47 protein-coding genes, 2 tRNA genes and 3 pseudogenes (1 of these 52 running past the window's edge) are annotated in these 57,671 nt (G+C 60.6%); 25 read left to right on the top strand and 27 right to left on the bottom strand.

The features are described 5' to 3' along the window. The 4 genes from tsaB to ACOX7T_RS11665 form a co-directional block, all read left to right on the top strand. A protein-coding gene (gene tsaB / locus ACOX7T_RS11680; protein ID WP_433442918.1) for a tRNA (adenosine(37)-N6)-threonylcarbamoyltransferase complex dimerization subunit type 1 TsaB crosses the window boundary here: on the top strand, window positions 1-270 show its final stretch. Its footprint begins 468 nt before the window's first position; the window shows 270 of its 738 coding nt (coding positions 469-738); the start codon falls outside the window, past its left edge; it ends in the stop codon at window positions 268-270. Window positions 271-301: 31 nt separating this feature from the next. Then, the gene (upp, locus tag ACOX7T_RS11675) at window positions 302-931 is read left to right on the top strand and encodes a uracil phosphoribosyltransferase (protein WP_433442937.1); all 630 of its coding nucleotides are present in this window, start codon (window positions 302-304) and stop codon (window positions 929-931) included. Between the two features lie 340 nt (window positions 932-1,271). Beyond that, window positions 1,272-2,324, top strand: coding sequence for a D-alanine--D-alanine ligase family protein (locus tag ACOX7T_RS11670; RefSeq protein WP_433442916.1), 1,053 nt, complete (start codon window positions 1,272-1,274; stop codon window positions 2,322-2,324). Window positions 2,325-2,366: 42 nt separating this feature from the next. Then, window positions 2,367-3,758 carry a UDP-N-acetylmuramoyl-tripeptide--D-alanyl-D-alanine ligase gene (locus ACOX7T_RS11665; RefSeq protein ID WP_433442914.1) on the top strand — a complete coding sequence of 464 codons (1,392 nt, stop codon included), beginning with the start codon at window positions 2,367-2,369 and terminating at the stop codon, window positions 3,756-3,758. A gap of 1 nt (window position 3,759) precedes the next feature. Here ACOX7T_RS11665 and mtnA read toward each other — a convergent pair whose 3' ends face one another. Further along, on the bottom strand, window positions 3,760-4,779 hold the full coding sequence (mtnA, locus tag ACOX7T_RS11660; RefSeq protein WP_433442912.1) for an S-methyl-5-thioribose-1-phosphate isomerase: 1,020 nt from the start codon (window positions 4,777-4,779) through the stop codon (window positions 3,760-3,762). Window positions 4,780-4,867: 88 nt separating this feature from the next. Between mtnA and abc-f the strand changes: the two genes are divergently transcribed. The 9 genes from abc-f to ACOX7T_RS11615 all read left to right on the top strand — a co-directional run bounded on the left by abc-f (window position 4,868) and on the right by ACOX7T_RS11615 (window position 14,710). Then, window positions 4,868-6,769 (top strand): ribosomal protection-like ABC-F family protein, encoded by a 1,902-nt coding sequence (gene abc-f, locus ACOX7T_RS11655; protein WP_433442910.1) that lies wholly within the window; start codon window positions 4,868-4,870, stop codon window positions 6,767-6,769. After that, window positions 6,766-7,458 (top strand): YdcF family protein, encoded by a 693-nt coding sequence (locus tag ACOX7T_RS11650; RefSeq protein ID WP_433442908.1) that lies wholly within the window; start codon window positions 6,766-6,768, stop codon window positions 7,456-7,458. Before abc-f ends, ACOX7T_RS11650 begins: the two co-directional genes overlap by 4 nt. Before the next feature lies 1 nt (window position 7,459). Continuing rightward, the gene (gene prfA, locus ACOX7T_RS11645) at window positions 7,460-8,527 is read left to right on the top strand and encodes a peptide chain release factor 1 (RefSeq protein WP_433442906.1); all 1,068 of its coding nucleotides are present in this window, start codon (window positions 7,460-7,462) and stop codon (window positions 8,525-8,527) included. A 29-nt stretch (window positions 8,528-8,556) separates the two neighbouring features. After that, window positions 8,557-8,826: a hypothetical protein gene (locus ACOX7T_RS11640; protein ID WP_433442904.1), complete on the top strand. Its 270-nt coding sequence runs from the start codon at window positions 8,557-8,559 to the stop codon at window positions 8,824-8,826. 179 nt (window positions 8,827-9,005) lie between these two features. Continuing rightward, complete coding sequence (locus tag ACOX7T_RS11635) at window positions 9,006-10,031, top strand: L-threonylcarbamoyladenylate synthase (RefSeq protein WP_433442902.1); 1,026 nt, start codon at window positions 9,006-9,008, stop codon at window positions 10,029-10,031. Window positions 10,032-10,052: 21 nt separating this feature from the next. After that, window positions 10,053-10,670: a dephospho-CoA kinase gene (gene coaE, locus ACOX7T_RS11630; RefSeq protein WP_433442900.1), complete on the top strand. Its 618-nt coding sequence runs from the start codon at window positions 10,053-10,055 to the stop codon at window positions 10,668-10,670. A gap of 12 nt (window positions 10,671-10,682) precedes the next feature. Then, window positions 10,683-12,095, top strand: coding sequence for an aminopeptidase (locus ACOX7T_RS11625; RefSeq protein WP_433442898.1), 1,413 nt, complete (start codon window positions 10,683-10,685; stop codon window positions 12,093-12,095). 354 nt (window positions 12,096-12,449) lie between these two features. After that, window positions 12,450-13,826 (top strand): sensor domain-containing diguanylate cyclase, encoded by a 1,377-nt coding sequence (locus ACOX7T_RS11620; protein WP_433442896.1) that lies wholly within the window; start codon window positions 12,450-12,452, stop codon window positions 13,824-13,826. 143 nt (window positions 13,827-13,969) lie between these two features. Further along, on the top strand, window positions 13,970-14,710 hold the full coding sequence (locus ACOX7T_RS11615) for a ClpP family protease (RefSeq protein ID WP_433442894.1): 741 nt from the start codon (window positions 13,970-13,972) through the stop codon (window positions 14,708-14,710). Window positions 14,711-14,768: 58 nt separating this feature from the next. Here the strand turns inward: ACOX7T_RS11615 and ACOX7T_RS11610 are convergent, their stop codons facing one another. From ACOX7T_RS11610 to ACOX7T_RS11585, 6 genes are all read right to left on the bottom strand, one after another. Next, complete coding sequence (locus tag ACOX7T_RS11610; RefSeq protein ID WP_433442935.1) at window positions 14,769-17,150, bottom strand: phosphoketolase family protein; 2,382 nt, start codon at window positions 17,148-17,150, stop codon at window positions 14,769-14,771. Window positions 17,151-17,331: 181 nt separating this feature from the next. Then, window positions 17,332-18,195 (bottom strand): hypothetical protein, encoded by an 864-nt coding sequence (locus ACOX7T_RS11605; RefSeq protein ID WP_433442892.1) that lies wholly within the window; start codon window positions 18,193-18,195, stop codon window positions 17,332-17,334. A gap of 11 nt (window positions 18,196-18,206) precedes the next feature. Beyond that, a complete protein-coding gene (locus tag ACOX7T_RS11600) occupies window positions 18,207-19,586 on the bottom strand; it encodes an MATE family efflux transporter (RefSeq protein WP_433442890.1) in 1,380 nt (459 codons plus the stop codon). 126 nt (window positions 19,587-19,712) lie between these two features. Beyond that, window positions 19,713-20,276 (bottom strand): N-acetyltransferase family protein, encoded by a 564-nt coding sequence (locus ACOX7T_RS11595; protein WP_433442888.1) that lies wholly within the window; start codon window positions 20,274-20,276, stop codon window positions 19,713-19,715. Continuing rightward, window positions 20,273-21,583: a 2-hydroxyglutaryl-CoA dehydratase gene (locus ACOX7T_RS11590; RefSeq protein WP_433442886.1), complete on the bottom strand. Its 1,311-nt coding sequence runs from the start codon at window positions 21,581-21,583 to the stop codon at window positions 20,273-20,275. Before ACOX7T_RS11590 ends, ACOX7T_RS11595 begins: the two co-directional genes overlap by 4 nt. Before the next feature lie 72 nt (window positions 21,584-21,655). Next, entirely contained in the window at window positions 21,656-24,610 is a 2,955-nt protein-coding gene (locus tag ACOX7T_RS11585) for an acyl-CoA dehydratase activase (RefSeq protein ID WP_433442884.1), read from the bottom strand. 348 nt (window positions 24,611-24,958) lie between these two features. On the opposite strand from ACOX7T_RS11585, the gene ACOX7T_RS11580 reads away from it, so the two are divergent. From ACOX7T_RS11580 to ACOX7T_RS11560, 5 genes are all read left to right on the top strand, one after another. Next, window positions 24,959-25,540, top strand: a complete 582-nt coding sequence (locus ACOX7T_RS11580) for a DUF1700 domain-containing protein (RefSeq protein ID WP_433442882.1) — start codon at window positions 24,959-24,961, stop codon at window positions 25,538-25,540. Next, entirely contained in the window at window positions 25,537-26,481 is a 945-nt protein-coding gene (locus tag ACOX7T_RS11575; RefSeq protein WP_433442880.1) for a DUF4097 family beta strand repeat-containing protein, read from the top strand. The genes ACOX7T_RS11580 and ACOX7T_RS11575 overlap by 4 nt, the downstream gene beginning before the upstream one ends. 148 nt (window positions 26,482-26,629) lie before the next feature. After that, window positions 26,630-28,753: an LTA synthase family protein gene (locus tag ACOX7T_RS11570; RefSeq protein WP_433442878.1), complete on the top strand. Its 2,124-nt coding sequence runs from the start codon at window positions 26,630-26,632 to the stop codon at window positions 28,751-28,753. Window positions 28,754-28,929: 176 nt separating this feature from the next. Further along, the gene (locus ACOX7T_RS11565; protein ID WP_433442876.1) at window positions 28,930-29,793 is read left to right on the top strand and encodes an undecaprenyl-diphosphate phosphatase; all 864 of its coding nucleotides are present in this window, start codon (window positions 28,930-28,932) and stop codon (window positions 29,791-29,793) included. A gap of 49 nt (window positions 29,794-29,842) precedes the next feature. Further along, window positions 29,843-32,572 (top strand): DNA translocase FtsK, encoded by a 2,730-nt coding sequence (locus ACOX7T_RS11560; protein ID WP_433442874.1) that lies wholly within the window; start codon window positions 29,843-29,845, stop codon window positions 32,570-32,572. Window positions 32,573-32,617: 45 nt separating this feature from the next. Here the strand turns inward: ACOX7T_RS11560 and ACOX7T_RS11555 are convergent, their stop codons facing one another. From ACOX7T_RS11555 to ACOX7T_RS11530, 6 genes are all read right to left on the bottom strand, one after another. Beyond that, window positions 32,618-34,468 carry a heavy metal translocating P-type ATPase gene (locus tag ACOX7T_RS11555; RefSeq protein ID WP_433442872.1) on the bottom strand — a complete coding sequence of 617 codons (1,851 nt, stop codon included), beginning with the start codon at window positions 34,466-34,468 and terminating at the stop codon, window positions 32,618-32,620. 61 nt (window positions 34,469-34,529) lie between these two features. Next, complete coding sequence (locus ACOX7T_RS11550) at window positions 34,530-34,748, bottom strand: cation transporter (RefSeq protein WP_148316610.1); 219 nt, start codon at window positions 34,746-34,748, stop codon at window positions 34,530-34,532. 59 nt (window positions 34,749-34,807) lie between these two features. Further along, window positions 34,808-35,170: an ArsR/SmtB family transcription factor gene (locus tag ACOX7T_RS11545; RefSeq protein ID WP_006574400.1), complete on the bottom strand. Its 363-nt coding sequence runs from the start codon at window positions 35,168-35,170 to the stop codon at window positions 34,808-34,810. A 145-nt stretch (window positions 35,171-35,315) separates the two neighbouring features. Then, the gene (locus ACOX7T_RS11540) at window positions 35,316-38,534 is read right to left on the bottom strand and encodes a peptidase (protein WP_433442869.1); all 3,219 of its coding nucleotides are present in this window, start codon (window positions 38,532-38,534) and stop codon (window positions 35,316-35,318) included. Next, on the bottom strand, window positions 38,527-40,974 hold the full coding sequence (locus ACOX7T_RS11535; RefSeq protein WP_433442867.1) for an efflux RND transporter permease subunit: 2,448 nt from the start codon (window positions 40,972-40,974) through the stop codon (window positions 38,527-38,529). Before ACOX7T_RS11535 ends, ACOX7T_RS11540 begins: the two co-directional genes overlap by 8 nt. Window positions 40,975-40,981: 7 nt before the next feature. Further along, window positions 40,982-41,563, bottom strand: a complete 582-nt coding sequence (locus ACOX7T_RS11530) for a TetR family transcriptional regulator (RefSeq protein WP_433442865.1) — start codon at window positions 41,561-41,563, stop codon at window positions 40,982-40,984. A 285-nt stretch (window positions 41,564-41,848) separates the two neighbouring features. Between ACOX7T_RS11530 and ACOX7T_RS11525 the strand changes: the two genes are divergently transcribed. The 3 genes from ACOX7T_RS11525 (at window position 41,849) to ACOX7T_RS11515 (ending at window position 42,518) form a co-directional block, all read left to right on the top strand. Further along, window positions 41,849-41,925, top strand: a tRNA-Pro gene (locus ACOX7T_RS11525). 85 nt (window positions 41,926-42,010) lie between these two features. Next, a tRNA-Pro gene (locus ACOX7T_RS11520) sits at window positions 42,011-42,087 on the top strand. Between the two features lie 137 nt (window positions 42,088-42,224). Then, complete coding sequence (locus tag ACOX7T_RS11515; protein WP_433442863.1) at window positions 42,225-42,518, top strand: hypothetical protein; 294 nt, start codon at window positions 42,225-42,227, stop codon at window positions 42,516-42,518. Between the two features lie 649 nt (window positions 42,519-43,167). On the opposite strand, the gene rplL is transcribed toward ACOX7T_RS11515, so the two are convergent. The 7 genes from rplL to rpmG form a co-directional block, all read right to left on the bottom strand. After that, a complete protein-coding gene (rplL, locus tag ACOX7T_RS11510) occupies window positions 43,168-43,542 on the bottom strand; it encodes a 50S ribosomal protein L7/L12 (RefSeq protein WP_433442861.1) in 375 nt (124 codons plus the stop codon). A 62-nt stretch (window positions 43,543-43,604) separates the two neighbouring features. Next, complete coding sequence (gene rplJ / locus ACOX7T_RS11505; RefSeq protein WP_433442859.1) at window positions 43,605-44,138, bottom strand: 50S ribosomal protein L10; 534 nt, start codon at window positions 44,136-44,138, stop codon at window positions 43,605-43,607. A gap of 241 nt (window positions 44,139-44,379) precedes the next feature. Next, a complete protein-coding gene (rplA, locus tag ACOX7T_RS11500) occupies window positions 44,380-45,072 on the bottom strand; it encodes a 50S ribosomal protein L1 (RefSeq protein ID WP_433442857.1) in 693 nt (230 codons plus the stop codon). Window positions 45,073-45,091: 19 nt separating this feature from the next. Then, entirely contained in the window at window positions 45,092-45,517 is a 426-nt protein-coding gene (gene rplK / locus ACOX7T_RS11495) for a 50S ribosomal protein L11 (protein ID WP_006574559.1), read from the bottom strand. A 127-nt stretch (window positions 45,518-45,644) separates the two neighbouring features. Further along, window positions 45,645-46,169, bottom strand: coding sequence for a transcription termination/antitermination protein NusG (nusG, locus tag ACOX7T_RS11490; protein ID WP_433442854.1), 525 nt, complete (start codon window positions 46,167-46,169; stop codon window positions 45,645-45,647). An 11-nt stretch (window positions 46,170-46,180) separates the two neighbouring features. Next, window positions 46,181-46,492: a preprotein translocase subunit SecE gene (gene secE / locus ACOX7T_RS11485; RefSeq protein WP_433442852.1), complete on the bottom strand. Its 312-nt coding sequence runs from the start codon at window positions 46,490-46,492 to the stop codon at window positions 46,181-46,183. 41 nt (window positions 46,493-46,533) lie between these two features. Continuing rightward, on the bottom strand, window positions 46,534-46,698 hold the full coding sequence (gene rpmG / locus ACOX7T_RS11480) for a 50S ribosomal protein L33 (protein ID WP_006574556.1): 165 nt from the start codon (window positions 46,696-46,698) through the stop codon (window positions 46,534-46,536). Window positions 46,699-47,081: 383 nt separating this feature from the next. Between rpmG and ACOX7T_RS11475 the strand changes: the two are divergent. The 3 genes and pseudogenes from ACOX7T_RS11475 to ruvX all read left to right on the top strand — a co-directional run. Beyond that, window positions 47,082-47,354, top strand: a pseudogene (locus tag ACOX7T_RS11475) (autorepressor SdpR family transcription factor); the annotation flags it as partial. Window positions 47,355-47,358: 4 nt separating this feature from the next. Next, complete coding sequence (locus tag ACOX7T_RS11470; protein ID WP_433442850.1) at window positions 47,359-48,036, top strand: SdpI family protein; 678 nt, start codon at window positions 47,359-47,361, stop codon at window positions 48,034-48,036. Continuing rightward, a complete protein-coding gene (gene ruvX / locus ACOX7T_RS11465) occupies window positions 48,033-48,452 on the top strand; it encodes a Holliday junction resolvase RuvX (protein ID WP_433442848.1) in 420 nt (139 codons plus the stop codon). The genes ACOX7T_RS11470 and ruvX overlap by 4 nt, the downstream gene beginning before the upstream one ends. Here ruvX and ACOX7T_RS11460 read toward each other — a convergent pair. The 7 genes and pseudogenes from ACOX7T_RS11460 to ACOX7T_RS11430 form a co-directional block, all read right to left on the bottom strand. After that, window positions 48,427-48,936: pseudogene (locus ACOX7T_RS11460) on the bottom strand (sulfite exporter TauE/SafE family protein); the annotation flags it as partial. The gene ruvX and the pseudogene ACOX7T_RS11460 overlap by 26 nt on opposite strands. Next, a pseudogene (locus ACOX7T_RS11455) lies at window positions 48,840-49,196 on the bottom strand (TSUP family transporter); the annotation flags it as partial. The pseudogenes ACOX7T_RS11460 and ACOX7T_RS11455, both read right to left, overlap by 97 nt. 35 nt (window positions 49,197-49,231) lie before the next feature. Then, on the bottom strand, window positions 49,232-49,957 hold the full coding sequence (locus tag ACOX7T_RS11450; protein ID WP_433442846.1) for a tRNA threonylcarbamoyladenosine dehydratase: 726 nt from the start codon (window positions 49,955-49,957) through the stop codon (window positions 49,232-49,234). 73 nt (window positions 49,958-50,030) lie between these two features. Beyond that, on the bottom strand, window positions 50,031-51,620 hold the full coding sequence (locus tag ACOX7T_RS11445) for a peptidylprolyl isomerase (RefSeq protein ID WP_433442844.1): 1,590 nt from the start codon (window positions 51,618-51,620) through the stop codon (window positions 50,031-50,033). Between the two features lie 462 nt (window positions 51,621-52,082). After that, entirely contained in the window at window positions 52,083-53,528 is a 1,446-nt protein-coding gene (locus ACOX7T_RS11440; RefSeq protein WP_433442842.1) for a C69 family dipeptidase, read from the bottom strand. Window positions 53,529-53,541: 13 nt separating this feature from the next. Continuing rightward, on the bottom strand, window positions 53,542-54,936 hold the full coding sequence (locus ACOX7T_RS11435) for a purine-cytosine permease family protein (RefSeq protein WP_294549064.1): 1,395 nt from the start codon (window positions 54,934-54,936) through the stop codon (window positions 53,542-53,544). A gap of 513 nt (window positions 54,937-55,449) precedes the next feature. After that, window positions 55,450-55,923, bottom strand: a complete 474-nt coding sequence (locus ACOX7T_RS11430; RefSeq protein ID WP_294549062.1) for a MarR family winged helix-turn-helix transcriptional regulator — start codon at window positions 55,921-55,923, stop codon at window positions 55,450-55,452. Window positions 55,924-56,247: 324 nt separating this feature from the next. On the opposite strand from ACOX7T_RS11430, the gene ACOX7T_RS11425 reads away from it, so the two are divergent. After that, window positions 56,248-57,465, top strand: coding sequence for an argininosuccinate synthase (locus ACOX7T_RS11425; protein ID WP_433442839.1), 1,218 nt, complete (start codon window positions 56,248-56,250; stop codon window positions 57,463-57,465). Window positions 57,466-57,671: the final 206 nt, after the last annotated feature.

Here is a 57,671-nt window from a genome sequence, read left to right as displayed (position 1 = left end):
AAGCCGCAAATAATAGTTGGAGACGGCGCCGGGTTATGCTATAATAATTTGAACGGGTGTGGGCCGGAGCTCCGGATGGCGCCGCCCCATCTGCGCCTTCAGACGGCATGGGGTGTGGCCCGGGCCGCGCTGGAGCAGGCGCGGGCGGGGACGCTGACCACAGCTCAGGGTCTGGCGCCCAACTACCACCGCCTCTCCCAGGCGGAGCGGGAACGGCTGGAACGGGAACGTACGCAGGCGCGGACGGAGACCGCCGCGCCCACGAAATAAACAGACAAAGGGGACGTTGATGATGGAAAAGATGGATAAGGTACATGTGCTGGACCACCCTCTTCTGCAGCATAAGCTGAGCATTCTGCGTGACGAGCGCACCGGCGTGAAGGACTTCCGCGAGGTCGTGGCCGAGATCGCCACTCTGATGTGCTATGAGGCCACCCGGGACCTGCCTCTGGAGGACGTGGAGATTAAGACTCCCGTGGCTACCGGCACCTTCAAGGCTCTCTCCGGCAAGAAGCTGGCCATTGTGCCCGTGCTGCGTGCCGGCCTGGGCATGGTGGACGGTATTCTCACTCTGATTCCCTCCGCCAAGGTGGGCCACATCGGCCTGTACCGTGACCCCCAGACCCTGGAGCCTGTGGAGTACTACTGCAAGATGCCCAACGACATCTCCGAGCGCGATGTCATCATCCTGGATCCCATGCTGGCCACCGGCGGCTCCGCCTCCGCTGCCATCCAGTTCATCAAGAACTACGGCGTCAAGCACATCAAGCTGATGAACATCATTGCTGCCCCCGAGGGCATCGAGCGGGTGCACAAGGATCATCCCGACGTGGATATCTACTGCGCCGCTGTGGATGAGAAGCTCAACGACCACTGTTACATTGTCCCCGGCCTGGGCGACGCCGGCGATCGCATCTTCGGCACGAAGTAAATTTTCCCTCGGTGTCGCCCGGCACCGCGCCTTTTGGCGCGTCCAAGCGTTTTGCCGCAGGGGCAATTCATTTGCCCCGAGGATGTAAGATTTGGGGTCCACGGCGGGCGTCAGCCGGCTGAGGCCGACGCCGGCGACCGTATCTTCGGCACCAAGTAAGACACCAATACAGCACAGCGGCCCTCCGGCATTCAGCCGGAGGGCCGCTGCTTTTTCGAGAAAATTTTTTGTGGGTCAGCGGCGGAGGGGAGAAAACGGTTGAGTATTTGCGTATGAGGTGCTATAATATTTTCCAAGTGCGTAAACATGAAAAAGACTGTTCCGAGAGGAGTTTCCTATAATGAAAATCGTGGTTTTGGCCGGCGGGCTTTCGCCGGAGCGGAATGTATCCCTGTCCACAGGCACCATGGTGGCCGAGGCCCTCACCAGCCTGGGTCATGAGGTGGCCCTGGTGGATATGTACTTCGGCGTGAAGAAGAAGGGGGCGGAGCTGTCCGGCCTCTTCGGCGCGCCCATCTCTGAGGAGCACAAGCGGGTGAGCCGTCAGGCCCCCGACCTGGCGGCGGTGAAGGCCAGCCGCACCGAGGGCGGGAACAGCATGTTCGGCCCCGGCGTGCTGGAGCTGTGCGGCATGGCCGACCTGGTGTTCCTGGCCCTCCACGGCTCCTGCGGCGAGGACGGCCGGGTCCAGGCCGCCTTTGACCTGATGGGCATCCCCTACACCGGCTCCGGCTACCTGGGCAGCGCCATCGCCATGGATAAGGACCTGACCAAGCGGATGGTGGCCGACGTGGTCAGCACTCCCGGCTGGAAGACCGTGTCCTACACCGCCGACGACATCGACGAGCTGGTGGAGACCGCCCGGCTGCCTCTGGTGGTGAAGCCGGTGGCCAGCGGGTCCTCCATCGGCGTGTCCATCGCCCACACGGCGGAGGAGCTCCGCACCGCCCTCACCGAGGGCCTGGCCCTGGGCGGCCGGACCGTGCTGGAGCAGTACGTGAAGGGCCGCGAGCTCCAGGTGGCCATCCTGGAGGATAAGGCCCTGCCCTCCATTGAGATCATCCCCAAGCAGGGGTTCTACGACTACGAGAACAAGTACCAGCCCGGCGCGGCTGAGGAGGTCTGCCCGGCGGACATCAGCCCCGAGGCGGAGCAGAAGCTGCGGGAGGCCGCCGTGCGGGTCTACGAGACTCTGGGTCTGGCGGTGTACTCCCGCGCCGACTTCATTCTGGACGCCGACGGGGAGCCCTGGTTCCTGGAGATCAACACCCTGCCCGGCATGACTCCCACCAGCTTGGTGCCTCAGGAGGCCGCCGCGGTGGGCATTGACTACAACACGCTGTGCCAGCGCATTGTGGACGCGTCCCTTGCGGCGCGGAAGCAGGGCCGGTAAGCGTTACGGTGTAAGAAAAAGACTGGACACAAGGAGAAGCATATGGAACCGATCACCATACGGGACATTCTCACGGCGGTAAAGGGCCGGATTCTGGGCGATTTTGACAACCTGGACCTGGAGATCAGCTGGGTGGAGACGGACAGCCGCACCATCCACGAAGGCTCCCTCTTCGTCCCCCTCATCGGCGAGCAGTTCGACGGCCATGCCTACATCACCTCGGCGCTGGAGGGCGGCGCAGCGGCCTGCTTCACCCAGCGGGACCGGGAGAGCTACCTGCCCGGCAAGTGCTATATCCGGGTGGACCACACCCAGCGGGCCCTGCGTGACCTGGCTGTGTGGTACAAGAAGAAGTTTGACATCCCGGTGGTGGCGGTGACGGGCAGCGTGGGCAAGACCACCACAAAGGACATGGTGGCCGCCGTCCTGGGGGAGCACTACAAGGTGCTCAAGACCGAAGGCAACCTGAACACGGACATCGGCACCTGCCGCACCCTGTTCCGGCTGGACAGCAGCTACCAGATCGCCGTGCTGGAGATGGGCATGAACCATCCCGGCGAGATTGAGGTCATGTCCGCCATTGCCCAGCCCGACGTGTGCCTCATCACCAACATCGGCGACTCCCACATCGAGCACCTGGGCTCCCGGGAGAACATTCTCAAGGCCAAGTGCGAGATTTTCAGCCACGCCAAGCCGGGCTGCCTGGCGGTGCTCAACGGGGACGACCCGCTGCTGCGCACCCTGGAGGGCAAGCTGCCCGGTTCCATCCTCTGGTGCGGCGGCGCGGCCGGGCTGGACTACACAGCCGACCACCTGGTGAGCGACGGTACGTCCAATGTCTGCTGTGAAGTAAAAACCCCCCACACCAGCTGTCAGGTGGAGATTCCCGCCCTGGGCAGCCACATGATCTACCCCACCCTGATGGCTGCGGCGGTGGCAGAGCACTTCGGCGTTACGGCGGAGGAGTTCCGCCGGGGCGTGCTTCACTTCGCCCCCACCAAGATGCGCATGAACATCATCCAGCGGGGGGAGGATATCACCATCCTCAACGACACCTACAACGCCAACCCCCAGTCCATGCGGGCGGCGGTGGAGGTGCTCTCCAAGACCCACAGCGGGCGGAAGATCGCCGTGCTGGGCGATATGTTCGAGCTGGGCACTCTGGCCCCCGCTCTCCACGCCGGCATCGGCACCTATCTGGGCAAGGCGGGCATCGACTGCCTGGTGGCCGTGGGCGAGCTGGCCAGGAATATTTACGACGCCGCCAAGGCGGCCATGGTGCCGGAGGTCCACTACTGCGCCACAAAAGAGGAGGCCCTGCCCGTCCTGGCGCAGGTGGTGAAACCACACGCGACCATTCTGGTCAAGGCCTCCCGGGGCATGGCGTTTGAAGATTTGACGGAATACTTGAAGAGCATCACTCAGGAGCCCTGAGTCAGCCGAAGAGCTTGGCCAGATTCTCCTTGAAGGGCGGGTAGATAACCCCACGCTCAGTGATGATGCCGGTGAGCAGCTGGTGGGGGGTCACGTCAAAGGCTGGGTTCCAGGTGCGCACCTGTTCCGGTGCGGTCTGGACTCCCGCCAGATGGGTGACCTCCACGCCGGGGCGCTCCTCAATGGGAATACCGCTGCCGTCCTCAATGGACAGGTCGATGGTGGAGGAGGGCAGGGCGGTGTAGAAGGGGATACCGTGGTAGCGGGCGTTGACCGCCACCGAGTAGGTACCAATTTTGTTGGCAAAGTCCCCGTTGGCGGCCATCCGGTCACAGCCCAGAATGACCAGGTCCACCTTGCCCTGGGCCATGAGAAAACCGGCCATGTTGTCGGTGATGAGGGTGCAGGGGATGTTGTCGTGCACCAGCTCATAGGCGGTGAGCCGGGCTCCCTGGAGCAGGGGACGGGTCTCATCAGCGTAAACCATATCCACTTTACCCTGACTGAAAGCAGAACGTACCACGCCCAGCACCGTGCCGTATCCGCCGGTGGCCAGACTGCCGGCGTTGCAGTGGGTGAGAATGCGGGCGTGGTGAGGCACCACCGCCGCGCCGAAGTCGCCCAGGGCGTGGTTCATGGCCACATCCTCTTCGTGGATGGCCTTGGCCTCCCGGATGAGGGCGTCAATGGCCTCCGGTGTGCCGCCGTTGGCCTTCAGGCAGCCGGCCATGCGCCGCAGGGCCCAGAACAGGTTGACGGCGGTGGGCCGGCTGGCGGCCAATACCTGCTCCGCCTCTTCCATGGCGGCGGCAAAGTCCGGCGCGTCCCGCAGCTCCAGCGCGGCCAAACAGTAGGCGTAGGCGGCCGTCACGCCGATGGCGGGGGCGCCCCGCACCACCATATCGGTGATGGCCCTGGCCACAGCGCGGAAATCGGTGTAGGCAATCCAGTCCTCCCGGACGGGAAGCCTTGTCTGGTCGAGGAGGTAAAGTGTATTTCCTTCCCAGCGAATAGCATCCATAGCGCAGCCTCCTAAGGGGACCGGCCGCCCGGAGCGGCCGGTTTGATATAGATTAATTGTAGCACAAAGGACTGACAGGAGACAAGAAATGATAGATATATCCGTCTCAAACCTGACCAAGGAGTTTGAGGTAGGCAAGAAAATACTGGACGGCCTGACGTTCCAGGTTGACCAGGGTGAGCGGGTCGGTCTGCTGGGCAAGAACGGCGCGGGCAAGACCACGGTGTTCAAGATCATTACCGGCGAGATGGACTACGACGACGGCCAGGTGATGACCGCACCCGGCAAGACAGTGGGCCTTATCTCCCAGATTCCGGTCTATCCGCCGGAGTACACCGTGGAGGACGTGCTGAACACGGCGTTCTCCAAGCTCCACAAGATGGAGGAGGAGATGGCCGCCCTCACCGTCAGAATGGGAGAGGACAGCGACCCGGCGCTGCTGCGGCGGTACGGGGAGCTGTCCGCCGCCTTTGAGGCCAAGGGCGGGTATGATACCGCCACTGAGCTCAACAAGGTGTGCAACGGCCTTGAAATTCCCCAGTCCATGCGGGAGCAGCTCTTCTCCGCCCTGTCCGGCGGTGAAAAGACCCGGGTGAACCTGGCCCGGCTGATTCTGGAGGACACCGACATCCTCCTGCTGGACGAGCCCACCAACCACCTGGACCTGCGGGCCACCGAGTGGCTGGAGGAGTACCTGGACAAGTTCAAGGGCACGGTGCTGGCCATCTCCCACGACCGGTGGTTCCTGGACAAGGTGGTCCGCCGGGTGATTGAGATTGTGGAGGGCAAGGCCGAGTTCTACGAGGGCAATTACAGCTTCTACGTGGTGGAGAAGGAGCGCCGCTACCAGGAGAAGCTCAAGCAGTACGAGAAGGAGCAGGCCAAGATTGAGCAGCTGGAGAAGGCCGCTGAGCAGCTGCGGGTCTGGGCCTATTCCGGCATGGACAAGACCTTCAAGCGGGCCCGATCCATGGAGAGACGCATTGAGCGCATGCGCACCACCGACAAGCCCAAGAAGGAGCGGAAGCTGGACATCCGCTTTGGTGAGCGGGATTTCCGGGGCGACGAGGTCATGGTCATCAAGGGCCTGGCCAAGCGGTTTGACGACCGGACCTTGTTTTCCGACGTAAACCTGCTGGTGGAGGGGGGCGAGCGCATCGCTCTGCTGGGTGACAACGGCACCGGCAAATCCACCCTGATTAAAATCATCATGGGGGAGGAGCAGCCCAGCGAGGGCAAGCTGCGCATGGGCCCCACGGTGAAAATCGGCTACCTGCCCCAGATTATCCACTTCTCCCACCCAGAGCGCAACCTGGTGGACACCATGATCTACGACCTGGACTGCTCCACCCAGACCGCCCGCAACCGGCTGGCCGCCTTCAACTTCCAGGGTGAGGACGTGTTCAAGCCGGTGTCCGCCCTGTCGGGCGGCGAGCAGAGCCGCCTGCGGCTGTGCATGCTGATGGACGAGAAAATCAATCTTCTGATTCTGGACGAGCCCACCAACCATCTGGATGTGGCCAGCCGCGAGTGGATTGAGGAGGCGGTGGAGGACTACGAGGGCAACCTGCTCTTCGTCTCCCACGACCGTTACTTCATCAACCGCTTCGCCACCCGCATCTGGATGCTGGAGGATGGCCACATCACCGACTTTGAGGGCACCTATCAGGAGTTCCAGGCCGCCCGGGAGCGGAAGCAGGCCCAGGCCAAGGCCGCGCCGGTGGTGCAGGAGGAGAAGCCCAAAAAGGAGAAGCCCAAACGCCCCGGCGGCACCAAGGAGCTGGAGAAGCAGGTGGCGGCAGCGGAGCGGGCGGTGGCCAAGGCGGAGGAGAAGCAGTACGAGCTGTCCCTCAAGGCCGAGGAGGTGGCCTCCAACTATCTGGAGCTCCAGAAGGTGTACGAGGAGCAGAAGGCTCTGGAGGACGAGATTGCCGCCCTGTATGCCAAATGGGAGCAGCTGGCCGCCGAGCTGGAGGAGGCCCAGGGATGAAAAGTGAGAACGAATACCGCATCTACGGGGGAAAGAATCTCCATCCTCTCCTGCGGGTTGTGATGGGGCTGGTGGGAGTTGGACTTATCTGCTTTGCCATTCTGGCCACCATTGTGTGTATCGGAAAGCGGACCCAGATCCAGGGCACGCCCAAGGTGATGATTATCCTGGGCTGCAAGGTGGAGGAGAGCGGGCCGTCGGAGCTGCTGCGGGACAGGCTGGACACGGCGCTGGACTATCTCAACGGCCTGGACAGCCCCATCCCGGTTATCGTCAGCGGCGGTCAGGGGAAGGATGAGCCGGTGAGCGAGGCCTCGGCCATGGCGGACTACCTGATTAAGGCGGGCTATGACAAGGCGTACATCTATCTGGAGGACAACTCTCACAACACCGCCGAGAATCTGGGCTACTCCGCGGCGCTGCTGGAGTCCCTGTCCCTGGACCCGGCGGAGGACGGGGTGCTGATTGTGTCAAACGGATTCCATCTGACCCGGGCCCGGATGCTGGCGGAGCGGTTTGGATATGAAGATGTGTCCACCCTGGCCGCGCCCACCAGCCACTTGCCCTCCCGGATCAGTATGTTTTTCCGGGAGCCCCTGGCGCTGGTGAAGTCCTTCCTCTTTGACCGGGAGATGCCCCGGACTGAGACACCCACGGCTGAGGTCAGCCAAATGATATACGGAGGTTAACATGCTGGACAAGCTCAGGAGCCTGGAGCTCCACTATGAGGACCTGGTGGCCCGGCTCAACGCCCCGGAGACCTACGGCGATCCGGCGCTGGTGGCAAAGCTGAATAAGGAGCAGAGCGAGCTGGAGCCTCTGGTGGAGACCTACCGGCGCTATATGCGGCGGCAGCGGGACATGGAGGATGCCCGGGCCCTCATGTCCGATCCGGACATGAAGGAGCTGGCCCAGGAGGAGTTCGCCCAGGCCAAGGCGGAGTCAGAGGAGCTGGAGCAGAAGATGAAGATTCTCCTGCTGCCCACCGACCCCAACGACGGCAAGAACGTCATTGTGGAAATCCGGGCCGGCGTGGGCGGGGAGGAGGCGGCGCTGTTCGCCAACTCCCTCTACCGGATGTACTCCATGTACGCCGAGGCCCGCCGCTGGAAGGTGGAGGTCGCCAGCCTGAACGAGACGGAGCTGGGCGGCATAAAGGAAATTTCCTTCACGGTTGAGGGCGGCGGCGCGTACAGCCGCCTGAAGTTTGAGAGCGGCGTCCACCGGGTGCAGCGGGTGCCCGAGACCGAATCGGGCGGGCGGATTCACACCTCCACCGTCACGGTGGCGGTGCTGCCCGAGGCCGAGGAGGTGGACGTGGACATCAACCCGGCTGACATTGAGATGCAGGTGTTCCGCTCCTCCGGCGCGGGCGGACAGCACATCAACAAGACCTCCTCCGCCGTCCGGCTCATCCACAAGCCCACCGGCATGGTGGTGGAGTGCCAGCAGGAGCGCAGCCAGTTCCAGAACCGGGACAAGGCCATGCAGATTCTTCGTTCCCGTCTCTATGAGGCGGAGCAGCAGCGGGTGAACAGCGAGTGGAGCGAGGAGCGGCGCAGCCAGGTGGGCACAGGCATGCGCAACGAGCGCATCCGGACCTACAACTTCCCCCAGGGCCGCCTGACCGACCACCGCATCGGCCTCACCCTCTACAAGCTGGAGGACGTGATGAACGGCGACCTGGACGAGATTATCGACAGCCTGATTACCGCCGACCAGGCGGAGCGGCTGAAGCAGAGCGGAGAGGCGGACTAAGGGCCATCCCGCGAAAGGAGATTTTTACAATGGAAATGCTGATTCGTTACACCAACCTGCCCCAGGGCATGGAGCAGGAGGAGTTCAAGCTGGCCGTGGCCAATCTGCTGGAGGATGACGGCTGGCTCACCGGCTCCGGAGAGGACGAGAACGGCCGCTATCTGGAGATGGAGCTGGAGGACGAGAAGGTGAACCCCAAGCACTGCATCGTGGCGGTGCGGGGCTATCTGTGCGGCGCGGGCTTCCCCCGGGATACTGCCCTGGAGCTTGCCGGCGTGGCCACCAATATCTACGGCTGATCCATACAAACCAAGGAATGAAAAGAAAGGAGCCCCTGTTATGAAAAAGGTGACTGCGATTCTGAACATTCTCTCCGGCATGGCGCTCATTGCCGCAGGCATTGTGGGCCTGATCCAGGCCTGCACCGAGCGGAGCACGGACGGCTGGAACTGAAATCTGATTTTCGAGGCGAGCAAGCGTGATCACACAACGACTGACGGCCCATGACACCCAGGCGGCGGCGGAAATTCTGAAGCGGGGAGGCCTGCTGGGCATCCCCACTGAGACGGTCTACGGCCTGGGGGCCAGCGGCCTTGACCCGGAGGCGGTGGCCCATATCTTTGCAGCCAAGGGCCGCCCTCAGGACAATCCGCTGATTCTCCATGTCCCCTCGGCGGACTGGCTGGCGCGGTACTGTGAGGACATCCCCGCCGCGGCCTACGCCCTGGCGGAGCGGTTCTGGCCGGGCCCTCTGACCATGATTCTCCGGCGCAAGCCCATTGTGCCCGACGCAGTGACCGCCGGGCTGGACACGGTGGGTATGCGCTGTCCGGACCATGCGGTCACCCGGGCCATTATCGCGGCGGCGGGCGTGCCGGTGGCGGCCCCCTCGGGCAACACCTCCGGCCGGCCCAGCCCCACCAGCGCGGCGGACATGCTGGAGGATATGGACGGGAAGATTGACGGCATCGTGGACGGAGGCCCCTGCACAGTGGGGGTGGAGTCCACCATCATCGACCTGACCCTGACGCCTCCCCGGCTGCTGCGGCCCGGCGGCGTGACCCTGGAGCAGCTCCGGGACGCCCTGGGAGAGGTGGACGTGGACCAGGCGGTCACCCGCCTCATGGGCAAGGACGAGCATCCCCGGGCGCCGGGCATGAAGTACCGCCACTACGCCCCCAAGGCGCCGGTGACGGTGGTGAAGGGCCCGGCGGACAGGACCGCGGCCTACATCCGGGACCACCTGGGACCCAGGAGCGGCGTCATCTGCTTTGACGAGTTTGCCGGCTGCTTCCCCGGCCGCCCGGTGGAGACCATGGGTCCCGCCGCCGACAAGGAGGAGCAGGCCCGGCGGGTCTTTGACGCCCTGCGGTACTTTGACAGCACCGACGTGGAGGAGATCTGGTCCCAGTGCCCGGACGACGAGGGCATCGGCCTGGCCGTGTCCAACCGGCTGAATAAGGCGGCCGGATTCCATATTGTGGACCTGAACCAGGACTCATAACAGACCGGGACGGCGAGAAAAATGAAGATTATCGGGATTACCGGCCCCACCGGGGCGGGGAAGACCACCGCCCTCCGGGTGGTGACGGACCTGGGCGGCTGCATCATTGACTGCGACCAGGTGTACCACCAGCTCCTGGAGGAGAGCGCCGCCATGAGAAACGAGTTGACGGAACGCTTCGGAAGGGGTATTCTAGACGAAGAACAGCGGCTGGACCGAAAGAAGCTGGGGGCGCTGGTCTTTCAGGACAGCGCTCTGCTGGCCGACCTGAACGCCATCACCCACCGGTATGTCCGCCGGCGGGTGGAGGAGCTGCTCCGCGCTGCCCGGACGGAGGGACGGCCTCTGGCCGCCGTGGACGCCATCGCTCTCATTGAGAGCGGCCTGGGCGGCCTGTGCGACGCGGTGGTGGGCATTCTGGCTCCGCCGGAGGTGCGGGTCCGGCGCATCATGGCCCGGGACGGTATCCCGGAGGAGTATGCTGTTATGCGGGTGAAGGCCCAGCAGGGCGACGACTTTTTCCGGGAAAACTGCACCGCAGTGCTGGAAAACACCGGGGAAGAGGCGGAGTTTGCCCGTCAGGCCAGGGCGCTGTTTGAGAAAATCATGAATCTTGGAGCGGAGACCCGCTCTGAGTAAGGAGGAAATCATATGGACGAGAAGCAGAAGACCGTGGGAGAGCTGCGCCGTGAGGCTCTGCTCTACAAGCCCAAGAACGGCTACGACCGCCTGACGGCGGAGGACGAGGCCGCCATGAAGTCTTACTGTGAGGACTACAAGAAGTTCCTGGACGCGGGCAAGACCGAGCGGGAGTGCGTGGACGAGGTGGTCCGCCAGGCCGAGGAGCGGGGCTTCAAGCCTTTTGTCCGGAGCATGGCCGTCAATGCCGGCGACAAGCTCTACCGGGTCAACCGGGGCAAGGCCATTATGCTGGCTGTGGTGGGTACCACCCCCCTCAGCGAGGGCGTCAACATCGGCGCGGCCCACATCGACTCCCCTCGTCTGGACATCAAGCCCAACCCCCTCTATGAGGATACCGAGCTGTGCTTCCTCAAGACCCACTACTACGGCGGCATCCGCAAGTACCAGTGGGTGACCATTCCCCTGGAGCTCCACGGCGTCATCGCCATGAAGGACGGCAGCGTCATCAAGGTGGCCATCGGTGCCGGCGCCGGCGACCCCCTCTTCACCGTGGACGACCTGCTGCCCCATCTGGCGGCCGACCAGAGCAAGAAGCCCCTGTCCGAGGCCATCCCCGGCGAGAGCCTGAACGTGCTGGTGGGCAGCCGTCCCTTCAAGGATGACGAGGGCTCTGAGCGGGTGAAGCTGGCCATTCTGGACCTGCTGAACCAGAAGTACGGCATTGTGGAGGAGGACTTCATCTCCGCCGAGCTGACCGCCGTGCCCGCCTTCCGGGCCAGCGACATCGGCTTTGACCGCTCCCTCATCGGCGCCTACGGCCACGATGACCGTGTCTGCGGCTACGCCTCCCTGGCGGCCCTCTTTGCCCTGGACAGCGCGCCCGCCCGCACTGCCGTGTGCATGCTGGCCGACAAGGAGGAGATTGGCTCCGAGGGTGTGTCCGGCATGAAGTCCGCCGCCTTTGACACCTTTATGAGCGACCTGTGCGACGCCCAGCAGGTGTCCCTGAAGGCCTGCTATGAGCGGTCCTTCTGCCTGTCCGCCGACGTGTGCGCCGCCTATGACCCCAACTTTACCGAGGCCTTTGAGAAGCGCAACAGCGCCTATATCAACCGCGGCATGGGCCTGTGCAAGTACACCGGCGCCCGGGGCAAGTCGGGCGCGTCCGACGCTGCTGCCGAGCTGGTGGCCTATGCCCGCCGGATTCTGGACGAGGCCGGCGTGGCCTGGCAGATGGCCGAGCTGGGCAAGGTGGACCAGGGCGGCGGCGGCACCGTGGCCGCCTATATGGCCGAGCGGGACATCGACACCCTGGATGCCGGCGTTCCCGTGCTCTCCATGCACGCTCCCTTCGAGACCGTGAGCAAGCTGGACTGCTACATGACCTATAAGGGCATGAAGGCGGTCTATGAGGCGAAGTGAGGATAACCAAGCGCATTACTCTCTCAGACAGAACTGGGCTCCGCATGCATGCGGAGCCCAGTTTTTGTATTCCGGTGCTAATTTATGGTGGGAGAATATTGAAAAAGTAAGAAATATAACGGAATTTGTCGGAAATTTTTACAGATAGGAATAAGAGAGGAATTTAAGTCACAGAAAAAAGAAAAAGAATTTTGAAATAAAACATTTGAAATTGCAAGAGACAGATAATTTTGATATAATTTAGACATTCCCGGCAGAAGTGCAGGTGAGGGCATGGGTTTGAACCGAAACAAGAATAACTTAAAATATGCGGTTGTGCTCGCTGCATTCCTCTGCTACCTTGCGGCGGCATTTGTGATATTCTTTTCCAGCGTAGACAGCGCGGTCAAGAAAAATACGGTAGAACTGCTCCACTCCAACGTGGAACAGCAGAGCTATCACTTTGAGGCAGTCATTGAGCTCCAGTTCAATACATTGGAAGTAGCGTCAAACTATATCAGCCTGCAGCCTCAGCAGCTGACAAGTGAGCAGATGGAAGACATGCTTCAGGCGCTCTCCTCCACGGATACCTTTGGCAGAACCATGCTGATTCTTCCGGACGGCACCGGATACACCAGCGATGGGATTACCAGCCAGGTGGCGGACCGGGAGTACTTCAAGAGAGCGCTGAGCGGGGAACGTGCCATCAGCAATCCTATTTCAAGCTCTGTGGACGGAGACAACAAGGTTGTTCTGGCCGTACCGGTACATAGGGACGGCGAGGTCACAGCGGTGCTGGGCGGCTCCTACGATGTGGGTGCGCTGAGCAACCTGTTGTTTGCGGATATCTATGGCGGCAAGGGGTATTCCTTCATTGTGGCAGCGGACGGCTCTATGGTGAGCACCGGAACCGGCAAGGCTGACTGGGCAAAGCGGAATATTTTTGACGCCTATGGAGAGGTAGCCTTCTCCAAGGGATCTCTGGACCAGATGAGAGAGGACTTTCAGAGAAGAAGCAGCGGCAGTATTATTGTGGACAATAAGGGAGTTGGAAGCTATCTGGCCTACGAGCCTCTGAACTGCAACGACTGGATACTCTGCTATGTGGTAAGTGAGGAGAATGCACAGAGCAGCTATGAGTTCATTATCCATTATGAGCTGCTGCTGGGCGTAGCATTCCTTCTTGGCGTAGGTGTGCTGCTGGTGTCCTTCCAGCAGCTCAACGCCCGGGACCGCCGCCGGCTGGAACGGAAGGCGGAGGAAGACCCGCTGACCGGCCTGCTCAACAAGGAGAGCACTGCCCGGAGCATTACGGACTGGCTCAATGAAGAGCGGTGTAAGGGCTTCCAGGTGCTGCTGATGGTGGACTTGGACCACTTCAAGGAGATCAACGACACCTATGGCCACGCCACAGGCGACCTGGTGCTGAAAAAAGCCGCTCAGGTCCTGCGGGGCGTGTTCCGTGAGACAGATATCGTGGGCCGGGTGGGCGGCGACGAGTTTATGGTGTTCCTGAAGAACGTGGGCAACCCGGAGGTTGTGCAGCGGCTCATGAGCACCCTGAACAACCGAATCCGTACCATCGGCGTCGACGAGCTCCCCCAGGAGACCCTGTCGTGCAGCATCGGTGCGGCATTCTACCCCCGGCACGGGAAGGACTTTACGCTGCTGTATGAGAATGCTGACCGGGTCCTCTATGAGGCCAAGCGGGCGGGACGGAACGGCCACGCAGTCTTTGAGGCCGACAGCTGAAGCTGCGGGTTGTGCCGTATTCTGTCCGGAAAAAAGATATCGCATTCAAAGCCCCCGGCGGATGAGATTCCGCCGGGGGCTTTTTGGATGAAATGGCGCATGTCTGCAAACACTAGCACCAGATTCCAAGGAGGTGCTGAACTATGGCAGACGAGACAAAGGAGACGGCCGCAGCCGGGAGCGGGGAAGACGGAGAGGAGAGCCTGAGCAGCCGTCAGCAGCAGATTGTGGACATGGGGTCCGCTACGATTAAGACGGAGCGAGGCACAGTCCACACCCTCACCATTGTGGGGCAGATTGAGGGCCATCAGCTGCTGCCCTCCACCGCCAAGACCACCAAATATGAGCATGTAATGCCCCTTCTGGCGGCCATTGAGGAGAGCAGTGAGGTGGACGGCGTGCTCATTCTGCTCAACACAGTGGGCGGCGACATTGAGGCGGGGCTGGGCATCGCCGAGCTGATTGCCAGCATGCGCAAGCCCACCGTGTCCCTGGTGCTGGGGGGCGGCCACTCCATTGGCGTACCCCTGGCGGTGTCCGCCAAGAAGTCCTTCATTGCGCCCTCCGCCGCCATGACTATCCACCCTGTGCGGCTCAATGGCCTGGTTATCGGCGTACCCCAGACCTTCTACTACTTTGAGCGGATTCAGGACCGGATTATCCAGTTTGTCACCCACAACAGCCACGTGGACCGGGAGACCTTTACCAAAATGATGCTCCAGACCGGGGAATTGGCGGCCGATGTGGGCAGCGTCATCTACGGCGAGGAGGCGGTGAAAATCGGCCTCATTGACCACATTGGCGGGCTCTCCGACGCGCTGGACTGCCTCCACGGCATGATGGAGGAGGAACGGCAGCGGAGAATGGACGCCCTCAGAACCTGAAAAGCACAGCGCCCCCCGGAGGAACCAGCCTCCGGGGGGCGCATCTGTGGGTAGGGATTTATTCGATTCCCTTGCCGTTGTTCCATTTCCAGTCTCTGATTTCGGGCATATCTTCGCCGTAGGTGGTGATATACTGCCGGTGCTCCACCAGCTTGTCCCGCATGAGCTGGATGAGGAAGGCGCCCCGGTTGCCCAGCTGGGGCAGGCGCTTCACCGTGTCCATCACCAGATGGTAGCGGTCAATGTCGTTCTGTACCCGCATGTCAAAGGGGGTGGTGATGGTGCCCTCCTCCTTGTAGCCCCGGACGTGGAGCTTCTTGTTCCGGCGGCGGTAGGTCAGCTCGTGGACCAGGGTGGGGTAGCCGTGGAAGGCAAAGATGATGGGCTTGTCGGTGGTGAAATAGGCGTCGTAGTCCTCGTCGGTGAGGCCGTGGGGATGCTCGGTATGGGGCTGGAGCTTCATCAGGTCCACCACGTTGATGACCCGGATGTGGAGCTCAGGCAGGTACTTGCGCAGGATGGTCACTGCCGCCAGGGTCTCCAGGGTGGGCGTGTCGCCGCAGCAGGCCATGACCACGTCGGGCTCAGCCCCCTGGTCGTTGGAGGCCCACTGCCAGATGCCGATGCCCTGGGTGCAGTGCTTCACCGCCTGGTCCATGGTGAGCCACTGAGGCCGGGGGTGCTTGGAGGCCACAATCACGTTGACATAGTTGCGGCTCTTGATGCAGTGGTCAAAGGTGGACAGCAGGCAGTTGGTGTCGGGGGGCAGGTAGAGCCGCACCACGTCCGCCTTCTTGTTGGCCACATGGTCCAGGAAGCCGGGGTCCTGGTGGGTGAAGCCGTTGTGGTCCTGCTGCCACACGTTGGAGGCCAGAACATAGTTCAGGGAGGCGATATCCTGCCGCCAGGGCAGCTGGGAGGCCACCTTGAGCCACTTGGCGTGCTGGGACACCATGGAGTCCACAATGCGGATAAAAGCCTCGTAACTGACAAAGGCGCCGTGCCGGCCGGTGAGGAGGTAGCCCTCCAGCCAGCCCTGGCACATATGCTCGGAGAGCATGGCGTCCATGACCCGGCCCTCGGTGTCCAGATTCAGGTCGTTGTCGATGAAGTCGGTGTTCCACCGGCGGCCGGTCACCTCAAAGACCGGCTCCAGCCCGTTGGACTTGGCCTCGTCGGGGGCAAAGATGCGGAAGTTTTTGGCCTCCATATTGAGGCGCACCACATCCCGCATGTACTTGCCCAGCTGGTGCATGTCCTCGCCCAGGTGGTCGCCGGGGGAGGGGACATCCACCGCGTAATTGCGGAAGTCGGGGCGGCGGAGGTCGCGGAGGACCTGTCCGCCGTTGGCGTGGGGGTTGGAGCCCATGCGGCGGTTGCCCACAGGGGCCAGCTCCCGCAGCTCGGGGACAAGCCGTCCGTTTTCGTCAAAGAGCTCCTCCGGGTGGTAGCTGCGCATCCAGGACTCCAGCAGGGCGATGTGCTCCGGGTGGGCGGCATCGGCGGGGACGGGGATGCGGTGGGCCAGGCAGGTGCCCTCCACCGGGAAACCGTCAAAGGAGACAGGGCAGGTCCAGCCCTTGGGGGAGCGGAACACAATCATGGGCCAGCGGGGCCGGGTGGGGTCGTTCTGGGTGCGGGCGTGCTCCTGAATGCGGCTGATCTCACGCACCGCCCAGTCCAGGGCAGCGGCCATGGTCTGGTGCATCTGGGGCGCGTCGTCCCCCTCCACGAACCGGGGCTCCCAGCCGCAGCCCTTGAAGTACATCTCCAGCTCCTCGTGGGTGATCCGGCCGAAGATGGAGGGGCCGGCGCTCTTGAAGCCGTTGAGGTGGAAGATGGGCAGCACGGCGCCGTCGGTGATGGGGTTGATGAGCTTATTGCTCTGCCATGCGGCGGCCAGGGGGCCGGTCTCGGCCTCGCCGTCGCCCACCACGCAGGCGGCAATCAGGTCGGGGTTGTCCATCACCGCGCCGAAGGCGTGGGACAGGGAGTAGCCCAGCTCACCGCCCTCGTTGATGGAGCCGGGGGCCTCGGGGCCCACGTGGCTGGGGATGCCGCCGGGGAAGGCGAACTGGCGGAAGAGCCGCTTCATGCCCTCCTCGTCCTGGCCCACGTTGGGATAAACCTCGCTGTATGTCCCCTCCAGATAGGTCTGGGCCACCACGGCCTCGCCGCCGTGGCCGGGACCGGCCAGATAGATCATGTTCAGGTCGTTCCGGGTGATGACCCGGTTGAGATGGGTATAGATAAAGTTCTGCCCCGGCGCGGTGCCCCAATGGCCCACAGTGTGCCGCTTGAGGTGTTCCGGCTTCAGGGGCTGGCGGAGCAGGGGATTGTCCAGCAGATAGAGCTGGCCCACGGACAGATAGTTGGCCGCGCGCCAGTAGGCGTCCATCTTGCGCAGCTGCTCCTGATCAAGGGGCCCCCGCTTTGACATACGGGCGGCGGATTTAAGTACAGGCTTAGATTCGGGTTTCGCGGTCTTAGCCATGGGAAGAGCCTCCTCGAACGCTTGAAATTACTATTATTATGCTAAATTATAGGGCAGAAGTCAATAGTTACGGCGGGATAAAAGAGAAAAAAGAGACTGCAACAGGTGCAGTCTCTTTTTTTACGGCTTAAACACCGCCCAGAGCGTTCAGCTTATAGTCGGTCAGGGTGAGGGAAGCGCCGTCGTAGATGACCCGGGCGGTGAGGGTACCGATGTCCATGGGGGACGCATCCCCGGCAGTGAGCTGAAGGCCGAACACGGCGGTGTAGGCCCCATCCTCCCAGCGGAAGAACACCAGATTGCCCACTGTGGCCAGGCCGTCCGGCTCGGACGGACCGTCGTACCAGGCGCTGATTTTTTCTGTCCCGGCGGTGATGGTGACGGTGTTTTCCTCGTGGTCATAGGAGAAGGAGAGCAGGCCCTCCAGCAGGGGGGTATAGTAGTCGGACAGCAGGCCGCAGTCGTTCCAGCCGCCGTCGGACTGGGGCTGATAGACGTGGAGCTCAAAGACGCTGCCCTCAGCGGAGTTGGACACGAGATAGACCACGGCCAGCTCCTCACTGCCGTCGCTGTCCAGGTCCTCCCAGCGCAGCTGGGGGAGCATGGGGTGCTCAGCGGAGAGGTAGACCTGGTCAAAGGGGGTGAGGGTGTCGCCCTGGGCGAGGAGAACGCCACAGGGAGCGCCGTCAGAATCGCCGCCGTAGCCGTAGAGGACGATATCCTGGCCGGCCAGTTCGGCCAGCCGGTAGAGGCTGCCGCTGCCCGCCTCGATGTCCTCGGCGGCGGACAGGGTGTCGGGCAGGTCGTCGGCGGAGATATCCTCCCACCAGGCGGGCTCCTCCGGAGCCTCCGAGGAGCTGGGAAGCGCAGCGGAGGGCTGGACAGAGGAGACGGGGACGGATTGGGACGGGGAAGGGGAGACGGCGGTCTCTCCAGTGCAGGCGGAGAGCAGCAGCAGTGCGGCCAGCAGGGCGGGGAACAGGAACTTCATAAGAGACCTCCTCAGGACGCTGCCCCCAGGGGCAGGATTCTGGTATGATAGACCCAGCGGTACAGGACCAGGGCCACGGCGCAGGAGATGATCTCAGCCGCGGGCAGGCACCACCAGACCTGGGCCGGGGCGATAAAGACCAGGGCCAGGCAGACGGGCAGCACGATGACGGCCTGGCGCAGCACGGAGAGAATCAGGCTGAACAGGGGCACGCCCAGGGCCTGGAAGGCGGCGCCCAGGATGATGGACACACCGGCGAACAGGAAGGAGAGGGAGATGGTCCGCAGGGCCGGGACGCCCATGGCCATGGCCGCCGCAGGCGCGCTGAAGATCTGCATGAGCAGCTGGGGGAAGAGCAGGAAAATCACCATGCCCACGCCCATGATGCACAGGGCGGCGGCCAGGGCGAAGCGGATGCCGCCGGCGATGCGCTTCTGCTTCCGGGCGCCGTAGTTGTAGCTGAGGATGGGGGTAAGACCATTGTTCATGCCGTAGACCGGCATAAAGACAAAAGACTGGAGCTTGAAGTAGGCGGAGAGGACGAACACCGGGGCGTCGCCGTACAGCTCCAGCATCTTGGGCAGGCTGAGAATCTTGTTCATGCCCAGGCTCATCACGGTGCTGAGGGACTGCATCACAATGGCCGGGCCGCCGATGCGGTAGATGTCCCGGATGGTGGCGGGGCAGGGGCGGAAGCCCCGCAGGGTGAGCTGTATCACGCCGTTGCGGGCCACCAGCACAAAGCCCACCACCATGCCCACCAACTGGCCCAGGACCGTGGCGATGGCGGCGCCAGCCACACCCATGGCGGGGAAGGGGCCCAGGCCGAAGATGAGCACCGGGTCCAGAATCAGGTTGATGACCGCGCCGATACCCTGGATGATCATGGGACCCACCGCGTTGCCCGTGGCCTGGAGTACCCGCTCGGCGGCGAACTGCATGCACACACCCAGGGAGAACACAGTCACAATGGTGAGGTACTGCGCGCCGTACTCCATGACCAGGGGGTCGCTGTTGAAGAAGCCAACGAAGCGGGAACCCAGGGTCAGGCCGAACAGGAGGAAGGCCACCCAGGTGAGCAGATAGAGAAAGTAGCCGTTCAGCGCCACCGCACAGGCGGCCTCCGGTCGCTTCTCTCCCAGACGGCGGGAGAGCATGGCGTTGACGCCCACGCCGGTGCCCACACAGATGGCGATCATCATGGTCTGGGCCGGGTAGGCCAGACCCAGGGCCACAAAGGCGCTGTCGTCAACCAGGGAGACGAAGTAGCTGTCCACCATGTTGTACAGGGCCTGAACCAGCATGGAGAGCATCATGGGCCAGGACATGTGGATGATAAGCTGCCGGATGGGCATGGTACCCATCTTGTTTTCCATTTCCGCCAAATTCATCTTCCTTTCACAAAAAAGAACGGGTTTCCCTCCGCTGAGGAAAACCCGTTGATACAGTGGTTTCGCATCCCTGTGGGCTGCCGGAGGATGCGGGGAACGCCGGACAGCCATTCATTTGTGGGACTATTATAATGCCCTTGTGTACCGCAAGTCAACACATATTGCGTCAGGCGGGAAGGGAATATCCGCGTGGGTACCGTCCCACTGGAAGCCGTGGGCGGCGTAGAACCGCCGGGCGCCGCTGTTCTCCCGCAGGACGAACACAAAGGCGCTGGGGAAGCCGTCGGCCTTCAGGCGGCGGAGAGCCTCCTCAAAGAGCAGGCCGCCGTACCCCTTGCCCCGGTGGTCCGGGTGGGTGTAGAAGGAGATGATCTCCCCCCAGCCCTGATAGGCCTCGTTGGGGAAGGCGGAGCCCTCACTGGTGCCGGCGTTGTAGTTCTCGGTGCGGGCGGGACCGTAGTTGATGGCAGCCACCGGGGTGTCTCCGCTGTAAAGGAGAAGACCGTGACAGCGCCCGGTTTCGTAGTCCTCCCGGAAGAATTTCACCCACCGGTCATCGGTAATTTCCCGGGCCATATAGTCGTCGGGCACATAGCCTGCATAAGTGTCCCGCCATCCTAAGGCATGGATGAGGGACATGGCTGCAAAGTGCTCGTCGGTGCAGGCATCCACAAAGCGAAGCTCGCTCATACGCCGGCGGGCTCCTCTTCCCGGGCGGCCTCCTCCTCGTGCTGCTTCTGGAGACCGCGGGCGTTAGCCAGCATGAGCTTGATCCGGTTCTCCTGGTTGATCTTGGTGGCGCCGGGGTCGTAGTCGATGGCCACAATGTTGCTCCAGGGGTAGTCGTCCTTCAGCTTGCGGATCATGCCCTTGCCCACGATGTGGTTGGGCAGGCAGCCGAAGGGCTGGGTGCACACGATGTTGGGCACGCCGGTGTGGATGAGCTCCAGCATCTCGGCGGTGAGGAGCCAGCCCTCACCCATCTTGTTGCCGTCGCCCAGATAGCCCTTGATGTAGCTGTGGAGCTCGTCAAAGTCGCCGGGGGCGCGGAAGCGGCCGGAGCGCTTGAGGGCGTCAATCATGGCCCGCTGCTTCTTCTTGATGTACCCGGCGAACACCCGGCACACGGCCTGCTTGATCCACTTGCCGCCGTAGATATCCACGTCCACGTCACGGTTGAAGATTTTGAAGATGACGAAGTCGGCCAGACCGGGCACCACGGGCTCAGCCCCCTCGGAGAGGAGGAACTGCTCCAGGTTGTTGTTGCCCAGGGGGGAGTACTTGACGTAGATCTCGCCGACCACGCCCACCCGGACCTTCTGCTCTCCGGCCACGGGGATGGACTTGAACCGGTCGATGATGCGCTCAAAGTTGGCGATCATGGTCTTGTGGCTCATGCCCCTGCCCTCGTTCATCTCGGAGAGGAGGAAATCCATGCAGTCCTCAATGGCCTTGTCGGTGTCACCGGCGGTGACCTCGTAGGGCCGGACCTGGTTGGCCACGTTCATGAGCAGGTCGCCGTAGAACACGGCGAACACGGCCTTGCGGATGAAGCCCAGGGACAGCTTGAAGCCGGGATTGTGCTCCAGGCCGGACAGGTTCACCGAGATGACGGGCACATAGGCCAGGTCGGCCTTCTCCAGGGCCTTGCGGAGCATGTGGATGTAGTTGGAGGCGCGGCAGCCGCCGCCGGTCTGGGTGATGACCAGGGCCACCTTGTGGGGGTCGTACTTGCCGCTCTTCACCGCGTCGATGAGCTGGCCGATGACCAGAATGGCGGGGAAGCAGGCGTCGTTGTGGACGTACTTCTGTCCGTAGTCCAGGATGCTCTTGCCGGTGGTGTTGAGCATCTCCACCTTGTAGCCCTCGGTCTGCATGATGCGCACCAGCATGGCGAAGTGCATGGGCAGCATCTGGGGCACCAGAAGGGTGTACTCCTCCTTCATCTCCTTGGTGAAGAGAAGGCGGCCGGTCTTGTCGTATTCCAGTTTTGCCATAGAAAGATAAGTCCTTTCCGCATACGTTACGCCGTTCAGGCGCGCGAGATTGTGTAGAAAACAGGTGCCCTGTCAGGCGTTGGCGGCGTTCCGGTCCTGCTGCTTGCGGGCGTCGATGGCGGCAATGAGGGAGCGGATGCGGATGCGCACCGCGCCCAGGTTGCTGATGTCGTCAATCTTCAGCTGGGTGTACAGCTTGCCGCCGCCCTCCAGGATGGCCCGCAGCTCGTCGGTGGTGATGGCGTCGGTGCCGCAGCCGAAGGACACCAGCTGGACCACCTGCATGTCGGGCTGGGTGCAGACATAGCGGGCGGCGTTGTACATCCGGCTCTGGAAGGTCCACTGGTTGAGCACCTTCCGGGGGGCGTAGCCCTCCAGATAGGAGAGGGCGTCCTCGGTGATGAGCACGAAGCCGAAGGAGGTGATGAGGTCATTGATGCCGTGGTTGATTTCGGGGTCAATGTGGTAGGGACGGCCGCAGACCACCAGGATGGGCATGTTCATGGCCCGGGCGTACTCGATATACTTCTTGCCGGTGGTGCGCACGTCGTGGACGTAGGCGTCGTAGGCGGCATAGGCGGCCTTGGCTGCGGCCACGGACTCCTTCTTGGGGATGGAGAACTCCTCCTCCATCATCTTGGCGATGCGCTTGGCAAAGTCCTTGTGCCGCCACAGGCCCACATAGGGGTTGAGGAACTTGGTCTGCTTCAGGGCGGGCACGTTGGCGGCCAGCAGCTCGGGGTAGTAGGCCACCACGGGACAGTTGAAGTGGTTGTCGCCGATGCCCTCGTCGTTGTTGTAGGACATGCAGGGGTACCAGATGGCGTCCACGCCCTCCTCCACCAGGGCCTCCACGTGGCCGTGGAGCAGCTTGGCGGGGTAGCACACCGTGTCGGAGGGGATGGTGTGCTGGCCCTTGATGTACAGCTTCCGGGAGGACTCGGGGGAGAGGACCACCTCGAAATTGAGCTTGGTGAAGAAGGTGAACCAGAAGGGCAGGTTCTCGTACATGTTCAGGCCAAAGGGAATGCCGATGCGGCCGCGGAGGCCGGTGCCTTCGCCCTTGCCCTCCATGGCGCGGAGCTTCTTGTACTTGTAGTTCATCAGGTCGGGCAGCTCCACCTTCTCCTTGCCCAGGGGGCGGGAGCAGCGGTTGCCGGAGATAAACTTGCGGCCGCCGTCAAACTGGTTGACGGTGAGGGCGCAGTGGTTGGTGCACAGGCCGCAGGTCACGGGCTTTGCGCTGTGGGTGAAGGACTGTAAAGCCTCTTCACTGAGCAGGCCGCTGGCGTTCAGATGCAGGTCCCGGGCGGCCAGGGCGGCGCCGAAGGCACCCATGATGCCGGCGATGGTGGGACGGGTCACGTTCCGGCCCAGCTCCTGCTCAAAGGCCCGGAGCACGGCGTCGTTGTGGAAGGTGCCGCCCTGAACCACGATGTGCTTGCCCAGGTCGTCGGCGCTGGCGGCGCGGATGACCTTGTACACCGCGTTCTTGACGATGGAGATGGACAGGCCGGCGGAGATGTCCTCCACGCTGGCGCCGTCCTTCTGGGCCTGCTTCACGCTGGAGTTCATAAACACGGTGCAACGGGAGCCCAGGTTCACCGGGTGCTGGGCGAAGAGGCCCAGCTTGGCAAAGTCGGCAATGGAGTAGCCCAGGGCCTTGGCGAAGGTCTCGATGAAGGAGCCGCAGCCGGAGGAGCAGGCCTCGTTGAGCATGATGGAGTCCACCGCGCCGTTGCGGATCTTGAAGCACTTCATGTCCTGGCCGCCGATGTCGATGATGAAGTCCACATCGGGGTTGAAGTGACGGGCGGCGTTGTAGTGGGCCACGGTCTCCACCAGGCCCAGGTCGCAGCCGAAGGCGTTCTTGATGAGGTCCTCGCCGTAGCCGGTGACGGCGGAGCCCTTGATGGTGATACGGTCGCCGCAGAGCTTGTAGATCTCCTTCAACTGCTCCAGCACCACGGCCACCGGGTTGCCCAGGTTGGAGTGGTAGTAGGTGTAGAGCAGGCCGCCGTCGGGGGCAATGAGGGCCACCTTGGTGGTGGTGGAGCCTGCGTCAATGCCCAGGAAGGCGTCGCCGGTGTATGTATGGATATCCGCCTCGGGGGGATGGTTGGCGTTGTGGCGGGTGACGAAGGCGTCATAGTCGGCCTTGTCAGTGAAGAGGGGGGGCATGGTGTCCACCGTGTTGGTGGCGTCCACGCTCTCCTCCAGCCGCTTGAGCAGGTCGTCAAAGGACTGCTCCGGGTAGTCGGAGGAGCACAGGGCCGCGCCGATGCCGGCGAAGCAGTCGCCGTCCTCGGGGAAGATGGCGTGCTCCTCGTCCAGCTTCAGGGTCTCCACGAACCGCTGGCGCAGGCCCATGAGGAAGTGGAGGGGGCCGCCCAGGAACACAATCTTGCCCTTGAGCTCCCGGCCCTGGGTCAGGCCGGCCACAGTCTGGTCCACCACCGCCTGGAAGATGGAGGCGGCCACGTCCTCCTTGCGTCCGCCCTGGTTGAGGATGGGCTGGATATCGCTCTTGGCGAACACACCGCAGCGGGAGGCGATGGGGTAGATCTTCTCGTGCTTCAGGCTCAGCTCGTCCAGCTCGTTAACCGAGACGCTCATCAGGGTGGCCATCTGGTCGATGAAGGCGCCGGTACCGCCGGCGCAGGAGCCGTTCATCCGCTCCTCCAGGGCGCCGCCGAAGAAGATGATCTTGGCGTCCTCGCCGCCCAGCTCGATGACGGCGTCGGTGTCCGGGTAGTAGGCGCGGACGGCGGCGGCGGTGGCGTACACCTCCTGGACAAAGTCCACATTGGCGGCCTTGGCCACGCCCAGACCGGCAGAGCCGGTGATGACCATACGGACCATCTGTCCCTTCAGCATATCCTGAATGGAGTGGAGGGTCTCACAGGCTCGTTCCCGGGCCTTGGAATAGTGCCGCTCGTAGGAACGGAACAGCAGCTTGTTCTGTTCATCCAGCACCACGACCTTGACGGTGGTGGAGCCGATGTCGATACCGATGCGCAGGCTCATAGGGTCACTCCTAAAATCCCATGGTGGGTTATTTCGGTTGTTCATTACATAATATAACAAAAATTAAAAGATTACAACCCTAACCTAGTAAAATGCAGGATATTCCGTACATGGAAATTTGGGACTGGGAAGGGGCAGAAATTTGGTGAAATCGTGAGAAAAAGAGAAAAAAGAGGAATTCTCTTCCGGATGCGGCGGAAAACGCCATAAGGGGGCGGAAGAGCACAGCACAGCGGATTTTCATCTGATTTTAAGAATTCCTCCCTGGTAGAATTAAAGAAAGGAGCGGTATGATAAAACCATAAAATAACCGCGCCGGGATCTGCGGCGGACACAGGGGGAATAGACGTGGAGGCACAGGCGTACCTGGATGAGCTGTCGGGTTATCTGGCCGGGCGGATGCCGCGCCGGGAGCTGGACAGCGTTCTGGATTATTATAAGGAGTATTTTGAGGAGAAGGGGCCGGACGGCGCCTGGCAGGCGGAGGAGGAGCTGGGTACGCCCGATGAGGCGGCTGCCCGTATCCTGGGCGCCACATCCCGGCCGGGCGGCAGGGAGCGCCGCCGCTGGAGCACCGGGCAGGTGGTGGCGGTCATTGTCCTCTCACCCATATGGGTACCGGTGCTGCTGGGGCTGGCCGCGGTGGTGCTAACCCTGGCCCTGGGCCTGCTGGGTACGGCGGCCTGCATCGCTGCCGGTGGGATAGCCTGCGCGTTGGGCGGACTGTTCGTGGTGTGGTGCGGCATCACCCAGATTTTTTACAGCGTCCCCACCACCTTGTTTTTTACCGGTCTGGGCCTCTTTGCCTCGGCCCTGGGCCTGCTGATTTTCCTGGGGGGCGCGGCCCTGTGCGTGCTCTGGTGTAAAGGCGCGGCGGCCCTGGTCCGCTGGATTGCCCGGGGCGGAAGAAGAGAGGAGGTGGCAGCATGAAGGGACTGACCAAGCTGATTGTGGGCATTGCGGCGCCCCTCTTCCTTGTGGGCGTGGTGCTCTCCGGCGTGGGCTGGGCCATGGGTGCCGACACGTCCATCCAGGTTCCGGTGGGAAATGAGCAGATTTATGTGGGCTGGGACGGCATCAGGCTCTCCGGCTGGAGCAGCGCGTCTGAGACGGATACGGGCACGGTGGCGGACACGGCCACGGTGGCGGACACGGCGCTGTCCCCCTTCACCAGTCTGGAGGTGGAGCTGTCCATCGGGGATGTGACGGTCTCTGCCGGGGAGACCTACGGCATCCGGCTGAGCAACGGAAGCTGGGAGCTGAAGTACAGCCTGGAGGACGGCGTGCTGAAGGTATGGGACGAGCGGCCCGCGGGCATGCAGTTCTCCGAGCGGGGCGGCAGCGTTGAGATTTTCCTGCCTGACGGCGCGGAGCTTGCGGACGTGGACATCACCAGCTCCATGGGCGGCCTGGAGCTGAAGAACCTCCGGGTGGAGACCCTCACCGCCCGGGCGGACCTGGGCGATATCACGACCGATGGGCTTCGGGCGGACAGCGCCGTGCTGACGGCGGAATGCGGCGCCGTGAACCTGACCGACGTGGAGGTGGAGGAGCTGGAGGCGGACCTGTCTCTGGGCGAAATGACCGCCACCGGCCTGGCGGTCACGGACCGCCTGACCGTCACCAACAGCACGGGAGGCGTCTCACTGGAGGGCGAGCTGGGAGAGAACGTCAGTGTGACAGTGGACATGGGCGATATCGATGCCGTCTCGTCCAGAGCGGAGCAGTGGTATGGGTACGAGCTGAGCACCGACATGGGTGAGATCACCGTAAACGGACAGAACCGTGGTACCTCCTCCTCTCAGAAGGGAGAGAAGGGGACCATGGAGCTCCATACGGATATGGGCGGCATCACGGTCCGCTTTCCCTGAAGCGGGCAGGGAGCCGGAAACGCATCCCGAACTATTTCGGGATGCGTTTTAATTATTTTTGGGGGGAAATGCCGTTGACACGGGGGAGGAAGGACGATAAAATAGCACCTGATTGTAATCATGAATTTTAACCCTGAGGGTGAATCATTTGGCCAAGAAAAAGGGAAAACACAACGCGCTGGAGGCGCGGCGGCGCAAGAACCGCCGGCGGCAGAACGCCGAGCGGGCCGCCCGGCTGGCGCGGGAGGGAATGCTCCCGGAGGGAGAGCAGACGGCGGTTCTGACCGCTGTGGCGGAGCCCGACAGTCCGGGCACACCGCCGCCGGAAGCCGGGACGCCCGAGACCACCGGAGAACAGCAAAAAGGCAGGCGGCGCTTTTCGCTGCGCAGGAAGGAGAAAAAGCCCAGGGCGCCCTGGCGGTACCACGCCTGGGTGTGGTACCTGATGGTGTTCCTCCTTCCGCTGGCCGTGCTGATTGCCACACAGCTCATCACAGTTCAGTCGGTGGAGGAGACGGTGGCCTGGATCGGCCAGAATTCCGCCGCGTTTGGCCTGGGCTATCTGCTGCTGCTTGCTTGTGAAGGCGTCTTGCTTGCCATTACCGGCGGCATCTTTTCTGCCGGCTTGATTCTGGCAGTGCCCATGCTGACCATGTCCATCTCCAGCTATTTTAAGGAAGTGGTCAACGGCGTACCCCTGATGGTCAGCGACCTGGCCATGGCCACCCACATGGGCACCATCGCCGGCTTTATGAAGCCGGGCATGAGCTTCGGCGTCTGCACCATCCCCGCTGTGCTGCTGGTGTTTGCCCTGCTGGCGCTGACGCTGCTCTTTGCCCGGCGTCCCCGGCGCATCCGGTGGTATGCCTCTCTGATTGTGGGCCTGTGCGGTGTGCTGGTGCTGGTGGGGTCGGCTAACCTGCCCCTGACCCGGGATTTTCTCAGCGGGCCCGAGGATGAGATTCAGGCCGAGCGCAACGACCGCCTGGGCTTCCTGCTGGGCATGTACAGCGGCGTGCTGGACAGCGCGGTGCAGGAGCCGGACGCCTACAATGAGAACAACATGAACGGCATCCTTCTGAAGGTGAAACGGAACGCGGCATCCACCCAGACGCCGGACGTGCAGCCCAACGTGATTATGCTCATGTCGGAGAGCTTCTGCGACCCGGAGGCGGTGCTGCCCGGGGTGGAGTTTGAGGACGACCCCATCCCCAACTACCGGGCGCTGGCGGAGGAGTGGCCCTCGGGCAAATTCCTCTCCAATACATACGCCGGCGGCACTGGCAACGTGGAGATGGAGGTTATGACCGGCATCCCCATTGCCTTTGTGGGGGAGGGGGAGGACCTGACCTCCCTCCAGGACGAGACGGCCTATGACCGGGCGCCCTCTATTATCAAGGCCTTCTCCGCCCAGGGGTATGCCACCGAGTTTGTGCACTCCTATACCGCGCGGCTCTACAACCGGGAGGAGAATTTTGAGAAGATCGGCTTTGACAAGCTGGTGTTTGAGGAGGACTTCCCCGAGGATGCGGAGTGGGAGGGCCCCTATCTCTCCGACATGGCCCTGACCGAGATGCTGATTTCGGAGTTTGAGAACCGGGACAAGAGTAAGCCGCTTCTCCTTTACGGCCTTTCCATGGAGAACCATCAGCCCTACTATGAGGGGAAATTTGAGGAGAGCTCTGGCCTGGACTTCTCCAGCGACAAGCTGGGAGAGGAGGAGCTGGGCTCCATCGACGCACTGCTCCACGGCATCCACGACGCGGACGCGGCTCTGGGCGAACTGCTGGAGTATTTTGAGCAGTGCGAGGAGCCGGTGATTGTGATTTTCTGGGGCGACCACCTGCCGGGCCTGTCCATGGACGAGGAGAACACCATCTACTCGGAGCTGGGCTACTCCAGCACGGCGGACACCAAGTCCTGGTCGCCGGAGGAGCTCAAGCGGATGCACACCACCCGCTTCCTGGTATGGAACAACTACGGCGCGGAGCTGGAGGTGCCCGAGACCGTGAGCGCCACCAGCCTGGGCGTCCATATTCTGGACTGGGCCGGGGTGCCCCGTCCGCTGTATTTCCAGTGGGTGGATATGGCGCTGGAGGATATGCTGCTCTACCGCCAGCGGCTTTATGTGGCCGCGGACGGTACGCCGTACTATGAACCGCCAGAGGAAGATGCAGATACAGTAGATACCTACCGTACCATTGTCTACGATATTCTCTACGGACAGGGTTACATCGCCCAGGCCATGACCGAGCCGGTGCAGAGAAAATGAGAATAGCCATCCAGCGCGGCAGCTCGCAAGAGCTGCCGCGCTGCTGTCTGTAAAAGAAATTGTTGACATAATTCCAAGAAAAATGATGGAAATGTCAGGCCGCTTGTGGTAATATAGTTTATATGCGCCCGCCTGTCCCAGATGAGGCGGGACTACATATGCATGGAGGAAATATTATGAACTATCTGATGTCCATCCTGATGGGCTTTATTCAGGGCGTGGCAGAGTTTCTGCCCATTTCCAGCTCAGGGCACCTGACCCTCTTTCAGGCTTTTTTCGGCATGGAGAATATGGAGGAGACCCATATGTTCTTCACCGTGCTGCTCCACTTTGGCACGCTTATCTCCGTGTGCATTGTGTACTGGAAAGACATTGTTGACATGATCCGGGAATTTTTCCTGGGCATCCGGGCCCTGGTGGTGCGGGATGAGGGCGCGGGCAAGCCGCCAGCCGCCCGGCGGATGGTGATGCTTATCGTGGTGGCCACTCTCCCGCTGTTGGTGATGGTCTTTTTCAAGAATATACTGGAGCAGGTATTTTCCAATCCCATTCTGGTGTCCTGCATGCTGCTGCTGACCGGCTTTATCCTCTTCTTCTCTGACCGGCTGGCCCGGGGCCGCAAGACCGCCAAAAACGCCGCGGTGACGGACGCGCTGGTGGTGGGATGCGCCCAGGCGGTGGCCGTTATTCCCGGCATTTCCCGTTCCGGCGCCACCATCTCTGCCGGTATGTTCCGTGGCTTTGACCGGAATTTTGCCGTCCGCTTCTCCTTCCTCATGTCCCTGCCCGCCGTTGTGGGCGCCACGCTGCTGGAGCTGAAGGACGCCGTCACCGCCCCCAATTTTGCCGAGCAGGTGGTGCCCCTGCTGCCCGTCTATCTGGTGGGCGTTGTGGTGTCCGCCGTGGTGGGCTACTTCGCCATCCGGCTGGTCAAGTCCCTGGCGGACAAGGGCAAGTTCGGAAGCTTTGCCTACTACTGCTGGGCGGTGGGCGCCGTGTCTCTCATTGCGGGCATTCTCAAGTTTGTGATTTTCGCCTGAGCGGACCCGTCCTTCGTTTTACCATACTCTCCTGAAAGGAATGACATCCATGGCCACGGCACAAAAGAAAAGCACCGGAGGGAAGCGCACCGCATCCTCCTCCGGCAAGCGGACGGGCACTTCCGGGAAGAGTGCCTCAGCCGGCCGAAAGAAGGCGGCCAGCCAGCCCAAGCCCATCCGCAGGGAGGTGGGGGCGGCGGTCTGTTTCCTTCTGGCCATCTTCGCCGCCTTTGGGTACTTCAACGTCCACGCCATTTTCATCGACTTCTTCTGCGGTATCGCCAAGGGTATGATTGGGTACGGCTTCTGGCTGGTGCCCCCCATGCTGCTGGTGTCCAGCGTGGTGCTTATGTTCCACCGGGGGCGTCCCGTGCGCCTGCGGGTGTGGTGCGCCATGCTCTTCCCGGTGCTGGTGGGCGCTCTGCTCCACCTGATGCTGGCCAAGGGCAGCTACCAGTGGGACGGCGCCCTCATCAAGACCCTGTGGACCCAGGGGCAGGCCATGTCCAGCGGCGGCCTGCTCAGCGGCATCATCGCCATGGGCTTTACCGCTGTGTTCAGCAAGATTGGCGCCGGTGTGGTGTTTGTTCTGTGCGGCGCCATGATGGTGATGACGGTATGTAACGTGACCATCGTGGACATTGTGGACGCCATCCGCAACCGCCCCCATCCGGAGTACGAGGAAGAGGAGCTGCCCGAGCCCCGTCCCAGAGGCAAGCGGCCCGCTCCCGCCCCTGCGCCTGCTCCTGCTGAGAAGCCCGCCGCAGGCGGACGCCGGCGTCCCGTGATTGACATCCCGGTGGATGAGGTCCCGGCGGAGGCGGCTGCACAGGAGACAGCGGAGCAGCCCCAGGAGGAGGTCAAGCCCAAGAAGGAGCGGCTGTTCAACCGCCGTCCCTCGGTGCCCACCCCCGACCAGGTGCTCACCGCTTCGGTGGCCGAGGCGGCGGAGGAGGAGCGGCCCTTTACCGCGCCCGAGCCTCAGCCCCAGCCTGAGGAGCCCGTTATCAGCCCCATGCCCGTGCAGCAGCCCGAGCCCTTCCAGCCCGCGCCTGTTGTCCCTGTCACCCCGGCCCCTGTGCCCCCCATGCCTGAGATTGAGCGGGAGCCTGCCGTGCCCAAGGTGAAGGGCAAGGAGACCGAGCAGGCCGCCGCAGAGGTGGCCCAGGAGGTGGAGAAGAACCTGAGCCAGACCGGCGGCGCCTACCAGTATCCGCCCCTCTCTCTGCTGAAGGAGGGGGACAGCATTGTGGGCGCCGAGGCCATCGGCGAGCTGAAGGCCAACCAGGCCCGGCTGTCCGACACCATCCGCTCCTTCGGCATTGACGCCAACATCGTCAACGTGACCCGTGGTCCGTCGGTGACCCGGTACGAGCTGGAGCTGGACCAGGGTGTCCGGCTCAACAAGCTGACCAACCTGTCCGACGATATCGCCCTGGCCCTGGGCGCCACCGGCGTGCGTATTGCTCCCATCCCCGACAAGATCTCCATGGTGGGCATTGAGGTGCCCAACAAACTGGTGTCCCCGGTGTATATCAACGAGGTCATCGGCTCCCGGGAGTTCCGGGACAATCCCTCCAAGGTGGCCTTTGCCGTGGGCAAGGACATCGGCGGCAACTGCATCGTGGGCAATATCGCCAAGCTGCCCCACCTGCTGATTGCCGGTACCACCGGCTCCGGTAAGTCGGTGTGCACCAACTCCCTCATTATCTCCCTGCTCTACAAGGCCACCCCCGACGAGGTGCGCCTCATCATGGTGGACCCCAAGATGGTGGAGCTGGGCATCTACAACGGCATTCCCCACCTGCTCATCCCCGTGGTCACCGACCCCAAGAAGGCCGCCGGCGCCCTCCAGTGGGCGGTGGTGGAGATGATGAAGCGGTACCGTGCCTTCTCCGAGGTGGGCGTCCGTGACCTGGCGTCCTACAACGCCCACGCCGCCCGCACCGAGGGCATGGAGAAGATGCCCCAGATTGTAGTGGTCATCGACGAGCTGGCCGACCTGATGCTGGTAGCCGCCAAGGAGGTGGAAGAATCCATCTGCCGCGTGGCCCAGATGGGCCGTGCCGCCGGCATGCACCTGATCATCGCCACCCAGCGTCCCTCCGCCGACGTCATTACCGGCCTGATGAAGGCCAATATCCCCAGCCGTATCGCCTTTGCCGTGGCCTCCTCCCTGGAATCCCGCATCATCCTGGACACCACCGGCGCCGAGAAGCTGGTGGGCAAGGGCGACATGCTCTACTTCCCCCTGGGCACCGGCAAACCCAAGCGGGTCCAAGGCTGCCTCATCTCCGACGAGGAGGTGGCCTCCGTGGTGGACTTCATCAAGAAGCAGAGCGGTTCGGCCGAGTATGACGAGTCCATCATCCACGAGATTGAGAAGCACGCCGCCGAGAAGGACAAGCAGGGCAAGGGCGGCGGAGGTTCTTCCGCCTCCGAGGAGCCCGGCGGAGACTACGACGAGCTGCTGCCCTCCGCCATCGAAGTGGTGGTGGAGACCGGCATGGCCAGCGTCTCCATGCTCCAGCGCCGCCTGAAGCTGGGCTACTCCCGTGCCGCCCGTCTGGTGGACCAGATGGAGGAGAAGGGCGTGGTCGGGCCCTTTGAGGGCTCCAAGCCCCGCCAGGTGCTCATCACCAAGGAGCAGTGGCAGGAGATGCAGTTCCGCCAGGGCATGGTGGACACCGCCCCTGACGCCGGTCCCGTTCCCGACGAGCTGGCCTTTGAGGGGGACGCCATCCCCCAGAGCCGGGAGATGCCTCCCTTTGATATGTAATGTAAGACGAGGTCCCACCGGAAGCTCCGGTGGGACCTCATTTTGTTATTTGCTTTTCAATGCCCTTGTGGCGTTGAGAATGGCGATAACCGACACACCCACGTCGGCAAAGACCGCCTCCCACATGGTGGCGTCGCCGAGGGCGCCCAGAAGGAGCACCAGCAGCTTGACCGCCAGGGCAAAGACGATGTTCTGGAGCACGATGCGGCGGGTTCTGCGGGCGATGCGGATGGCCGCCGCGATCTTGGAGGGCTTGTCATCCATGAGCACCACGTCGGCGGCCTCAATGGCGGCGTCGGAGCCCAGAGCGCCCATGGCGATGCCCACATCAGCACGGGAGAGGACGGGGGCGTCGTTGATGCCGTCGCCCACAAAGGCCAGGGTGCCCTTGGGGCTCTTCTCACGCAGCAGGGCCTCCACCCGGTCCACTTTGTCCGCCGGGAGCAGCTGGGTGTGGACCTCGTCCAGCCCCAGCTCAGCGGCCACTGCCTCGCCCACAGCGGCGGCGTCACCGGTGAGCATGACGGTCTTTTTCACACCGGCGGCCTTCAGGTCCCGGATGGCTTGGGCGGCGTCGGGCTTCACCTGGTCGGAGATGACGATGTGGCCCAGATAGGTGCCCTGGGAGGCCACGTGGACCGTGGTGCCCACCTTGTGGCAGGGGTGCCAGGTGACGCCGATCTCGTCCATCAGCTTTCCATTGCCCACCCAGACGGGCACGCCGTCCACCTGTGCCTGAACGCCCTTGCCCGAGCGCTCCTCCACACCGGTCACCCGGCTCCGGTCCAGCTCCGCGCCCCAGGCCTCCCGGATGGAGCGGGAGATTGGGTGGTCGGAGTAGGACTCGGCCAGGGCGGCCAGCTCCAGCAGGTGCCGCTCAGAGCACTGGTCGGGGTGGATGGCGGTGACGTTGAACACACCCTGGGTCAGGGTGCCGGTCTTGTCAAAGACCACAATTTCTGTGTTGGCCAGGGCCTCCAGATAGTTGCCGCCCTTGACCAGGATACCCTGCCGGGACGCACCGCCGATGCCGCCGAAGAAGGAGAGGGGCACCGAGATGACCAGGGCGCAGGGGCAGGAGATGACCAGGAAGATGAGGGCCCGGTGGATGCTCTCCGCCCAGGTGACATGGATAAGGAAGGGGAGGAGCAGAGCCAGCAGAGCGGCGGAGATAACCACCACGGGGGTGTAGATCCGGGCAAACTTGGTGATAAAGTGCTCGGCCTTGGCCTTTTTGCTGCTGGAGTTCTCTACCAGGTCTAGGATTCTGGCCACCGTGGACTCCTCAAAGGCCTTGGTGACCTGGACCTGCAGCAGGCCGGTCAGGTTGACGCAGCCGCTGATGACGTCGCTGCCCGCGTCCACCTCACGGGGAAGGGACTCGCCGGTGAGGGCGGAGGTGTTGAGGGTGGAGGAACCCTCCAGCACCACGCCGTCCAGGGGCACCCGCTCGCCGGGCTTGATGACAATGATGTCACCGACAGCCACGTCCTCCGGGTCCTCCTGGACCAGCTGGCCGTCCCGCTCCACGTTGGCATAGTCGGGCCGGATGTCCATCAGCTGGGCGATGGATTTACGGGACTTGTCCACGGCGCAGCTCTGGAAGAGCTCGCCCACCTGGTAGAAGAGCATGACGAACACGGCCTCGGGGAACTCGCCGGTGAAGAAGGCGCCCACCGTGGCCAGGGCCATGAGGAAGTTCTCGTCAAAGACCTGTCCGTGGGCGATGTTGCGCACAGCCCGCCACAGCACATCCCAGCCAATGACCCCGTAGGGGACCAGGAATACCGACAGACGCAGCAGCGGGAAGCTGTCCAGTGGGAGGAGAACTGCGGCCAGAAGAAGGGCCGCGCTGAGAAGGATGCGGAAGAGCATCCGCTTCTGTTTCTTACTCATAGTGCCTCCTGAGCGACGGAGCCGCCGGCTCCGGGCGGATTCGGGCGCCACCCGTAATCAATCAGAGGACAATGGTGCAGTCGGGCTCCACCCGCTTGCAGACCTTGACCACCTGGGCCATGATGTCATCCAGGCGGCTCTCGTCGGCGTCGATGGTCAGCTTCTGGGAGAGAAAGCTGACGGATACCTCGTTGACGCCGTCGATTTTACGGATGGCGTCCTCCATCTTGGCGGCACAGTTGGCGCAGTCCAGGTCAATCATCTTGTAGCGCTTCTTCATGGTGAAAACTCCTTTCCAAATCTCTGTTTATCAGTTGGGTGGCCAGCGGGGAAGGGGACTCACTCCGCCACGTGCTCCATGCCCTGGTCCAGAATGGAGCGGACGTGGTCGTCGGCCAGGGAGTAGAACACGGTTTTGCCTTCGCGGCGGTACTTGACCAGCTTGCTCTGCTTCAGAGCCCGCAGCTGGTGGGAGATGGCCGACTGGGTCATGTTGAGCAGCTGGGCGATGTCGCACACGCACATCTCGGCCTCAAAGAGCACGTAGAGGATTTTGATGCGGGTGGAATCGCCGAAGATTTTGAAGAGCTCGGCCAGGTCGTAGAGGATCTCCTCGTCGGGCATGGTCTCGTTGACCTTGGCGATGATGTCCTCGTGGGCGTGGATATAGTCGCAGCGCTCAATTGTGTTTTGCTCGTCCATGGAACCCCTCCTTAAAAACAAATGAGTTATTGTTCATATGTTATTATATGCTGGAGAAAGGAAATGTCAAGAGGGAAACAGCGCTTTTTCAAAAAAGACCGTGACACCTGAAAACGGGCGTCACGGTCTTTTCGAAATATGGGGTTCAGGAAGGTGTTCCGGCCGGAGTAACCGGCTTTTTGCGGCTGCGCCGCTTCAGCAGGAGCAGCAGGAGCACCAGAATCACCACCCCGCCACCGGCCACGCCGGAGACAATGAGCGGCACGGGGACAGTGGGGGAGAGGACGGCAATCTGACCGGAGGCAGGGGCGGAGAACACCAGATAGCTTCCGTCCCGGCTGCCGTCCACCAGCACCAGTTTGCCGTCCTGGAGGATGGCCGCCTTGTCCTTCTCACCGCAGCGGAGCCGCAGGGTGACGCTGCCGCTGCCGTCAGCGAGGCCGTCGATTTGATAGCCGTATCCGGCGGATACCTGATAGCCCTTGGGGACGGAAACGTCCGGCGTCCAGTCCTGTGCGGCGATGGACGCGTCGGGAGCAAAGCTGCCCTCGGCCAGCAGGATGGGCTGGGCCTCGGCGGTGGAGATGGTGGAGACAAGGGGCGTATAGACCGCGTGAATGACGGTGCTGCGGAAGATGTTGTCGGTGTCAACGTCCTCCCAGGCGGCGGAGCAGCCCTCCTGCTGGGGCAGCTCCGGGAACTGGTCGGGGCTGACGCTGCCGCTGTACTCCACGGTGATGGTCTTGAGCACCTGGCCGTCGGCCTCAAAGGTGACCTGGAGGGTGTGGAACTCCTCCGGCATCCCCTCCAGAGCGATAAACTCCTCATAGGGCAGGGAGACGGCCTGACCTTCGTAGTTCACGCCGTCAATGCCGCCCAGGGACTCCCGGACAAAGAAGTTGTTCTGTGCTGTGCCGTCGGTGCCGCCGGCGATGGCGCCGATGCGCTCGCCGTCGCTGTCAATGCGCACCATGGTACGGCAGTCCTCCACGTCCCGGCCTGCCCCCACAATGCCGCCCATGTCGTCGTGGCCGGTCAGGTCGCACAGGGCGTAGCACCGGCGGATGGGGATGCGTGCCTGACCCGCGATGCCGCCGCACAGATTGCCGCCCGTGGTCTCAACGGCGCCGTAGCTCTGGCAGTCCAGCACCGCGCCCAGGTCGCCCCGGCCGGTGATTCCGCCTGCGCAGTCGTTCTTGGCGGTGACAGCGCCGTCGTTCCGGCAGTCCAGCACCGTGGCCCGGATGACCGCCGTGGTGTCCACCAGTAGCTTCCCGGCGTCCAGATCCAGGTCCTCCTCCGGGTCCGGGTCCAGCTCCAGGGCCATAATGCCGGCGATGCCGCCCACGTTGGCGTCGCCGCTGACGGCGGCATCGTTGCTGCAGGAGACCACCCGGCCGTTGCCGCTGACCTCCTCCTCGTCGTCCGACACATCGTCAACGGTCTTGGTGGGCGTCTCCTTCAGACCGGAAGCGGCCAGCCGCACCGCGTCCAGCTGGGCGATGATGGCGTTGGTAGTGGCGGTGATGGAGGCGTTGGAGGCGGAGAGCTGGTCGTTCAGAGAGGTGACGTGGGTGTTGATGGTGTCCAGCTGGGTGTCGATGCTGTCAAAGGCGGCCCGGCCGCCGGTGTCAGTCTGGTCGTACCACACGCTCAGCGTGTCCTCAATGACGTTCACCGCGCTGTTGACCGTGGACAGACGGTCCGCCGCCCCAGCGGAGAAGTCGTTGAACTTGCTTTCCAGGGTGGTGGAGGCGGTGTTCAGGTCGTCCAGCGCCTTGTTAATCTGTTTGTAGGCCTGGTCACCAAGGTCGGAGAGATTGCCCTCCGCCTCTTCCAGGCTGTCACGGATAAAGCCTGCCTGAGCAAAAATGTCCTTCAGCGCACCGCTGATGGTGGAGATGGGGGAGGCCAGGTCGAAGCCGTTGAGCAGCGCCACCGCCTCATGGATGGCAGCCAGCTTTTCAATGGGCCCCATGGTGTCGTCGGCGGAAATCTCGTTGAGCCGCTGCTGGAACTGCCGAAGCTTTTCCAGGGAGGCGGCCAGGCTGTCCAGTCCCTTCTGGACGGTGGACAGGTCGCCCTCGATGGCGTCCAGATAGAAGGAGAGGAGGCCCTGGGTGGTGTCCAGCTCGCCGTCGGCGCCGGTAATGCCGGAGTTGACGGCCTTGCGCAGGTCGGAGAGGGCGGTGTCTATACCGGTCAGGGCGTTGTGGGCGTCAGAGCGGAAGCTGTCCGTCTCTTGGATGAGTGAGCCCAGAGCGCTGTTGATGTTCTGGGACTCCCGGTAGATGGTGTCCAGAGCGGTCCTGGCGTGGTCGGCGCCCTGGGTGCCGCTGGTGTGGGCGGTGTCGGTGATGGAGCCAAGCGCGGTGTTGATGGCGGACACCTCCTCAGAGACACTGCTGCCCGCACCGGAGACCTGGGCGGTTAGCTGGGAGAGGAGGGGCGTCAGGCCGCCCAGGGCGTCGGAGAGCGCCTGGGTGGGGTCCTGGCCATAAATCAGGTTGGTGTCCGGCTCAAACTGGCCCACAATGCCGCCGATGTCCTTCCGGCCCTGAATCACCCCGTGGTTCTGGCAGCTCTCGATGACGCCCTTCTGGCGTCCCGCAATGCCGCCGGTGTTGTAGCCTGTGTGCTGGTAGCCCACGGCGGAGTGGTTGACGCAGCCGGTGATGGTGCCGGAGGAATACCCGGCAATGCCGCCGGTGTCCATGGCGTTCTCGTTCTCAGTGATGTTGACCTCCCCTTGTCCGGTGCAGTTCTCAATCACGCCCTCGTTGTAGCCTGCAATGCCGCCGGTGTGAAGCTCGCCGGTCACCGACGCCTGGCTGACGCAGCCCGTAATCCTTCCGGTGACCGTGTTGCGGCCTGCGATGCCGCCCACGTCCTCGTCGCCTGTCACGGTACCGGAAACGGTGCAGCCGGAGATGGTGCCGCTGTTCTCACCGGCGATGAGGCCCAGGCTGGATTTGCTGCCGCCGGGGGTGAGGGTGCCCTCCAGCGTCAGGTCCCGCACCACAGCCCCGGCCTGGAGGTAGCGGATAAAACCCTGATCCGATCCTTTTTCCGTAAAGGAGAAACCGCTGACCGTGTGCCCGGCGCCATTGAAGTCGCCGCAGAACACGGGGATGGGGGCGAACTCAACATCGGAGAGGTCGATGTCCGCGGTAAGCACCACGGTCAGGTTCCGGGAGTAGGCGTCCAGGGTACAGTCTTTGGACAGAAGGGCCAGCTCGGCGGCGGTGGAGATGTAAAGGGTTCTGGGGCTGTTTTCTGCGGCCTGTGCGGCAGGTACGGCGGGGAACAGCAGCCCGAGGCACAAGGCCAGCGCGGCAGCCAGGGCCCCGATTCGTTTACACATGTTCCGTCTCATCGTCGTACACCTCTTTTTCCTGGTATTTGCTCTCGATCAGCGCGTCCACGCTGCCCCGGATCACACCCTTGATCTCGCAGTCCACAAAGCCGGACACGTGACCGCGGATGTGGCCGTCCAGCCGGACCACGCCGTTGTTGAAGCGCTGCTTCCGGTTGCGGTTCAGGGTGATGGCGGTGCGCTCAATGAGGGCGTCGCCCAGCAGCAGGAACTGGGGCAGCACGGTCATGACCAGAATAATAGAGGTCAGGGTGCCCCGGCCCAGGGTGGTGCCGATGGAGCTGATGATGGAGTCGGTAGAGAGCTTGCCGATGAGGAATCCGGCCACCGTCATAATGGTGCCCGAGGTAAACACGGTGGGGAAGCTCTGGTTGAGGGATTCAATCACCGCCTCCCGCCGGTCCATGAACTGCTTGAGGTCAAGGTAACGGTTGGTGATGACGATTGCGTAGTCGATGGTGGCGCCCATCTGGATGGCGCTGACAATCAGGTAGGACAGGAAGTACAGATTGGTGTGAGTCAGGTAGGGGAAGGAGAAGTTGATCCAGATGGAGCCCTGAATGGTAAGTACCAGCAGGATGGGCAGACCGGCGGATTTAAAGGTAAAGAGCAGAATCACCATGACGAACAGCACGGTGAGCACGCTGATCTTCAGGTTGTCGCCGGAGAAGGAGTCGGACAGGTCCCGGGCGTTGGTGGAGTTGCCCACCAGCACCACGTCGTCCCCATAGTACTCAGCGGCGATGGCGCGCATCTGGTCTAGCAGGGCGTAGGTCTCCTCGCTCTCCTCGGGCAGGTCGGCGGTGAACACCAGCCGGCTCCAGTGCTCGCCCTGGAGCTGGCTGAGGCCGTCTTCCAGGGTGTCCTGGAGCTCCTCCACCTTAGCGGCCTGGTCGCCGCTCAGGCTGACCACACCCTTGTCCTTCTGCTCCAGCAGGAACTGGAACACATCCAGCAGGGGAACGGAGTAGCTGTCCGGGTCCTGGAAGATGGCGCCGTACTCATCTACGCTCAAACCGTAGGCCTGGTAGAGCAGCCGGGCCAGCTCAATGTCCACCCCTGCAAGCTCGGCAAACTGCCTGGGGCTGGTCTTGTCGGTGAGCATCCGGCCCTCCTCTACTTCAATGTTGGCCAGACCTGTGGCGCTCTTGATACCGGGCAGAGCCTCAATCCGGCGGAGCACCGCGCCTTCCTTGTCGTAATCCCCACGGGGAACCAACACGGCGATGGTGTTGTTGTAGCCAAAAGTCTCGTCCATCTTGTCCATGGCGATGCGGTAGGTGGGCTTGTTGCCCGAGTTGGTGGAGTTGGTGGAGAAGACATAGTCGCAGCGGTTGGAGCAGTAAATGCCGCCCACCACAATCACCGCGAAGATAACAGGCAGCACGAACCGGGTTTTGACCACGGCCTTGCCCCACAGAGAGATACGGGGTACAAAGTTCTTGTGCCGGGTGCGCTCAATGCCCCGGTTGAAGAGCATCAGCAGGCCGGGCATCAGCAGGAACACGGTGAGCATGGAGCAGATAATGCCCTTGGACAGCACCAGGCCCATGTCCAGACCGATTTTCAGCTGCATCAGCATCAGGGCCACCAGGCCGGAGATGGTGGTCAGGCTGGAGGAGGAGATCTCCACAATGGCCTTGGACAGGGCGGTCACATCGGCATCCCGGGCGCTCAGGCCGTTGTCCCGCTCCTCCATGTACCGGTGGCAGAAGATGATGGCGTAGTCGATGGCCAGGGCCAGCTGGAGCACCACGGCGATGGCGTTGGTGATAAAGGAGATGGAGCCGAACCAGTAGTTGGTGCCCATGTTCAGGATGGCGGAGACCACGAATACAATCAGGAACACCACCACCTCCAGATAGCTCTTGGAGGTGAAGAGCAGCACCGCCACAATGACCACCGCCGCGATGAGGAGGATGTAGCTCATCTCTCTCATCAGGGTGTCGGAGTCATAGGGATCGGCATTGAAGGTGATGTAGTTGTCGTAATCGGCCACGGCTTTCTGGACCTCGTCGGTGGCCTGTGTGACGATGGGGGTGCCGTTCTCGTCGTCAAAGCTGACGTTGAAGAGGGCGGAGGCGTCCTTGTAGTGGTCCTCGCTGTCGTCAAAGGTGACGGAGGATACGCCCTCAATCTGGGACAGCTGGTCGGAGAGACGGCAGGCCTGGTCGTAGGTGATGTTGGAGACCATCACGTTGGCAGTGGCCAGGGTGGTGAACTCCTCGTCCATCAGGGTAAGGCCACGGCGGGTCTCGGTGTTGGCGGGGAGGTAGGAGGTGATATCGTTGTTGATGACCACCTTGTTGATGGACGCGCCGCAGAAAATGACTGCCGCCAGAAAGACCAGATAGAAGGCCTTCCGCTTGTCGACAATAAAGCCCGCGATTTTGTCCATGGTGCTTACGCTTTTTTTCTCGCTGGACATAAGAGAATCAGCCTTTCTGGGAAGAGAGTTCCGGGAACAGCCCCGCCTGGTCCATCAGCTGGAGCAGAGCCTCCTCAGGGAGGTCAGTGCCCTGTTCCAGCCACCACCGGACAATGGCCAGGATGCCGCCGGCGTAGAAGTGGGCGGTTATCTCCAGACGGGCCGGATTGGTTTCGTCGGCGGGGAAGCGGGAGAGAAGCTGTTCTGCCACCAGGGCCTCCAGCGTCTGGATGTCCACGCTTCCGCTGGAGACGGCGGAACGGTACAGACCGCTGTGGGCCCGTACAAAGGAGAGGGCGTTCTGGAATACGGAGAGGAAATAGCTCCGGGGATTGACGCGCAGGTCCTCGGCCGCGGGCTCAAAGGCCCGGTACAGCCGGGCCACGGCGTAGCGCAGGAGGGCGTATTTGTCCTCGAAGTGGGCGTAAAAAGTTGTGCGGTGCACCATGGCCCGCTGGCAGATGTCTACCACGGAGATTTCGCTGAAGGGCTGTTCTTCCATCAGGGAGAGGAGCGCTTCGGTGAGGAGCTTTTTGGTCCTGCGCTGCCGCAGGTCCTCCTTGGGCTCCTCGGGTGGCTGGTTCCGCATGGTAATGCCTCCTTTTAAACGACATATTAATAAGAAGTGAAGGTTATCTGTACAATGAGGACGGCAAGAGAGTCCAACAGGGTGGAGGAACTATACCACTCGGCACTGCAAATGTCAAGATAATATACATCTGTATGTTAATATACGTATGTATTGTACAGCGGTGTAAGAGGAAAGAATCGGACAGGAAGAAAATTTTGAAAAACTTCGAAAAAACACTTGCATAATCTGGGGAGCTGTGCTATTATATCAAAGTCGCCTGAAGCGACTGCAAAAATGGGATATCCGGGTGTGGCGAAGTTTGGTATCGCGCTTGAATGGGGTTCAAGAGGCCGCTGGTTCGAATCCAGTCACTCGGACCAAACTCATAAAAGAAGTTGACAGATAAATCACTGTCAACTTCTTTTATGGGTAGAGTTAATCCTGTATGTAACCAAAAGTAAATATCCGGGTGTGGCGAAGTTTGGTATCGCGCTTGAATGGGGTTCAAGAGGCCGCTGGTTCGAATCCAGTCACTCGGACCAAGTCCGTATTCCGCAAGGAGTACGGACTTTCTTTTTTCCTTTCTGAACAGTAACCTCTTGTATCCGTAAGCCGGTTAAAATCAGCCACTCTGTGGAATGGAGATATTCCTGATTTCAAGTCATATTGGAGGCGTGACATGTCCTGTCACATTTTGAGCGCTCAAAACTCATTGGAAGATAACCGTTTTAAATCGATCAGCGATTTCAAGTGGTGTATGGAATGTGGTGGAGAAGTAGAAATCGAATGGAACGGCATTCATTATGGCATTATCCGATATGGGACAGATGATAAAATTACAATTTATATTTGGAATCGTCCCGAGACGGAATGCTGCTTTGACACCGCTGATGATGCATTGGAGTATATGGTTGGTTCGGACCGCTTGCGTGATGTGATTACACGAGTTACAGTTTTGGATCGCACAGTTTGAGATAAGAACCTCTTGCTCGCTGCTTGCATACCGTTGATATCGCTGACTTTTCCAAGTCCTATAATTAAACTCGGGCCAAGCCCGTATTCCGCAAAGAGTACGGACTTTTTTATTGTACCAACCGAACCAGCGGATTCTTGGAGTAACTAGGCAGAGAAAGATGAGAATAAAATTCCCGCCCTTGTCGTTTTAATTCGCCCATGCTATAATCAAAATATATCTTGAAAATACGGAAAGGGAGGAACTGAAAAATGCATGATACCGTTAAAAGAGCCATTATTTCCGTTGCCGTATTTGCGATAATTTACTTCATGTCGCTTATGATAGGAGTGACCAGCCATGAGGTAAGATTTTTGGGAACAGTAATTGGCACAGGCTGCTATTGGATAGGAAGTAATAAAAGATAAATTCTAGGGCTCCGATGTAGCATTTTTCAATCTTGCTGGTACTTCCGTCTCATTCTTTCGATTGTAAATTGGGGAGTTATTTCATAAAGAGTAATTGACATATCTAATCTAAGGCGGGAGCATCCGAAATGAAGCTCCCGCCTTACTGTTATGATTGGAGTGGGTGCAGAGATAGAAAAACCCGGACCTGTGGTTTTGCCGCAGGTCCGGGTTGATGCTGTGTGAAGTAGGGGAGGGGAGACTTACTTCAGCTCCACCTTGGCGCCCACGTCCTCGAGCTTCTTCTTCAGCTCCTCGGCCTCGTCCTTGGAGACACCCTCCTTGACGGCCTTGGGAGCGGACTCGACGACAGCCTTGGCCTCAGCCAGGCCCAGGCCGGTGATCTCGCGGACAGCCTTGATGACCTTGATCTTCTCAGCGCCGACCTCAGCCAGGACGACGTCGAACTCGGTCTTCTCCTCAGCAGCGGGAGCGGCAGCGCCGGCAGCGGCGGGAGCAGCCATAGCGGCGGCGGAGACGCCGAACTCCTCCTCCAGAGCGTGGACGAGCTCGGAGAGCTCCAGAACGGTCAGGCCCTTAACCTCTTCGATGAGGGCAGTAATCTTCTCAGAAGCCATGATATGTTACCTCCTAAAATAAATGTCTTGAAGTATGGTAGTTGTTGCGCGGGGGACAGGACTTACGCCTCGGCGGAAGCGGTCTCCTCGACGGAGCCGCCCTGCTTCTCGGCGATGGCCTTGATGACGATGGCCAGGCTGGTGATGGGAGCCAGCATGGTGCCCAGGACCTGAGCCTGCAGGACCTCCTTGGAGGGCAGCTCAGCCAGAGCGCTGATCTCGTCCAGGGACAGGACCTTGCCGTCCATGAAGCCGGCCTTGATGGTGAACTTGGCGCCGTTGAACTGCTTGGCGAACTTGTTCACCACGCGCATGGGAGCGATGGGGTCAGCGTGGCTGATGGCCAGGGAAGTGGTGCCGTTGAGCACGTCGTCCAGGGCCTCCATGCCGCAGTTGTTGATGGCGAAACGGACCAGGGTGTTCTTCACGACGGCGTACTCGACGTCGTTCTTGCGCAGCTCGGCGCGCAGAGCGGTATCCTCAGCCACGGTGATGCCCTTATAGTCCACCAGAACGCCGCTGGCGGCGCCCTTGATCTTCTCGGTCAGCTCAGCCACGATAGCCTGCTTCTCACTGAGAACCTTTGCGTTAGGCATGTGGGATTCACCTCCAGAAAAATAAAGTGCTGTTCCGCGTCCAAAGACACAAAACAGCACAAAACAAACGTCTATACTGCATTCTCGGCAGGATTTACTGTGCAAGCACAACCTGCTGTCTCTGAACACGGGATATAGTATAACAGCCCGGAAGAGGGTTGTCAACTATAAAATGAAGAATCTTTCTCCTGGGAGGTATCCAGGGGGAAAATCCCCCTGGATACAGCTCATCAGGCAGAAATTACATCAGCTTGGCGCCGTTGATCTTCACGCCGGGGCCCATGGTGGAAGCCACCACGCAGCTGCGGATATACTGACCCTTGGCAGCGGAGGGCTTGGCCTTCACGATAGCGCCCATGAGAGCGTTGAAGTTCTCGGTGAGCTTCTCAGCGCCGAAGGACACCTTGCCGATGGGGCAGTGGATGATGTTGGTCTTGTCCAGACGGTACTCGACCTTACCGGCCTTGATCTCCTTGACAGCCTTGGCCACGTCGGGGGTGACGGTGCCGGCCTTGGGGGAGGGCATCAGGCCCTTGGGGCCCAGGACCTTACCGAGACGGCCCACAACGCCCATCATGTCGGGGCTGGCCACGACCACGTCGTAGTCGAACCAGTTCTCCTGCTGGATCTTCTGGACCATGTCCATCTCGCCGACATAGTCAGCGCCGGCCTCACGGGCAGCGTCAGCCTTGTCGCCCTTGGCGAACACCAGGACGCGGGCGGTCTTACCGGTGCCGTGGGGGAGGACGATGGCGCCGCGGACCTGCTGGTCAGCGTGGCGGGAGTCAACGCCCAGCTTCACGTGGAGCTCGACGGTCTCGTCGAACTTGGCGGGAGCGGTCTTAACCACCAGGTCCATAGCCTCGGCGGTATCGTACAGAGCGGCCTTGTCAATCTGCTTGGCGCTCTCCTGATATTTCTTGCCTCTAAACATTTCCTGCTACCTCCTTCGCTTAGTCGCCCACCAGGACGCCCATGGAGCGGGCGGTACCGGCGATCATGCTCATGGCGGACTCAATGCTGGAGGCATTGAGGTCGGGCATCTTGGTCTCGGCGATCTTGCGCACGTCCTCCTTGCTGATGGTGGCCACCTTGGTCTTGTTGGGCACACCGGAGCCGGACTCGATGCCGGCAGCCTTCTTGATGAGAACGGCGGCGGGAGGGGTCTTGGTGATGAAGGTGAAGGAACGGTCGGCGTAGACAGTGATGATAACGGGGATGATCATGCCCACGTCGTTCTTGGTGCGCTCATTGAATTCCTTCGTGAAAGCGGCGATGTTCACGCCGTGCTGACCGAGGGCGGGGCCGACGGGGGGAGCGGGAGTCGCCTTGCCGGCGGGAATCTGCAGCTTCACGTAACCAGTAACTTTCTGTGCCATTTGAAACAGCACCTCCTACGATAAATGTGGTTGGAACGGCGTCTGCGGGACGCCTCCCACGTGCGGGGGAAAGGGCCATGCAGGGCATGGCGCTGGGGGACACGGCGGAGCGTGTCCGGAATTGGAATTACAGCTCGACGGGCTCGACCTGATCCAGGTCCAGCTCCACGGGAGTCTCCCGGCCGAACATGGACACCACGATACGGACCTTTTCCCGCTCCATATCGATCTCGTCCACCGTGCCCAGATAGGACTCCAGGGCGCCGTCGGTGATGCGGACGTTGTCGCCCACCGCATAGCCCACCACCACTTCGCGCTTTTCAACGCCAAGGGCGGCAATCTCCTCATCAGAGAGGGGGATGGCCTTGTTGCCGGAGCCGACGAAGCCGGTGGCGCCGCGGACATTGCGGACCAGATGCCAGGTCTCGTCGGTCATCACCATTTTGACCAGCACGTAGCCGGGGAACACCTTGCGCTCCACGGTCTTGGGGCCGTTGTCGGTGATTTCGGTGACCGTCTCCAGGGGGATGCTGACCTCCTGGATGAGGTCGTGCATGTTGCGGTTTTCCACCGCCTTCTCAATCGAGGCGGCGACGGTGTTCTCATAGCCGGAATAGGTATGGACGACATACCACTTTGCACTTTCAGCCATGATTTACTCCTTTATGCGCCGGGGTTGAAAAGGTTCAGCAGCGCCTGCACAATAGCGTTGGCCAGGGCGTCGAAAACCCAGATGAAGATGCCCACCACGATAACGCAGGCGATCACGATACCGGTGTTCTTCGCAACCTGCTTCCAACCGGGCCACTGTACCTTCTTCAGCTCGCTCTTCATTTCCTTGAACCACTTGGCGACGCGCTTGAAGAAACCGGGCTTGGACTTTTTCTCGTCCTTCGCCTTCTTGTCGGCCTTGGCGGGAGTGGACTTTGCAGCCTCTGCCTGGCCGGTCTGCTCGATTTTCTCGTTTTCAGACATTCAGATACACCCTTCTTTCTTATGAGCCAGTTGCAAGCTCATTACTTGGTCTCGTTATGGACCGTGTGCTTTCTGCAGAAGGGGCAGTACTTGTTCAGCTCCAGACGATCAGGAGTGTTCTTCTTGTTCTTGAACGTGTTGTAATTGCGCTGTTTGCACTCGGAGCAGCGCAGGGTGACCTTCACCCGGTTGCCTGCCTTTGCCACTTGTCGGCACCTCCTTTTTCATTTTGGGGCGCTCCGGACATAAAAAATGCCGGATACGGCCCAATATGCCGAATCCAGCAACGTCCAGGCACAGCGATACTATGCCCCTATACGCTACGGTGCGGATTCGGCATCATCTGCCTCCCTATGCCCGCCCTCGGCGGCAAAAGGGTTTGCACGTCATTACACCGTAAAAATGCGCACAAAAAAAGCCCTTTTCATAGGTGATAGTAGAATAGCACAGGGAAGGCGGAAAGTCAAGCACTATTTTGGAAAAAACCTTTGATTTTGAAACAGGCGAGCACCTTGACAGGGTACGCCTGGGCTGATAGAATCTATTTAAAGAAAATTTGAAATAGTTTTGCCTTAAGGGAGGGAGCGCTGTGGAGGGCCCCGGGATTTTCAAGGCCCTGTCCGACCCGGTGCGGCGGGAGATACTTCTCCTGCTGCGGAGGGGAGAGCTGCCGGCGGGGGAGATTGCCTCCAGGCTGTCCATGACCGCCGCCGCCGCGTCCTATCATCTCTCCTGTATGAAGCGGGCGGGGCTGGTGCGGGAGCGGCGGGAGAAGAACTACATCTATTATGAGATGAACGCCACCGTATTGGAGGAGGCTGCACTCTGGCTGAGTCAGCTGTGCGCCGGAGTGGGGGAGGAGCGCCGTGAGACACGGAAAGCTGTGGAGAACACTGTTTTATATCCTGATGGGACTGCCGCTGGTGGTGACGTTGGCGGTCCTGCTGGTGCTGCCGGGGGAGATACCCGTGCACTATAACGCCGCGGGGGAGGTCAACCGGTGGGGCAGCAAGTATGAGATGCTGATTTTGCCGCTGATTACTCTGCTGATGGGTGGCTTTCTTTTAAAGGTATCCCGGTGGAGCGGCAGGCAGCACCAGGAGAACCGGACGGCAGTGGTGGCCATTGGCTGCGGTGCCCTGCTGGTGTTCAATGTGATGACCGTGATTTTTCTGGTCAAGGCCTACCGGATTGCTGCCTTAGGGACGGGGATGGAGCTGTCTGTCAGCCGGATTCTGTTCGGCGTCACGGGGCTGCTGCTCGTCTGCTTGGGCAATGTGATGCCCAAGCTGCGGCGCAACGGCTGGTGCGGAGTGCGGACGGCCTGGACCATGGAGAATGATGAGAACTGGCGCAGAAGTCAGGTGGTGGGCGGCGGTGTCATGATGGCCGCGGGGCTGGTGCTGGCGGCGGGGAATGTGCTCCTGTCAGGTGAGGAGGCGAGCCTGCTGTTCTCCATGCTCTGCGTGGTGCTGATGATACCCGCCCTGCTGATTGCCCTGACGCTGCTGAAGCGAAAGATGGAAAAGGAGAAGAACAGATGAGAATTATGGCCATTGACTACGGCGACGCCCGGACGGGCATCGCCATTTCCGACCCCACCGGCCTGCTGGCGGGGTATACCACAGTGATCCATAGCCGGAAGAGCGAGGTGGTGGCGGAGGAGATTGCCCGCCTGGTGAAAGAGCACGGGGTAGAGGAGCTGGTGATGGGCTTTCCCCGGAACATGGATGGCACCGAGGGCCCCAGAGCGGAGCTGTACCGGGCTTTTGCGGAGCAGGTGGGCCAGGTGACCGGACTGACCCCGGTTCTGTGGGACGAGCGCCGCACTACCGTGGAGGCCCACAACATCCTCCACGCCTCGGGTAAGCGGATGAAGCAGCACAAGAAGACGGTGGACGCGGTGGCGGCAACCCTGATTTTGGAGGGCTACCTCACCCGCCGCCGGACCCAGGGCTGAGCTTATTCTTTTTGCGGAAGAGCTCGGTGACGCCCACATAGAGGAGATAGACGCCAAAGCACCGGCGCAGCAGCTGCACGTCCAGTCCGGTGGCCGCCCAGGCGGACAGGGCGGTGCCCAGCAGGCCGGCCAGAATAGCGGGCCAGGCGGCGGCGCGGTCCACATAGCCGTTTTTGACGTGGGCGGGCAGTGCTGTGGCGGCGGTGGGGAGGAAGTAGAGCAGGTTGACCCCTTGGGCCAGGTTCTGGGGCACTCCGGCGAAGGACGTCATATAGATGAGCAGCAATGTGCCGCCGCCTATCCCGAAGCCGGAGAGAATCCCGGTGAGGGCGCCTGCCAGAATGGGGAGAAGCCACTCCATCAGAAGAAGAGGGCCTTCACGCCGCCGTAGAGGATAAACAGGGCGAACACCCGCCGTAGCCAGTCCATGTTCAGCCGCCGGAACAGCCGTCCGCCTGCAAAGCCTCCAATCAGCCCGCCGATGAGATAGGGAAGGGCCAGCTGGAAGTCCAGGCCACCCCGGAAGAAATAGACGGCAGAGGACAGGGCGCACAGGGGCAGAATGATAGCCACCGAGGTGGCAAAGGCCTTCCGCTGCTCCAGGCCGCACCAGCGGGTGAGCAGGGGTACCAGAATCATGCCTCCCCCACCGCCGAAGAAGCCGTTGGCCACACCCGCTGCGGCGCCGGACAGAGCGCAGCGAACTTTTACCGGAACATGCAAAAAAATCCCTCCCAACGGCACTAGTCTGCCGCCGGGAGGGATTTTCTATTCATGGTTTATTTGCCGTCAGGGTTCAGACCGGCCAGGGTGAGTATCACATCGCCCGCCATCATCAGCCCGGCCACCGGCGGCACCCAGGGCACGCTGGCCGGTACGCTCCGGCGTCCCGGGGGCGGAGTCTCCCGCTGGTCAGTGGCGTGGGGCAGCTCGGGGGAGAAGAGCACCCGGTGGTGCTGAATCCCCCGGCTGCGTAGCTCCTTCCGGATGACCCGTGCCAGGGGGCAGCCCTCAGTCTTGGAGATGTCGGTGATGCGGAACTGGGTGGGGTCCAGCTTGTTGCCGGTGCCCAGGGCGGAGAGAATGGGGATGCCCCGCTCTATGGCGGTCTGAATCAGGTCCAGCTTGCTGGAGACCATGTCGATGGCGTCCACAATATAGTCGTACCGGACGGAGAAGAAGTCCTCCCGGTTTGCAGGCTCGTACTTGGACACCACGGGATGGACCCTGCACTCCGGGTTGATGTCCTGTATCCGGGCGGCCATGGCCTCCGCCTTGGGCTGGCCCTGGGTGGACCAGAGGGCCTGGATCTGCCGGTTCAGATTGGTCACGCCCACCTCGTCATGGTCGATAAGGGTCAGCTCGCCAATTCCGGCCCGTGCCAGAGCCTCAGCGGCCCAGCTGCCCACACCGCCCAGGCCGAACACCGCCACGTGGGCGGCGGCAAGGCGTTCCATGGCTTCGGGGCCCAGCACCATCTCAGTGCGCAGAAATTGTTCCTTCATGGATACCTCCTGATGAGACATTGGAAGAGGGGGGCGGGGCCTATCGCCCCGCCCCCCTCATAGAAGCCTGATATTAATCGACGTACTTGAAGCCGTCAGCCTTGACAGCCTCATAGCCCTCGGTGATGGTCTCAATCCAGCTGGTCATATCGTCGTTCTGGAAGGTGCTCTTGGCGTTGAGCTTCCAGGCGGGATCGTTCCAGGACTGGAAGTAGATGACGTGCCAGCCGTACTGACCGCTGTTGGTGTTCTCCACCAGGCCGGTGTCGCCCTCGGCGTGCTCGTTGTCGAAGATCCAGTCGTTGAAGGTGTCAACCATCTGACCCTCTTTGACCTGGGTGTACAGGCCGCCATTGGAGGCGGAGCCGGTGTCGTCGGAGTACTCCTCGGCCAGAGCACCGAAGGACTCGGCGGTTTTGTCGCCGGCCTCCCACTGGGCCAGCAGGCTCTCGGCCTCAGCCTTGGCGGCCTCCATGGCCTCGTCGGTGGGGATGGTGGACTCATCCACATCCTCAGTGGCGGGGTCATCCTCCTGGGTCAGCTCGGCCTTGATGAGGATGTGACGGATGTCGGCGGTGGGAGTCTCGTCCAGGTAGCGATCCAGGAACCGGACCACATAGTAACCGCTGGTGGACTCGAACACCTCCATGTCGCCCTCGGTGCGGGCGGCGTCTTTCAGCCAGTCGCCGTAGGTGGTGGAGACACTGGAACCGGTGGTCTCGGTGGCGCGGAAGGTGTTTGCGGTGCTCTCCTCAGTGTAGCTGCCAGCCAGCTCGGCGAAGTCGCCGCCGGCCTCCACGTCAGCCATCAGCTTCTCAGCGTTGGCCTTGGCGGTCTCCATGGCGATGGTCTGCTCCTCTTCGGTGGCCTCCACGGTGTTGCCTTCCTCGTCGGTGGTGGAGGGGGCAGTGCCGCTCAGGAAGGCGACTTCATAGGAGAAGGTGTCCACGTTGTCCTTGTTCTCGTCATAGTAGGTGGTGTAGTCCTCATCGGTGTAGGTGAGGGCATCCTGGTGGGCCTGCTGATACTCAGTGAGCATGATGGCCCGCTTCAGGCAGCTCTCATAGATACCGGTAGTCATGTGAGTGCCGTACACTGCCTTGATATAGGAAGAGTAGGAGTAATTGCTGGTGATAGCACTATTCTTCGTGTTGGCCAGGCTGGTCTCGTAGGTCTCCTTGCCGGTCTCGGACAGGTCCAGGGAGAAGCCATCCTTCTCGGCGGCATCGGTGAGGGCGGCCACCTGGGTCAGGGCGTTGAGGGCGGACTCCATGAAGTAGTCATGGTAGGTCTGGGTCTGCTCCTCGTCCACATACTGGTCCTCGGGGTCCAGGCTGGGGTTGAAGTTGGTCAGGCCGGTAATGCCCATGGTGGAGTAATAGTAGAGCTCATACTCCTGCTGATAGGCGCTGTGGTAATAGTACTCCACCTCGCCGGCGGTAAAGTTGTGGCCGTTGACGGTCACTGCGGTGGCGCGGTTCTGGAAGAAGTTGGAGTTCCAAATAAGCAGCGCGGCGGCCAGAATGACCACCACCACGCCAATCACCCAGTACAGAATGGTTTTGCGCTTGGCGGCCTGAGCCTCCCTGGCCTCCTTGAGCTCTTTCTGAGTCAGGTTCTGGCCGGCGCTCTGGCGCTGCTTTTTTTCTCTGGATGCGCTCATGAATGTCTCAGTCCTCTCGTTGTAATAGGAAGGCGGGAGGAGCTCTGCCCGCCCGCTCTAACACATCGTTGCATTATACAGGAAAATGAGATAAGTTGCAAGTGTAAAATGTTGTTTGACGGGGGAAAGGGAGGAATCCGGCAGGTTGTTTCCGCCCACGAAATTTTAAAAATGTATTTTTTCTGAACCCGGCTGAATGGCTGGGCCGTCTAATGGTTGAGACCGGTCAAAACACCCGGGAGGGGGAGAACAGTGACAGAGCTTGTTTTGTGTCGGGATAAGACTGTGGCTGCAGAGGATAATACAAGTTGGACAGTGTGGTGCCCCACTATGCCGACGGCAGCAGCTGGATTTCGAATGATCCGTAATACCCTAAACCAACAATTGGGCCCCACACACAGAAACAGAAGCTGTGTGTGGGGCCCAACAATGTGTTGCCTGCTAAAGAAGAGCAAGGAGTGATTATACCCAGTCCAGAATAGTGTTGCAGAGATATTTTCCTTTTACCTTTCTGGCAATGCGTGAGGCGACGTCAAGTGCCTGGAGCGACTGACGGTCTGTGAGGTCAGTTAGAACTTTTAAAGCGGCCTCAGGAGCTCGAGGGAAAAGCGCGGCGGCCTGTTGCTCCGCCTGTTCCATGTCCTGCGCAAACTGTTCCTCCAGTGCGTGATAGAGCGGAATGACCTCCGTGGGGGCGATGGCTTCATAGTTGCGCTCACAGAGCTGAGCGGTCTCTTGGAAAGTCCACCAGGCGTCCTCCACTCTGAAATCACCGCACTCACCACGCTGATAGGCGGCAGGGAGGCCGCATCCGCCAGTATAACAGGGGATAAAAGGAGAGAGACAGACGTTTCCGAATGCAAACCAGATAGAGCTGCCCAGCGCGTCAGGAAGGGCAGAGGAAAGATCGGCTAGTATACAGATTACAGTTCCGCTTTGAGCGATGCTGGTGCTTATTTCCATCCAAAACGGATTGTGATGAGGCCCGGCTTCGGGGCGGAGGGCCAGGTCATAGGGGGTTCCCGCCAAAGTATCCCGCATAAGTTCCATCAAATCAGAGCGAGTCACTGCCTGCAACGGGCGGCAATCATATATTTGAGCATCCAGAGGGATATCCAGCCCGCCAAGCCGGTGAAGGGTCCCCCATTTGCGGAACGTATTGACAGGGTTAAGTGCACCGCCGTAGCCTGAGTTGAGTTCAGAATAATCTCCGCCAAAAGCAGAAGCAAAATTCAGTGGGGCTCCAGAATGGATATATCCTTTTTCCACAGCAAACTCATAAAGTCCTGGTGAACAGAGAAAGCGAGTAGAGTCGGCAAAGTCGATCTCTCCAATGCCAAAACAGTTGGGACGGCACTCTGCCTTATCGTCATCTACCCGTCGGGCACACCAATATCCGCCTGGCCCTAATTCAAGAAAAAAGCCCTCCTGCGGATCGGCAACCGCCATACAGACTGTACCTTCTGCGCCGGGGATAGAGGAGACGGTAAAACCGTACTGGGCGATGAGATCACCGGCAAGCTGGATGGCTTCCCGAGCAGTTTTTCCCCGTTCAAGCATCAGGATAACCAAATCATCGGCCTCCAGCAGGTCACCGGCTCGCTGATAGTTGGCAAAAGCGTACACGCCCTGCATAGAGACGGCCACCCGCTGATCATTGACTCCATCTGCCCAGGAGACAGGACGGGTTCCGGTTTCGTAAGCTGCGGAAGAGTAGGTGTATCCAAACGTGGCGGGAGCCTGAGGGATGGGGACGCCTTTGACTGTCATGAACTGGTCGGAAGGAGCCCAAGATTTTCTGGGAACATGATGTACGTGACCGGGGCAGCCAGGCCAATCATCATTGGCGGCCAACATAACATGACCGGTTGCACTGGCATCACGGCCGATAATGACAGAAAAACACATGAGGAGAACCTCCTTACATTACTGGCTTGCGAAGAAGTTTGGCGGACACAAAATACAACAGACCAGTTACCAGGAAGCAGAAGAACACTGCACCAATAGTGGACATGATGAACGGAAGCTGCTGGCCTGCAAAATACGTTACAACACCGAGCAGGAAGCAGACAATGGCTGTGGGATTGATGCCCTTCCAATACCAGTAAGGGCCATCCTTTGCCTGGAACTGAGTGATGTCATACTCTTTTTTGCGGATAAAGTAATAGTCTACCACCAGAATGGCAATACAGGGAGGAAATACTGCTCCCAGATAGCCCAAAAATATCTGAAATGTATCCAAAAAGCTGTCAAAAAGCAGTGGGGTAAGTGCCAGAAGCAGGGCGCCGGCAGAAATAATACACATGGAAAGTTTAGGGGAAAGCTTGCGGCTGACATTGGCGGCGGAGAAACCACCGGAATAGACATTGATCATGTTTACTGCAATAGTGGAGAGCACAATAAGCAGATTGGCGATTTGTCCCATTCCGAGAGACGAGCAGATATAGCTGAGATCAGCGGACATTGGGTCGAAAATACCGCCGTTGAGGACGGCTACTGCAATAGCGCTCACCGCACCGATCATGCAGAACCAGAGCATTCCAAAGGCCGCGCCTGCCATAGGTGCAACAGTGGCAGCTGTTTTGCTTTTGGTATAGCGGGTATAATCTGCCACAGCCATTACCCAGGCGAAGCCAAAGGCGGCAAAGGAATCCATGGCGGATCCGAAGGTGATGGACCAAGAGAGATTTTCAGACCTGGAGTCAAGCGTCCATGTAGCGATGCTGTCCAGAGAAAATGTGCGGAAGACCTGGACGGAAATCCAAACGCTGAGAATGATCAGACATATAACGGCCAGGTTTTGCGCAAAACCGATCCACTTGGCACCTCCGAAGATTGCAATAAGACTGGTAATGGCCAGAATAATTACAACGGAAAGGACAATCATCGGGGTGGAAGTGGGATCACCATGGGTAAAACTGGTGATGAGGTTGGACAAAGGAACAGCCGCGATATAAGTGTTGACACCGCACCAGCCGACAAATTGAAGTGCGTTAATAAAGGAGGGAAGTTTGCTTCCAACTACACCAAAGGGAACCCGTACCAAACCCATGGTGCTGGATGCCACGCGAAATCCCATAATACCCACGAGAGCGAGGATGAGGTATACCAGAGGATTACTGATAATGGCGGACAGGAATGCGCCGCTCAAGCCAAGGGCACCAATAATGGTTCCCATATACCATGAAGTGGGGTTTGCGTTGGCACAGATCCAGACAGAAGCCATCTCCTTGATACCATAGTAGCGAGCTTCCATGGGAACATACTCATCGATATCGTAGTCACGGACGGCAGGAGAAGAATTTTGTTCTGACACTGTATTCACATCCTTTGTTGAGATTGGACATAACTATCATCTGCCGAAATTCCAGACAACAGACGGTGTATGGAGTAGCGATGTGAAGCACTGCGCGCCGCTTCGTTATGCATATAATATACAGAATATGGGGCGAAGTGTCAAGTGAAATATAAAATAATGTGCGAAAAATATATAATTTTTTTAAAAAATGAAATACTATTAACGAAAAAAGTGCACAAATAAAATTCACGCAAAATGTGAATATGGTAAAAAAGTTTATCATCCGAAAATGAGAAAAAAGAGGAATGAGAAAAGAAATTGTTCAATAAGCAGAAATAATAAAATATTTGACTAAAAGAGATTGGGCCAAACGAAAAGAGAAATGGTAAAAAATTTGACTATAAGGAAAAGAATGATAAACATATATATTCATAAAAAATGGATAGTCATGTACCGGCATAACGGCGGCACATGACTATCCACTATATTATTCTCTTGAAGCCTTGTATTTTGGGACATCATGTCCGGAAATTAATCAGCGGCAGGGGCCTCCATATCAGCGCGGATACTGTTGGCCAGAGCATCGGTCAGCTTATGAAAAGCACTCAAAACCTGTTCACATTCATCTGGGCTCAAAAGCTGAAATGCGCGGATCTCTGCCTTATGAAGCCTGGACAAGAGTCTGTCTGCGTAAATCTTGCCCTTTGGTGTAAGGCGAATAAGATTGCTGCGCTGGTCATGGACGGTGCGTTGCCGGATAATGATACCTTCCTGCTCCAGACGGCGGAGAGAGGAGGAGAGCGTCTGCTTGGAATAGCCGAGACAAGCGTGGAGACTGCGCTGAGTGCAGTACTCATGCTTGCTGATTTCATTAAGTACAAACAGCGTGGTATCCTGAATTTTGTGATGGGAAGCCCATTCGTTATAAATAGCGTCCATTTGAAAATAACTGCTGTAATAGCTGTCAATATAACGGCTTAACCGCTTCTGGTCTTTGTCAGTCAAGACAAATCCCCCGTTTCCTATGTAAAAATTTTCTGCTTTCGTAGCATGTGAGGAAAAATCTCTCTCTTGTGAGAATTTTGTATTCATTATAACTCAGATGTTAGAAGAGCACAAGGAGAAGGTGGGGCAAGTGGCATAAGCCTTGCTGGCAGAATTAATTGTGGAAATAGGTGGGAACATGAATAAAAACCAGAATATTTCCTTGACAATGAATATATATATGTAAATATTTTTGTTTATGGAATATTTATTCAAATTTGCTATTGCATTTTTCTGCGGACCGTGGTAGACTGTGTCCAACAAAGCAAAACGGAGGTTTTCACCATGGCTGACATTAAGAAAGTTGTACTTGCCTATTCCGGCGGTCTGGATACATCCATCATCATCCCCTGGCTGAAGGAGAACTACAACAACCCCGAGATCATCGCCGTGTCCGGCGACGTGGGCCAGGGCACCGAGCTGGACGGTCTGGAGGAGAAGGCCATCAAGACCGGCGCCTCCAAGCTGTACGTGGAGGACCTGACCGACGAGATGGTGGACGACGTCATCATCCCCTCCATGCAGATGGGCGCCAAGTATGAGGACTATCTGCTGGGCACCGCCTTTGCCCGGCCCATCATCGCCAAGCGCCTGGTGGAGATCGCCAAGAAGGAGGGCGCCGACGCCATCTGCCACGGCTGCACCGGCAAGGGCAACGACCAGGTCCGGTTTGAGCTGGCCATCAAGCGCTTCGCCCCTGAGATGAAGATCATCGCCCCCTGGCGGGAGTGGTCCATCAAAGGCCGTGACGAGGAGATCGACTACGCCGAGGCCCACAACGTGCCTCTGAAGATCTCCCGGGAGACCAACTACTCCAAGGACAAGAACCTGTGGCACCTGAGCCACGAGGGCCTGGACCTGGAGGACCCGGCCAACGAGCCTCTGTACGACAAGCCCGGCTTCCTGGAGATGGGCGTCAGCCCCATCCAGGCCCCCGACGCCCCCACCTACATCACCTTGGACTTTGAGAAGGGCTGGCCCGTGGCCTTCAACGGCGAGAAGATGAAGGCCAGCGACATCATCCGCAAGCTCAACGAGGTGGGCGGCGCCAACGGCATCGGCCTGCTGGACATCGTGGAGAACCGGCTGGTGGGCATGAAGGACCGGGGCGTGTATGAGACCCCCGGCGGCACCATCCTCTACCGGGCCCACGAGGTGCTGGAGATGATCACCATCGATAAGGACACCGCCCACATGAAGAGCAAGCTGGCGGTGGACTTCGCCGACCTGGTGTACAACGGCAAGTGGTTCACCCCCCTGCGGGAGGCTCTGTCCGCCTTTGCCGCCGAGACCCAGAAGCACGTCACCGGCACCGTGAAGCTGAAGCTCTACAAGGGCAACATCATCACCGCCGGCGTCACCTCTCCCGACACCCTCTACTCCGAGAATCTGGTCACCTTCGAGGAGAGCGACTACGATCAGAAGGACTCCCAGGGCTTCATCAACCTCTGGGGCCTGCCCGACACCGTCCAGGCGCTGCGGGAGCAGGGCAAGCTGAAATAAGGAACCGCGTACAAAGCCGGAAGGCGGGCGCCTCCCACCGTGGGGACGCCTGCTCTCCGGCTCTGCCGCAAAAGAGCGAAAAGACCTGCTAACAAAAGTCAAGTAGAAATTTCAGCTTTTGGGAGCAGAGAAAAAGGCAACACAAAATCAAGCCGCTGAGCATCTCAAAATCGAAACGGCGGCCAGCCAGATGGTATAAAACAGGA

The sequence above is a fragment of the Pseudoflavonifractor sp. genome, from assembly GCF_050943825.1.
Classification (GTDB): domain Bacteria; phylum Bacillota; class Clostridia; order Oscillospirales; family Oscillospiraceae; genus Pseudoflavonifractor.
This window is presented reverse-complemented; position numbering and strand designations above follow the sequence as displayed.

Excerpts from the sequence above, each read along its gene's own strand:
- ACOX7T_RS11640 (WP_433442904.1), top strand. The coding sequence starts at position 8,557 with ATGGAAATGCTGATTCGTTACACCAACCTGCCCCAGGGCATGGAGCAG.
- secE (WP_433442852.1), bottom strand. The coding sequence starts at position 46,492 with ATGTCTGAAAACGAGAAAATCGAGCAGACCGGCCAGGCAGAGGCTGCA.
- ACOX7T_RS11425 (WP_433442839.1), top strand. The coding sequence starts at position 56,248 with ATGGCTGACATTAAGAAAGTTGTACTTGCCTATTCCGGCGGTCTGGAT.
- ACOX7T_RS11515 (WP_433442863.1), top strand. The coding sequence starts at position 42,225 with ATGTCCTGTCACATTTTGAGCGCTCAAAACTCATTGGAAGATAACCGT.
- mtnA (WP_433442912.1), bottom strand. The coding sequence starts at position 4,779 with ATGGATGCTATTCGCTGGGAAGGAAATACACTTTACCTCCTCGACCAG.
- prfA (WP_433442906.1), top strand. The coding sequence starts at position 7,460 with ATGCTGGACAAGCTCAGGAGCCTGGAGCTCCACTATGAGGACCTGGTG.
- rplL (WP_433442861.1), bottom strand. The coding sequence starts at position 43,542 with ATGGCTTCTGAGAAGATTACTGCCCTCATCGAAGAGGTTAAGGGCCTG.
- ACOX7T_RS11610 (WP_433442935.1), bottom strand. The coding sequence starts at position 17,150 with ATGTCAAAGCGGGGGCCCCTTGATCAGGAGCAGCTGCGCAAGATGGAC.
- ruvX (WP_433442848.1), top strand. The coding sequence starts at position 48,033 with ATGAGAATTATGGCCATTGACTACGGCGACGCCCGGACGGGCATCGCC.
- ACOX7T_RS11445 (WP_433442844.1), bottom strand. The coding sequence starts at position 51,620 with ATGAGCGCATCCAGAGAAAAAAAGCAGCGCCAGAGCGCCGGCCAGAAC.
- ACOX7T_RS11605 (WP_433442892.1), bottom strand. The coding sequence starts at position 18,195 with ATGAAGTTCCTGTTCCCCGCCCTGCTGGCCGCACTGCTGCTGCTCTCC.
- ACOX7T_RS11665 (WP_433442914.1), top strand. The coding sequence starts at position 2,367 with ATGGAACCGATCACCATACGGGACATTCTCACGGCGGTAAAGGGCCGG.
- ACOX7T_RS11535 (WP_433442867.1), bottom strand. The coding sequence starts at position 40,974 with ATGTCCAGCGAGAAAAAAAGCGTAAGCACCATGGACAAAATCGCGGGC.
- ACOX7T_RS11600 (WP_433442890.1), bottom strand. The coding sequence starts at position 19,586 with ATGAATTTGGCGGAAATGGAAAACAAGATGGGTACCATGCCCATCCGG.
- nusG (WP_433442854.1), bottom strand. The coding sequence starts at position 46,169 with ATGGCTGAAAGTGCAAAGTGGTATGTCGTCCATACCTATTCCGGCTAT.
- ACOX7T_RS11650 (WP_433442908.1), top strand. The coding sequence starts at position 6,766 with ATGAAAAGTGAGAACGAATACCGCATCTACGGGGGAAAGAATCTCCAT.
- ACOX7T_RS11440 (WP_433442842.1), bottom strand. The coding sequence starts at position 53,528 with ATGTGTTTTTCTGTCATTATCGGCCGTGATGCCAGTGCAACCGGTCAT.
- abc-f (WP_433442910.1), top strand. The coding sequence starts at position 4,868 with ATGATAGATATATCCGTCTCAAACCTGACCAAGGAGTTTGAGGTAGGC.
- ACOX7T_RS11670 (WP_433442916.1), top strand. The coding sequence starts at position 1,272 with ATGAAAATCGTGGTTTTGGCCGGCGGGCTTTCGCCGGAGCGGAATGTA.
- rplK (WP_006574559.1), bottom strand. The coding sequence starts at position 45,517 with ATGGCACAGAAAGTTACTGGTTACGTGAAGCTGCAGATTCCCGCCGGC.
- ACOX7T_RS11575 (WP_433442880.1), top strand. The coding sequence starts at position 25,537 with ATGAAGGGACTGACCAAGCTGATTGTGGGCATTGCGGCGCCCCTCTTC.
- ACOX7T_RS11560 (WP_433442874.1), top strand. The coding sequence starts at position 29,843 with ATGGCCACGGCACAAAAGAAAAGCACCGGAGGGAAGCGCACCGCATCC.
- rplJ (WP_433442859.1), bottom strand. The coding sequence starts at position 44,138 with ATGCCTAACGCAAAGGTTCTCAGTGAGAAGCAGGCTATCGTGGCTGAG.
- ACOX7T_RS11550 (WP_148316610.1), bottom strand. The coding sequence starts at position 34,748 with ATGAAGAAGCGCTACAAGATGATTGACCTGGACTGCGCCAACTGTGCC.
- ACOX7T_RS11555 (WP_433442872.1), bottom strand. The coding sequence starts at position 34,468 with ATGAGTAAGAAACAGAAGCGGATGCTCTTCCGCATCCTTCTCAGCGCG.
- ACOX7T_RS11625 (WP_433442898.1), top strand. The coding sequence starts at position 10,683 with ATGGACGAGAAGCAGAAGACCGTGGGAGAGCTGCGCCGTGAGGCTCTG.
- ACOX7T_RS11595 (WP_433442888.1), bottom strand. The coding sequence starts at position 20,276 with ATGAGCGAGCTTCGCTTTGTGGATGCCTGCACCGACGAGCACTTTGCA.
- rplA (WP_433442857.1), bottom strand. The coding sequence starts at position 45,072 with ATGTTTAGAGGCAAGAAATATCAGGAGAGCGCCAAGCAGATTGACAAG.
- ACOX7T_RS11565 (WP_433442876.1), top strand. The coding sequence starts at position 28,930 with ATGAACTATCTGATGTCCATCCTGATGGGCTTTATTCAGGGCGTGGCA.
- coaE (WP_433442900.1), top strand. The coding sequence starts at position 10,053 with ATGAAGATTATCGGGATTACCGGCCCCACCGGGGCGGGGAAGACCACC.
- ACOX7T_RS11615 (WP_433442894.1), top strand. The coding sequence starts at position 13,970 with ATGGCAGACGAGACAAAGGAGACGGCCGCAGCCGGGAGCGGGGAAGAC.
- ACOX7T_RS11450 (WP_433442846.1), bottom strand. The coding sequence starts at position 49,957 with ATGAAGGAACAATTTCTGCGCACTGAGATGGTGCTGGGCCCCGAAGCC.
- ACOX7T_RS11530 (WP_433442865.1), bottom strand. The coding sequence starts at position 41,563 with ATGCGGAACCAGCCACCCGAGGAGCCCAAGGAGGACCTGCGGCAGCGC.
- ACOX7T_RS11540 (WP_433442869.1), bottom strand. The coding sequence starts at position 38,534 with ATGTGTAAACGAATCGGGGCCCTGGCTGCCGCGCTGGCCTTGTGCCTC.
- ACOX7T_RS11590 (WP_433442886.1), bottom strand. The coding sequence starts at position 21,583 with ATGGCAAAACTGGAATACGACAAGACCGGCCGCCTTCTCTTCACCAAG.
- ACOX7T_RS11545 (WP_006574400.1), bottom strand. The coding sequence starts at position 35,170 with ATGGACGAGCAAAACACAATTGAGCGCTGCGACTATATCCACGCCCAC.
- upp (WP_433442937.1), top strand. The coding sequence starts at position 302 with ATGGATAAGGTACATGTGCTGGACCACCCTCTTCTGCAGCATAAGCTG.
- ACOX7T_RS11585 (WP_433442884.1), bottom strand. The coding sequence starts at position 24,610 with ATGAGCCTGCGCATCGGTATCGACATCGGCTCCACCACCGTCAAGGTC.